Source organism: Streptomyces bungoensis (genome assembly GCF_001514215.1).
In the GTDB taxonomy this organism is placed as follows: Bacteria; Actinomycetota; Actinomycetes; order Streptomycetales; family Streptomycetaceae; genus Streptomyces; species Streptomyces bungoensis.
Map to the genome: position 1 here is coordinate 763,977 of NZ_KQ948851.1, position 55,764 is coordinate 819,740.

The 55,764-nt window shown below is 69.4% G+C and carries 56 protein-coding genes and 1 pseudogene (1 of these 57 cut by a window edge); 13 read left to right on the forward strand and 44 right to left on the reverse strand.

What is annotated here, in order from left to right:
• The 4 genes from AQJ66_RS03095 to AQJ66_RS03110 form a co-directional block, all read right to left on the reverse strand.
• Positions 1-1,444 carry the 5' portion of a collagen-like domain-containing protein gene (locus AQJ66_RS03095; protein WP_061915939.1) on the reverse strand. It extends 242 nt beyond the left edge of the window, so the window shows 1,444 of its 1,686 coding nt (coding positions 1-1,444); its start codon is at positions 1,442-1,444; its stop codon lies off the left edge, out of view.
• Entirely contained in the window at positions 1,441-2,085 is a 645-nt protein-coding gene (locus tag AQJ66_RS03100) for a WhiB family transcriptional regulator (RefSeq protein WP_061915942.1), read from the reverse strand. The genes AQJ66_RS03095 and AQJ66_RS03100 overlap by 4 nt, the downstream gene beginning before the upstream one ends.
• A gap of 155 nt (positions 2,086-2,240) precedes the next feature.
• Complete coding sequence (locus tag AQJ66_RS03105; protein ID WP_006143107.1) at positions 2,241-2,957, reverse strand: zinc finger domain-containing protein; 717 nt, start codon at positions 2,955-2,957, stop codon at positions 2,241-2,243.
• 2 nt (positions 2,958-2,959) lie between these two features.
• A complete protein-coding gene (locus AQJ66_RS03110; protein ID WP_006143106.1) occupies positions 2,960-3,847 on the reverse strand; it encodes a helix-turn-helix domain-containing protein in 888 nt (295 codons plus the stop codon).
• Between the two features lie 875 nt (positions 3,848-4,722).
• Here AQJ66_RS03110 and AQJ66_RS03115 point away from each other — a divergent pair.
• The 4 genes from AQJ66_RS03115 to AQJ66_RS03130 all read left to right on the forward strand — a co-directional run bounded on the left by AQJ66_RS03115 (position 4,723) and on the right by AQJ66_RS03130 (position 8,361).
• Complete coding sequence (locus AQJ66_RS03115; protein ID WP_063785003.1) at positions 4,723-5,163, forward strand: helix-turn-helix domain-containing protein; 441 nt, start codon at positions 4,723-4,725, stop codon at positions 5,161-5,163.
• 71 nt (positions 5,164-5,234) lie between these two features.
• Positions 5,235-5,711, forward strand: a complete 477-nt coding sequence (locus tag AQJ66_RS03120; protein ID WP_006143105.1) for a hypothetical protein — start codon at positions 5,235-5,237, stop codon at positions 5,709-5,711.
• Positions 5,708-6,916, forward strand: a complete 1,209-nt coding sequence (locus AQJ66_RS03125) for an MAB_1171c family putative transporter (protein ID WP_006143104.1) — start codon at positions 5,708-5,710, stop codon at positions 6,914-6,916. The genes AQJ66_RS03120 and AQJ66_RS03125 overlap by 4 nt, the downstream gene beginning before the upstream one ends.
• Entirely contained in the window at positions 6,913-8,361 is a 1,449-nt protein-coding gene (locus tag AQJ66_RS03130; protein ID WP_061915945.1) for an amidase family protein, read from the forward strand. Before AQJ66_RS03125 ends, AQJ66_RS03130 begins: the two co-directional genes overlap by 4 nt.
• Here AQJ66_RS03130 and AQJ66_RS03135 read toward each other — a convergent pair.
• From AQJ66_RS03135 to AQJ66_RS03205, 17 genes and pseudogenes are all read right to left on the reverse strand, one after another.
• A complete protein-coding gene (locus tag AQJ66_RS03135; RefSeq protein WP_061915948.1) occupies positions 8,339-8,857 on the reverse strand; it encodes a P-loop nucleotide/nucleoside kinase family protein in 519 nt (172 codons plus the stop codon). The genes AQJ66_RS03130 and AQJ66_RS03135 overlap by 23 nt on opposite strands.
• A 38-nt stretch (positions 8,858-8,895) precedes the next feature.
• Positions 8,896-9,531, reverse strand: coding sequence for a M15 family metallopeptidase (locus AQJ66_RS03140; RefSeq protein WP_061916714.1), 636 nt, complete (start codon positions 9,529-9,531; stop codon positions 8,896-8,898).
• A 75-nt stretch (positions 9,532-9,606) separates the two neighbouring features.
• Positions 9,607-9,795 (reverse strand): annotated as a pseudogene (locus tag AQJ66_RS39885) (NUDIX hydrolase); the annotation flags it as partial.
• A gap of 14 nt (positions 9,796-9,809) precedes the next feature.
• Positions 9,810-10,574: an NUDIX domain-containing protein gene (locus AQJ66_RS03145; RefSeq protein ID WP_244162724.1), complete on the reverse strand. Its 765-nt coding sequence runs from the start codon at positions 10,572-10,574 to the stop codon at positions 9,810-9,812.
• Positions 10,575-10,854: 280 nt separating this feature from the next.
• On the reverse strand, positions 10,855-11,913 hold the full coding sequence (locus AQJ66_RS41125; RefSeq protein ID WP_482255543.1) for an NUDIX domain-containing protein: 1,059 nt from the start codon (positions 11,911-11,913) through the stop codon (positions 10,855-10,857).
• 305 nt (positions 11,914-12,218) lie between these two features.
• On the reverse strand, positions 12,219-12,833 hold the full coding sequence (locus AQJ66_RS36900) for a GFA family protein (RefSeq protein WP_079060035.1): 615 nt from the start codon (positions 12,831-12,833) through the stop codon (positions 12,219-12,221).
• A 187-nt stretch (positions 12,834-13,020) separates the two neighbouring features.
• The gene (fxlM, locus tag AQJ66_RS03155) at positions 13,021-15,345 is read right to left on the reverse strand and encodes a methyltransferase, FxLD system (protein ID WP_079060036.1); all 2,325 of its coding nucleotides are present in this window, start codon (positions 15,343-15,345) and stop codon (positions 13,021-13,023) included.
• 50 nt (positions 15,346-15,395) lie between these two features.
• Positions 15,396-16,775, reverse strand: coding sequence for a phosphotransferase (locus tag AQJ66_RS03160; RefSeq protein WP_061915954.1), 1,380 nt, complete (start codon positions 16,773-16,775; stop codon positions 15,396-15,398).
• Positions 16,772-17,608, reverse strand: a complete 837-nt coding sequence (locus AQJ66_RS03165; RefSeq protein ID WP_061915957.1) for a class I SAM-dependent methyltransferase — start codon at positions 17,606-17,608, stop codon at positions 16,772-16,774. The genes AQJ66_RS03160 and AQJ66_RS03165 overlap by 4 nt, the downstream gene beginning before the upstream one ends.
• On the reverse strand, positions 17,605-18,033 hold the full coding sequence (locus AQJ66_RS03170) for an HIT family protein (RefSeq protein ID WP_006143063.1): 429 nt from the start codon (positions 18,031-18,033) through the stop codon (positions 17,605-17,607). Before AQJ66_RS03170 ends, AQJ66_RS03165 begins: the two co-directional genes overlap by 4 nt.
• Before the next feature lie 101 nt (positions 18,034-18,134).
• Entirely contained in the window at positions 18,135-19,367 is a 1,233-nt protein-coding gene (locus AQJ66_RS03175) for a methyltransferase domain-containing protein (protein WP_244162727.1), read from the reverse strand.
• A gap of 191 nt (positions 19,368-19,558) precedes the next feature.
• Positions 19,559-20,008, reverse strand: coding sequence for an NUDIX hydrolase (locus AQJ66_RS03180; protein ID WP_006143061.1), 450 nt, complete (start codon positions 20,006-20,008; stop codon positions 19,559-19,561).
• Entirely contained in the window at positions 20,005-21,396 is a 1,392-nt protein-coding gene (locus AQJ66_RS03185) for an MFS transporter (RefSeq protein WP_061915960.1), read from the reverse strand. The genes AQJ66_RS03180 and AQJ66_RS03185 overlap by 4 nt, the downstream gene beginning before the upstream one ends.
• A 275-nt stretch (positions 21,397-21,671) precedes the next feature.
• Positions 21,672-23,540, reverse strand: coding sequence for an ABC transporter ATP-binding protein (locus tag AQJ66_RS03190; RefSeq protein WP_061915963.1), 1,869 nt, complete (start codon positions 23,538-23,540; stop codon positions 21,672-21,674).
• A 577-nt stretch (positions 23,541-24,117) separates the two neighbouring features.
• Positions 24,118-25,215 carry a DNA-3-methyladenine glycosylase family protein gene (locus AQJ66_RS03195; RefSeq protein ID WP_061915966.1) on the reverse strand — a complete coding sequence of 366 codons (1,098 nt, stop codon included), beginning with the start codon at positions 25,213-25,215 and terminating at the stop codon, positions 24,118-24,120.
• Positions 25,212-25,679 (reverse strand): NUDIX domain-containing protein, encoded by a 468-nt coding sequence (locus AQJ66_RS03200; RefSeq protein WP_061915968.1) that lies wholly within the window; start codon positions 25,677-25,679, stop codon positions 25,212-25,214. The genes AQJ66_RS03195 and AQJ66_RS03200 overlap by 4 nt, the downstream gene beginning before the upstream one ends.
• 470 nt (positions 25,680-26,149) lie before the next feature.
• Positions 26,150-27,358, reverse strand: a complete 1,209-nt coding sequence (locus tag AQJ66_RS03205) for a hypothetical protein (protein WP_061915971.1) — start codon at positions 27,356-27,358, stop codon at positions 26,150-26,152.
• Between the two features lie 166 nt (positions 27,359-27,524).
• On the opposite strand from AQJ66_RS03205, the gene AQJ66_RS03210 reads away from it, so the two are divergent.
• Complete coding sequence (locus AQJ66_RS03210) at positions 27,525-28,031, forward strand: NUDIX domain-containing protein (RefSeq protein WP_061915974.1); 507 nt, start codon at positions 27,525-27,527, stop codon at positions 28,029-28,031.
• Between the two features lie 20 nt (positions 28,032-28,051).
• Here AQJ66_RS03210 and AQJ66_RS03215 read toward each other — a convergent pair whose 3' ends face one another.
• The 21 genes from AQJ66_RS03215 to AQJ66_RS03315 form a co-directional block, all read right to left on the reverse strand.
• On the reverse strand, positions 28,052-28,597 hold the full coding sequence (locus AQJ66_RS03215) for an NUDIX hydrolase (RefSeq protein ID WP_061915977.1): 546 nt from the start codon (positions 28,595-28,597) through the stop codon (positions 28,052-28,054).
• Positions 28,594-29,439, reverse strand: a complete 846-nt coding sequence (locus tag AQJ66_RS03220) for a class I SAM-dependent methyltransferase (protein ID WP_061915980.1) — start codon at positions 29,437-29,439, stop codon at positions 28,594-28,596. Before AQJ66_RS03220 ends, AQJ66_RS03215 begins: the two co-directional genes overlap by 4 nt.
• 60 nt (positions 29,440-29,499) lie before the next feature.
• A complete protein-coding gene (locus AQJ66_RS03225; RefSeq protein WP_061915982.1) occupies positions 29,500-30,429 on the reverse strand; it encodes a DUF2797 domain-containing protein in 930 nt (309 codons plus the stop codon).
• A 34-nt stretch (positions 30,430-30,463) separates the two neighbouring features.
• Positions 30,464-31,156 (reverse strand): dTMP kinase, encoded by a 693-nt coding sequence (locus AQJ66_RS03230; protein ID WP_061915985.1) that lies wholly within the window; start codon positions 31,154-31,156, stop codon positions 30,464-30,466.
• On the reverse strand, positions 31,153-32,232 hold the full coding sequence (locus tag AQJ66_RS03235; protein ID WP_061915988.1) for an exonuclease/endonuclease/phosphatase family protein: 1,080 nt from the start codon (positions 32,230-32,232) through the stop codon (positions 31,153-31,155). The genes AQJ66_RS03230 and AQJ66_RS03235 overlap by 4 nt, the downstream gene beginning before the upstream one ends.
• Positions 32,229-33,056 carry a hypothetical protein gene (locus AQJ66_RS03240; protein ID WP_061915991.1) on the reverse strand — a complete coding sequence of 276 codons (828 nt, stop codon included), beginning with the start codon at positions 33,054-33,056 and terminating at the stop codon, positions 32,229-32,231. The genes AQJ66_RS03235 and AQJ66_RS03240 overlap by 4 nt, the downstream gene beginning before the upstream one ends.
• Positions 33,053-33,682: a GTP cyclohydrolase I gene (gene folE / locus AQJ66_RS03245; RefSeq protein WP_061915994.1), complete on the reverse strand. Its 630-nt coding sequence runs from the start codon at positions 33,680-33,682 to the stop codon at positions 33,053-33,055. Before folE ends, AQJ66_RS03240 begins: the two co-directional genes overlap by 4 nt.
• Positions 33,683-33,738: 56 nt before the next feature.
• Positions 33,739-34,482 (reverse strand): 7-carboxy-7-deazaguanine synthase QueE, encoded by a 744-nt coding sequence (locus AQJ66_RS03250; protein WP_061915996.1) that lies wholly within the window; start codon positions 34,480-34,482, stop codon positions 33,739-33,741.
• On the reverse strand, positions 34,479-34,889 hold the full coding sequence (locus AQJ66_RS03255; RefSeq protein WP_061915999.1) for a 6-pyruvoyl trahydropterin synthase family protein: 411 nt from the start codon (positions 34,887-34,889) through the stop codon (positions 34,479-34,481). Before AQJ66_RS03255 ends, AQJ66_RS03250 begins: the two co-directional genes overlap by 4 nt.
• A gap of 59 nt (positions 34,890-34,948) precedes the next feature.
• Positions 34,949-35,416, reverse strand: a complete 468-nt coding sequence (locus tag AQJ66_RS03260) for a DUF6082 family protein (RefSeq protein ID WP_061916002.1) — start codon at positions 35,414-35,416, stop codon at positions 34,949-34,951.
• A gap of 73 nt (positions 35,417-35,489) precedes the next feature.
• On the reverse strand, positions 35,490-36,065 hold the full coding sequence (locus tag AQJ66_RS03265) for a DUF6624 domain-containing protein (protein WP_061916003.1): 576 nt from the start codon (positions 36,063-36,065) through the stop codon (positions 35,490-35,492).
• Positions 36,062-36,634 carry a hypothetical protein gene (locus AQJ66_RS03270; RefSeq protein WP_061916006.1) on the reverse strand — a complete coding sequence of 191 codons (573 nt, stop codon included), beginning with the start codon at positions 36,632-36,634 and terminating at the stop codon, positions 36,062-36,064. The genes AQJ66_RS03265 and AQJ66_RS03270 overlap by 4 nt, the downstream gene beginning before the upstream one ends.
• Positions 36,635-36,708: 74 nt before the next feature.
• Positions 36,709-37,200 carry a LuxR C-terminal-related transcriptional regulator gene (locus AQJ66_RS03275; RefSeq protein ID WP_229840008.1) on the reverse strand — a complete coding sequence of 164 codons (492 nt, stop codon included), beginning with the start codon at positions 37,198-37,200 and terminating at the stop codon, positions 36,709-36,711.
• A gap of 128 nt (positions 37,201-37,328) precedes the next feature.
• Positions 37,329-38,582 (reverse strand): acyl-CoA dehydrogenase family protein, encoded by a 1,254-nt coding sequence (locus AQJ66_RS03280; RefSeq protein ID WP_061916009.1) that lies wholly within the window; start codon positions 38,580-38,582, stop codon positions 37,329-37,331.
• An 87-nt stretch (positions 38,583-38,669) separates the two neighbouring features.
• A complete protein-coding gene (locus AQJ66_RS03285) occupies positions 38,670-39,311 on the reverse strand; it encodes a GAF domain-containing protein (RefSeq protein WP_061916012.1) in 642 nt (213 codons plus the stop codon).
• Positions 39,311-39,943: a GTP-binding protein gene (locus tag AQJ66_RS03290; protein WP_079060067.1), complete on the reverse strand. Its 633-nt coding sequence runs from the start codon at positions 39,941-39,943 to the stop codon at positions 39,311-39,313. Before AQJ66_RS03290 ends, AQJ66_RS03285 begins: the two co-directional genes overlap by 1 nt.
• Positions 39,944-39,950: 7 nt before the next feature.
• Complete coding sequence (locus AQJ66_RS03295; RefSeq protein WP_061916018.1) at positions 39,951-40,355, reverse strand: DUF742 domain-containing protein; 405 nt, start codon at positions 40,353-40,355, stop codon at positions 39,951-39,953.
• Positions 40,352-40,867 carry a roadblock/LC7 domain-containing protein gene (locus AQJ66_RS03300; protein WP_061916021.1) on the reverse strand — a complete coding sequence of 172 codons (516 nt, stop codon included), beginning with the start codon at positions 40,865-40,867 and terminating at the stop codon, positions 40,352-40,354. The genes AQJ66_RS03295 and AQJ66_RS03300 overlap by 4 nt, the downstream gene beginning before the upstream one ends.
• Before the next feature lie 69 nt (positions 40,868-40,936).
• Positions 40,937-42,451, reverse strand: coding sequence for a sensor histidine kinase (locus tag AQJ66_RS03305; RefSeq protein ID WP_107118838.1), 1,515 nt, complete (start codon positions 42,449-42,451; stop codon positions 40,937-40,939).
• A gap of 26 nt (positions 42,452-42,477) precedes the next feature.
• Positions 42,478-44,373, reverse strand: a complete 1,896-nt coding sequence (locus AQJ66_RS03310) for a glycoside hydrolase family 15 protein (RefSeq protein WP_061916024.1) — start codon at positions 44,371-44,373, stop codon at positions 42,478-42,480.
• Positions 44,374-44,605: 232 nt separating this feature from the next.
• Complete coding sequence (locus AQJ66_RS03315; RefSeq protein ID WP_234377044.1) at positions 44,606-45,097, reverse strand: DUF6415 family natural product biosynthesis protein; 492 nt, start codon at positions 45,095-45,097, stop codon at positions 44,606-44,608.
• 189 nt (positions 45,098-45,286) lie between these two features.
• On the opposite strand from AQJ66_RS03315, the gene AQJ66_RS03320 reads away from it, so the two are divergent.
• Positions 45,287-46,675, forward strand: a complete 1,389-nt coding sequence (locus tag AQJ66_RS03320; RefSeq protein WP_208611280.1) for an NsdA family TPR-like regulatory protein — start codon at positions 45,287-45,289, stop codon at positions 46,673-46,675.
• A gap of 72 nt (positions 46,676-46,747) precedes the next feature.
• The gene (locus AQJ66_RS03325) at positions 46,748-47,248 is read left to right on the forward strand and encodes an SAM-dependent methyltransferase (protein WP_055493703.1); all 501 of its coding nucleotides are present in this window, start codon (positions 46,748-46,750) and stop codon (positions 47,246-47,248) included.
• A 62-nt stretch (positions 47,249-47,310) separates the two neighbouring features.
• Here AQJ66_RS03325 and AQJ66_RS36905 read toward each other — a convergent pair whose 3' ends face one another.
• A complete protein-coding gene (locus AQJ66_RS36905; RefSeq protein ID WP_079060037.1) occupies positions 47,311-47,820 on the reverse strand; it encodes an ATP-binding protein in 510 nt (169 codons plus the stop codon).
• A 132-nt stretch (positions 47,821-47,952) separates the two neighbouring features.
• Between AQJ66_RS36905 and AQJ66_RS03335 the strand changes: the two genes are divergently transcribed.
• A complete protein-coding gene (locus AQJ66_RS03335) occupies positions 47,953-49,194 on the forward strand; it encodes a helix-turn-helix transcriptional regulator (protein WP_061916030.1) in 1,242 nt (413 codons plus the stop codon).
• A gap of 65 nt (positions 49,195-49,259) precedes the next feature.
• On the opposite strand, the gene cutA is transcribed toward AQJ66_RS03335, so the two are convergent.
• On the reverse strand, positions 49,260-49,586 hold the full coding sequence (cutA, locus tag AQJ66_RS03340) for a divalent-cation tolerance protein CutA (protein ID WP_061916033.1): 327 nt from the start codon (positions 49,584-49,586) through the stop codon (positions 49,260-49,262).
• A 1,038-nt stretch (positions 49,587-50,624) separates the two neighbouring features.
• On the opposite strand from cutA, the gene AQJ66_RS03345 reads away from it, so the two are divergent.
• The 5 genes from AQJ66_RS03345 (at position 50,625) to AQJ66_RS03365 (ending at position 55,563) form a co-directional block, all read left to right on the forward strand.
• Positions 50,625-51,842: a tyrosine-type recombinase/integrase gene (locus tag AQJ66_RS03345; RefSeq protein ID WP_244162728.1), complete on the forward strand. Its 1,218-nt coding sequence runs from the start codon at positions 50,625-50,627 to the stop codon at positions 51,840-51,842.
• Between the two features lie 491 nt (positions 51,843-52,333).
• Positions 52,334-53,623: a bifunctional 3-oxoadipate enol-lactonase/4-carboxymuconolactone decarboxylase PcaDC gene (gene pcaDC, locus AQJ66_RS03350; protein WP_061916037.1), complete on the forward strand. Its 1,290-nt coding sequence runs from the start codon at positions 52,334-52,336 to the stop codon at positions 53,621-53,623.
• Positions 53,624-53,671: 48 nt separating this feature from the next.
• The gene (locus AQJ66_RS03355; protein ID WP_061916041.1) at positions 53,672-54,307 is read left to right on the forward strand and encodes an MBL fold metallo-hydrolase; all 636 of its coding nucleotides are present in this window, start codon (positions 53,672-53,674) and stop codon (positions 54,305-54,307) included.
• Between the two features lie 41 nt (positions 54,308-54,348).
• Positions 54,349-55,128 (forward strand): exodeoxyribonuclease III, encoded by a 780-nt coding sequence (locus AQJ66_RS03360; protein ID WP_061916044.1) that lies wholly within the window; start codon positions 54,349-54,351, stop codon positions 55,126-55,128.
• Positions 55,129-55,143: 15 nt separating this feature from the next.
• The gene (locus AQJ66_RS03365; RefSeq protein ID WP_061916047.1) at positions 55,144-55,563 is read left to right on the forward strand and encodes a DUF6278 family protein; all 420 of its coding nucleotides are present in this window, start codon (positions 55,144-55,146) and stop codon (positions 55,561-55,563) included.
• The last annotated feature ends 201 nt before the right edge of the window (positions 55,564-55,764 follow it).

The following is a 55,764-nucleotide window of genomic DNA, read 5'->3' on the forward strand; positions in this document are numbered from 1 at the left end:
TGCGGGACCGGGCGCGCTTCCCCTTGGTCTTAGTCCGGGGCTTCGTGGCCGTCGTGCTCCGCAGAGGCACCGTGTGTCCCCGGTCCCCGGTGGGCTCGGTCCCCGTGTCGGTGTCGTTCGGTCCCCGGTCCCCGGTGGGCTCGGTCCCCGTGTCGGTGTCGTTCGGTCCCCGGTCCCCGGTGGGCTCGGTCCCCGTGTCGGTGTCGTTCGGTCCCCGGTCCCCGGTGGGCTCGGTCCCCGACTCGGCGGCGTTCGGTCCTGGATGCGAATCAGGGCCTTGAGCAGCTACTTCTCGCGCAGTGCGGTCGGTCCCCACGCCTCCGGCGTCCCCCTGTGAGGCTTCCGGGTCGGTGGGACCGGTCCCCGGGACCCCACCTGTGGCTGGAACCTCGGTCCCCACCCTGGTCCCCGCGTTCTCGCCCCCGGTCCCCGCGCCATCCGACGCCTTAGAGTCCGCAATCTTGGGGACCGGTCCCCTCGGGGCGCTCGGTCCCCGGTCCCTGTACGACTCGTGGGGGCCGGGGGGATCGGCTGCGGGGACCGGCGCCGTCGAGGCCGGATGCGAGGGGACGGCGGCTGCCCTCGCGGTGATGTGCGCCGGGGACCAGGGCGAGGGAAGCGGGACCGTGGCGAGCGCGAGTGCGTGCCGGCGTGCGGCGAGCTGGTCGAGCAGCTGTGCGCGCTGGCGGGCGTCGGTCCCGACCGAGGCCCTGCCGACCGCCTTCGACAGGCGCCGCGTCAGCCGCCGGCCGCGTCGGCTCTGCTGCTGCTCGGGTGTGCGTTCGGCGAGGCGGACGGCGAGGGCGACTGCGCGGGCGGTGGCCCGGTCCCGGGTGATCTGTGCGGCGTCGCGGTCGCGTGCGGCGATCCCGAGGCGGGACAGCAGCCGCTCGCGTGCTTCCCGCCCCAGGACGGCGATCAGTCCGTGGGAGGCGGCACCCGGGGTGCGCAGGCGCAGCTCGATCCCCATGGCGAGGTGCCACAGCATCGCCGCCATGACCGGCCCGACGAAGGCCCTTACCGTGCCGCCGATAGGACCGCTCTCGGCATAGGCGGGGATCACCTGCACTCCGGTGATCACCCAGACCAACGTGCCCGGAAGGCCGGGGGCGCCCTCGGTGGCCAGGTTCTGCCGTGCCATTAGCGCCGTCGCGAAGAGCGCCAGCTCGGCTGCGGCGAACATGCCGGCCCGCTCGGCGGTGCCGGCCATGTCGAGGTAGTCGGCGGCGAACCGCCAGCTCGTGTCCGCGGAGTAGCAAGTACAGCCGAGGGCGGCAAGGGCAGCGACCTTGACCGCCGGACCGCTGAGACGTTTCTGCGGGCGTGTGCCCTGGCGCCGGATCGTCCAGGCGGTCAGCACCAGCACGACGGCGGCGGGCACCACGGCGGCGAGGAGGAGAGAGAGGTCCGGAGCGGCGCCGAGGGACAGGAAGGGGTGGGTCATGCGGCCTTTCCGAGAGAGGCGTGCGCCGGAGTCGACGCTGCCGGGCGGGCTGCTGGCTGCTGTGTGCCGGGTGCTGAGGCGGGCGGGGGGCCGCCTGCTGCTGGGGCGGTCTTCTTCCGCTTCTTCTTGGGCCGCGGCACGCCGTAGGTGCGGTCGCGGTCGAACACCTTGTTGGTCGCCTGCCGCAGCAGGTCGCGTGCGTGCTTGTGGCTGATCTGAAGGGCGGTGGCGAGCCGGTCGGGCCGCCAGCCGCGTACGTAGGCGTGGTCGATGACGACCTGCCGCTCGGCCTCGGTCAGATGCACGTCGCGTCCCAGGAAAAAGGAGGTTACGCGTCGGTAGTCGAGGCGCTGGTGCAGTCCGTCGTGCCAGGGACGCCGCTCGGCCTCGGTGAGGCCGCCCCAGATGCCCTCCTTGAGGACGTTCTCCAGGGCGAAGTTGAGGCAGTCGCTGCGTACCGGGCACCAGCCGCACAGCTCCTTCGCCTCGGCGATGGCTTCGTGGTCCCGCGGGAGCGGGAAGAAGACGGCGTCAGCGTCCTCGACGTCCATGCCGTGGCACGCTCCCTGGGTGTGCCAGTTGGTGTCTCCGATACTGCGCAGGCCGGTGGCCGGCGCGTCGTGGGTGGTGATGTGACGCAAGGGTGGTCTCCGATGTGCTGCCGCGTCGGCCGGCTGGGGCGGTGCTGGGCGCGGCGTCGGGTGGCCGCAGCGCGCGGGCGTGCGCCGCAGCCGGGGCGGGACGGTGATAGGGGGTAGCGGTGCATCGGGCGGGATGCACGCGACCGATGCGCCGGTCAGGCCACGGCGGGCTGCTGGACCTGCTCGCTCGGCTGGGCCTGCCGGGCGGCGGCGAGGTCGACGCGGCCGGGGTGCGGGATGGCGCGCGGGGCGGTCGTGCGTACCCCGTCGTCGGGACCGATCCGGCGGCGACGACACGGCTCACCGGGCTGGGCCAGGCACCACTCGCACTTGACGCTCAGGGCGTCGGGCAGCCCCTGAGCGACGGCGGCCTCGCGGGCTGCGCGAGCGGGCCGATAGGGGGCGAGGGCTGCGCGGGCGGCGGGCGGTATGCAGGAGCCGATCTGCCGCAGCCTCGCCTCCAGCCTTGGGTCGATGCGGTCGCGACCGCTGGTGATGGCTCTGGCCTGGGCGGGCTGCGCGGTGCCGGCGGCGACGGCGCGGCGGGTGCCGACCAGCTCGGCGGTCCAGGCGGCCTGGTCGTCCGGGTCGGCGGACGGCGTGGGATCGGAGTGCCGGGCCAGGCGGTCGCGACGGTAGCTCTCCCAGGGGCGGGCGACGTCCGCGGGCAGGATCTGGTACGGCGAGACTCTGATGTGCTGGCGGGCGGCGACGCGGGCGTCCCAGCCGTGCGGAGTGGCCATCGGCACGTCGCCAAGCAGCTCGTGCCACTGTGCGAGCTGGTCGCGTGCCTCGCCCTGGTTGGTGCGGATGGTGCGGGGGTCGAGTCGGCCGATGTAGGCCAGCAGGGCTGCGATTTCACGGCGGTCCACGACTACTGCTCCGTTTCGGTCGGCTCGTTCAGGGCGGCGAGAAGTGCGGCGGTGTGGGCCTCTGCCCGCGTCATGCCGCCGGGCTGGCCGGGACCCGTGCCGGGCACGGCGTAGAGGTTCGGGCGGCCAGGGGGGTGCTCCCGGGCGACCCAGGAACGCCAGTCGGCAGCCCACGCAGCCGCCGGCCTCGGCTTGAAGCCGGAGCGGTGGGCACGCCACTTCGCGTCGGCCGCCTGCAGGCCCTGCTCGCCCAGACGGTCGAGGTGCCCCTGCTCGCGGGCCCAGGTGTGGGTGGCTGGGTCGACCTGCCACTCGGCAGCTGAGAGGACGGCACCACCACCACTGCTGTACCTCCGGTTCAAATCCGGTTCACTACGGTTCTGTGTGCCGGTTTCCGGTACATCGCTGTGCCGGTTCCCGGCACGTCGAGGTGCCGGTTTCCGTCCGGACCTGCTGGATTCCGGTACTGCCGGTTTCCGGGCCCTCGCAGGGGATTCCGGCACCTCACGCGGGCGGATGTTGTAGCGCCGCAGGGCCGAGATCCGGAGCGCCGGGGTGGCTTCGGTCCCCTCCGCCGGCGTCTGGTCGGGGTCTTTGTCGTCCACGGTCTCCGCCAGGACCTTGGCGGCGAGGGGGAGGCGGTAGACGGTGCTGCGCTGCGGGCCGGTGAGGTCTTCGAGCTGCTCCAGCTCACCGGCGTCGACCAGACGGTCGATGGCTTCACGGACCGTGGAGACGGAGGCGCGGGTGCGCTTGGCCAGGCTCGACAGGGAGGCCCAGGAAACGCACTGCTCGTCGCCCACCCGGTCGGCGATCGACAGCAGGACCAGACGCGCCGTCCCCCGGCTGCAACTGTGCTCCCACACCCAGTCGCGGGCTTCGCTGCTCATCGGCAGCTCCCGACGAGCGGGCGGGTCCCGCAGCTCGGCGGGGCCATGAACGTGCGGTCCGGCTCGGGGCGCTGAGGCGCCGAGGCGGAGATGGCTGCCGCGCAGGCCAGGCGAAAGGGCCTTTTGCGCAGGGCAGGAGACATGCGATACTCCCCTTTGCAGTGTTGCCACGCTGACGCGCCCCTTGGAAGGACTCAGCGTGGTGATGGTGGGCAATCTCCGCCCTTGCCGGGGCGGGTATGCCGCTTAGCGTTCGGCGTCCGTGAGTTACCGCTCCCGGGCGCCGTCGCTGTTTGTGGACCTTCGCGGTCCGGTCCGTCCTCGTGCTCTCCTCATGTCCGTCGCTGCGGGCGGGCTGCCCGGGGACGACGAACATACGCACGGACCCGTATCAAGATCCAGACTTGGTTCTTAAACTCTGTACTGGTTGCAGAGAGTCATCGGATGATCGTGTGCCGCAAGTGTCCGTACGGCGCGACCTGGGGCGCACCCCCGCGTCGAAGCGCACCGTTGCCGCGGTTGCCTCGAACGCCGAGAGCGTGTCACTGTGTCCGAATTGGAACGGGTGTCTGTTATTCCCTGCAGTGGAAATGCGAGGCGGATGGGGTGTTTCCACTGCCGCCTCCGCGCTTTCCGGTCGAAGATAAAATCCTGCGTGCCAGACGTGACCTATGTCGCTGGCTGTGGCTTGTGCCACTCACCCGGCATACTCCTGCCGGTAGAAACGGACAGGCCGACCTGAAACAGGCGGTACGCGTCACACGGAAACGTGCTGGTGAGGAAGAACTTTCCATACAGTGGATCAGCTCGTCAACTCACGTTTATCGCGGGGTAGGGTGCTTGAAGCGACGACGAAGTCCACCCAGGAAAGGATCATGAAAGACTCGACCGAAGGCCAGGTGAGCCCCAAGGGGCTCATGGACCGCCTAAACCGCCTGTTCGACACAGTGCACCCGCCCGACCGCGGCCCCTTCAGCAACGCCGAGGTGGCCGAACTCATGGAGAAGCGCGGGCTGGGCAAACTGTCGGCCCAGTACCTCTGGCTCCTGCGGACCGGGCAGCGCGATAACCCGACGAAGCGTCACCTCGAAGCGCTAGCAGGGTTTTTCGGCGTGGACCCCGCATACTGGTTCGACGACGTCGTCGCCGAAAAGACCGTGCAGGAACTTGAGTTGCTCGCACTGCTTCGCGACACGAAGATCAAAAACGTGCTCCTTCGCCTGTCCGACGTTTCCGCAGACGGAAAGGATGCCGTCCTGGGAATCGTCGAGAGCGTACGAAAATCCGAGGGGTTGCCACCCTCAACTGGCTCGTAAAACGGCCGCGTTCAGTAAGTGATCAAGGAAAAGCAATGTGGTCCGCACGTAGGCTGCGCCGGCCTGACCTTTTGGCCGAGCTGCAGCTCCCGCACGTCACCAATATCCGCGACCTCAGCGACGAGGTCTCACGCCGCACGGGACGGAAGGTGGTCCTGGAGGCCCGTGAGCAGGCGCCCTCCGTGTGCGGGGCATGCGCCGTCACGGAGAGTGCCTTCCACGTGTACTACGACCCGCGGACCAGCTCCCTGCACCAGGACCACATCATCGCCCACGAGTTCAGCCACCTGCTGCTCGGCCACCACGAGAACCGCCCGGCGTCCGCGCTCTCCTCAACGATCTTCACCAGCGTGGGCTCGGCCACCGTCGAGATGATGCTGGGCCGTACCAAGTACGACGAGGACGAGGAGCGGGACACCGAACTCCTCGCCTCGTTGATCCAGCGCTGGATCATCGACCGGTGGCTGCGCAGCGACGAGTCCTCCGGAGACGAAGTGCAGGACCGGGTCACGCACACGCTGCTGCGCCGACGGGAGGCCCGGCCGTGAAGGACCTGCTCCACCCGATCAGCCTCGTCGTCGCCACGCTCGGCTTCCTCTGCTTGCTGCGGGACGTGCCGACCCGCCGCCGAGACCCCGCCTTCACCGCGCTGGCCGCCGTCTTCCTGCTGTCAGGGCTGTCGTTCCTGTTCTCCATCACACTGATGTGGCAGTACCTCGATCATGTCCTGGGCGTGGTGAACCTCTCCGTACCCCTGGCGATGGGGTGCGTGGTCGCGCTGCTCGCCTGCCAGCAGATCGTCCTCACCTACTGGGGATCACCCCCCGAAGTTGCCCGCAGGAGGGCACGGGAGTGGGTAGCCGCAGGCTTCGCTGTGATCGCAGGGCTGCTGGTGCTGTTCGCCCTGCTGACGCCTAACGCGCCGCGACCGATCAACTTCACGCTGTACTACGCGCATGATGGCTGGTACGCCGCGTATCTCACCCTGTACGTCACGGCCTACACCATCGGCGAACTGTCCCTCGCCCGTGCCTGCTGGCGCCTGGCCCACCGCAGCACACGCGGGTCCGTCCGTATCGGCCTGCGCATCGTCGCCCTCGGCGCGACCGTCACTCTCGGATACAGCGCCGTGCGCATCGGGAACGTGATCGCCGGCGCCTTCAACGCGTCGCTCGCGGAGTGGGAGGGCTTCGCGTGGACCTGCGGCGATGTCGGAGCCATGCTCACGCTCATCGGCTGGCTAGTGCCCACCATCAACGATCAGGCTCAGAGTCTCCAGTACCGGATCAAGCAATACCGCAGCTACTACGGCCTACGCCCCCTGTGGCTGGCGTTCTACAGCGAGGCGCCCGAGATCGCACTGCCGATCGACCGAGTCGACCCGGCCCAGAGGCGCCGCTTCCGCAGCATCTCGATCCGGCTCTACCGCCGAGCAGTCGAGATCCGAGACGGACGGTTCGTGATCCGTCAGTACCTAGATGCCGCAGTCCGCGAAGCCAGCGAAGCCCGCCACCGGGCGCGAGGACTTCACGGAGAAGAGCTGTCCGCGGCCGTCACCGCCGACCAGATCCTCGCCGGAATCGCCGCCCGGGCCGCCGGTACCCGCCCGGAGACCGACCAGCTCACCGAGTTCGCCGACTCCGAACGCCAGACCAGCAGGCCCATGGACGACATCGACGCTCTCCTCGACGTAGCGCGCCACCTGCCCCGCCAGCCCGCACGAGCCCCCCACCTTGAGCAGGTCTCCGCATGACGACCGACCTCACCCACCAGCCCGCCCACGTCCAGCTCCAGGCCCTGGATCGCCGCGAGATCTCCAGCCGCGAACTGCTCGACCTCCACCTGGCGCAGATCGACGCCAGCCAGATCAACGCCGTCGTTACCCGCGACGACAGCACGGCCCGAGCCGTCGCACACGCAGCCGACGAACGCCGCGCCCGCAACGAGAGCACCGGCATCCTCGACGGCCTTCCCCTCACGATCAAGGACAGCTTCGAGACGGCCGGCCTGCGCACCACCAGCGGTGCCGAGGACCTCGCCGATCACGTTCCCGCACACGACGCCGACGCCGTCGCCCGGCTCCGCCACCAAGGCGCCGTCATCATGGGCAAGACCAATACCCCGGCGTACTGCCAAGACCTGCACACCGACAACGTCCTGTTCGGCCCCACGCTTAACCCGCATGACCCCAAGCGCACTACCGGCGGCTCCTCCGGCGGCCCCGCCGCAGCAGTCGCCGCCCGTCTGACCCCCGCCGACCTCGGCAGCGACCTCGCCGGCTCCCTGCGACTCCCCGCCCACTACTGCGGCGTCTACGGCCTGCGCCCGACGCAGGGACTCATCCCAGCCCGCGGCCACGTCCCTCGCCCGCCGGGGTGGATCACCAGCAGCGACATGGTCACCCCCGGCCCCCTGGCCCGCCACCCCCGAGACCTCGACCTGCTCCTCGCCGCACTGACGACACCGTCACCCGACGAGAACAACCCCTGGAGCGTCACGCTGCCCACGGCGCAACGCCCGATCAGCCAGCTCCGCGTGGCAGTGTGGGCCGACGACGCGAGCTGCCCAGTCGACCGCAACACCGCTGATGCTCTCGCCACCGTCGAACGGACGCTGACCTCCGTCGGCGCGAGTGTCCGCCATACCACGGGGCCGGTCGGCTTCGCTGACTCTCTGCGCCTCTTCGAGCAGCTCCTCTATGCCACCACGACCGCAGCCACCGACGACGACGCCGGCGCCGCCGAACTCGCCGCTGCCCGTGACCTGCACACGGACGATGCGAGCCCTCGAGCCGCCTTCCTCCGCCACCGAACGCAGACACACCGTGTCTGGCTCCGCGCCAACGAGGAGCGCCTCCGGCTCCGGCAGACGTGGCACCGGTTCTTCGCCGACGCCCAGCACGACGTCCTCATTACGCCCGCCGCTCCTACTGCGGCGATCCCAGCCGGGAGTCGCTCTCTCATGGTCGACGGCGTTGAACGGAGCTTCTTCGACCAGACCTGCTGGGCCAACCTGACCAGCCACGTCGGTCTGCCCAGCCTGGTCATGCCTGCTGCGCGTAGCGCCGATGGCCTCCCGATCGGTGTGCAGCTGGTAGGACCGTCCTATTCGGAGCGGTCTTTGCTCGTGATGGCCGAGCACCTGGCGCCTCTGCTCGGTGGGACGGCCGGGGGCGTCATCGGATCATGGAGCGGATGACCTCTGCGTCGCCGTTGTAGGTGATGACGGCACCTTCATCCTCGGTAGGCGGTTCGAACCGAGCGAAGAAGTCGTCCAAGGCTTCCGGAGTCACGATCAAGGCATTGGCGTCCTTGCGCTGGTTGCGCGCGGCGAGGCGCCGCAGGAGCTCCTCCCTGGAGGCCGGCAGGTAGACGAGCAGCGGGAGTCCGCCCGCGGCCCGGACTGTCTTCTTCCATTCCTCACGATCGGAACGACGCCACAGGCCGTGGTCGAGGACGACGGCACGGCCCGCGCGCAGGTGCTCCGTGAGCTGCGCACGTACGGTCTCGACCGCAGGAGCCTCGCGCTCAAAATACCCGTGCTCGGGATAGTCGACCCCATAACGGCCGTGGAGGCGGTGGACCTCCTCGTCAACGCTGAGGCGGACAAGGCCCATCGCGGCGAGAGCCTGTGCAAGGTGCGTCTTGCCGGAGCCGGTGATCCCGATGAGTAGGACGGCGGTCGGCTTGCTCACGATGTCGCGCTCCCTCGCGGTGCTGCTGGTAGCTGCTGCTACGTACGGTCGCTTGGTCCGTAGATGGCGGCTGCCTGGCCAGTGTGGAGGGCCCAGTATCGGTCTCCGTAGCTGAAATGCCACCACTCCGTTGGATAGTTCACAAAACCGGCGGCTGACATGACGCGGCAGAGCGTGTCGCGATGGGCCCGGGCAGCGCCGCTGATCGAGTTCGCGTGGGTGTAGCAGGCACCGTCGCTTTCCTCTGGGGAGGCGTTCATCCTCGTCCCCATGTCCACCTCCTGGCCGTCCGAGGCGGCGAGGGTCAGGTCGACGGCCGCGCCGGCGCTGTGCGGCGCGATCTCAGGTGGGGAGACGTAGCGGCTTGCGGCCTCGTGGACGCGACTGTCGCTCCAGTCAGGGTTTCCGCGACGCAGCTTGGTCGCGTACTCCTCGAAGTACGCCCGCTGGAGCGCCGGAGGCCGGTACCCCTCAACGACGAGCAGGCGGAACTCAGTGGGAAGCAGTCGCTGGGCGTGTTCCAGGCGCTCGATGAGCCCGTGCCGCAGGTGCGCGAAGTGGCCGTCGGAGTCCTGCTTGCGTTGATCGACGAGGAACAGGCCGGACGCCCGTATGTCGATGAGTTCCTCGCCGCAGTCCTGAACAGGGATGGCGGCGACCCGAGGGTCGGACATCAGCACGATCTTCAACTACGTCTCCTTCGACAGTAAAAGATGAGCGGTGCCGCAGGCGTACGAGGGTGCTGGCGGTCAGGCCAGGCCGTCGCCCGGCATGGCCGCTGGTCCGGATGCGAAACGCGTGGAGTGCGCTGGTGAGTGGTCGATGGCCAAGTCGGGCCGCCATGCGGTGAGGATCTGGGCGCTGCACACGAACAGGCTGTCGGGGAGCTGATCGAGCGGGTGCCAAGCCCAGTCGCCGACGCTTTCGTCCGGCTGGGTGGGGGCTCTGGGGATCAGGTGTGCGTGGTGAGGTAGGCGGGGCCTTCGCCACGACGGGCCCGTTCGATGGCGTCGAGGCGAGCGAAGGCGCGTGGCGCCATCAGGCCCTGCCAGGTGGCGAGGTCGTGCACGGCCCACATGTCGTGCTCGGCGGGATCGAGTCGGATCCGACCGAGCTGCTCTGCGGTGAGCCGGCCTCCGTCGAAGATGAGCCCTACCTTGTTGAGCGGCAGGCCGGGCCCGGCGTGCAGGAAGTGCGTCAGGAGTAGCTTCGGCGTATCCAGGCCCAGTTCGAGGCCAGTCTCTTCGACCGCTTCGCGGCGAGCGGTTTGCAGCGGGTCCTCTCCTTGGGCGTCCAGGTTGCCGCCCGGGAACTGCCAGAGGCGCGAGCCGTAGACCGAGCGCAGTTGAACCGGCCGGTCGTGTTCGTCGCGGATGTACAGGCAGCCGTACACCGTATGGTGGGGGACGGTCTGCGCGTACTGCGCGGGCGTCATCGGCATCGGTCGGCCTGGCCGTGCAGGGCGGTGGTCGAATGCCAAGGCGAGGACGCCGAGGCCCTCCTTGGCTGGCGGGTAGATGCTGCGCAGGTTGGCGAGCAGTTCTCCGGGCGGCCCGTTCGGGTCAATGCGCGCAGGGTCCTCTGAACTGAGCAGATCCTCGAAGGAGGGGTACGGGGTGATCCGCTGCACGATGACGTCGAGCTCCCGGCCTGTGTCGCGGTCGTGGAAGACGACCGTGTCGCCGACGGCAACGGCGCGCTTCTGCGGGGTGGCCACCCTCACTTCGATTGTCTTGCGCCCTGCCTCTACTTGACGGTAGTACCGCGGGAGCAGGTGCATGTGGTGCTCCCGCGGTCCACCTCCTGTCGCCGGGTTCGGGACGGATGAGATCGCCTGTTGGGTGTCGTCCGGCACACGTGCCTCCGATCGATGGTCTGGCTGGTCCAGAGTTGAGAAGGGCGGTCGTTCGTGTCAGCTCAGCCGCATCCCCTTCGCAGGGACTTCGTCGATTGCGGTGGGGCGAGCGGTGGGCAGGCCCCAACGCTCTCGGGCTGTCTCAGCGGCGAGTCGGGCTTGCCGCGCTCCTGGCGGGCCCCATCCCAGAAGGGCGGCTGCCTGGGCGGGGGTTGCGAGCAGGCGTGCGAAGGGGCGGCCGGTGGCGGGGTCGACGGTCGCCGGCCCGATATCGGTGACCCGTGCGGCTAGGCGGAGCCGGGCGTTGGGGCCCACTCCGCCGTAGACCTCGCCGGTCTCGTCCAGCACCCAGCCCAGTCGCACCGGGTCGGTCAGGGTGAGCTGGGCTTCCTCGGCGGCTTCGCGGTGGAGGGTGTCCTCGGGTGTCGTGTCGGTCCTTTCCACAGTGCCGCCTGGCAGCATGGGCAGGGCGCCCCGGGGGGCTTGGGTCGGCGACGAGGACGACCCGGCCGTCGGGCACGAAGCACCACGCCCAGGCTTGCTGCACGGAGAGCCGTTCAGGGACAGGGTCACGGTTGAGGGGGCTGTCCCACAGGGGCCGGTAGCGGACGTGGACGTCATGGCGGTCCAGGGGTGGGACATCGAGGATGTGCTGGCCGTCGGCGAGGTGGGCGGTGGCGGTGTTCCCGAGGCGGGCGCGGTAGGCGGCGAGCATGATCTGCCCGTCCACGGGGCGCAGCCGCTGCATCGCGTCCCGCGTTTCGAGGAAGGCGTACTCGGATAGTTCCTTGCGCGGCAGGCGGATCGCTTTCGCCTGGTCAGGGGTGAGGGTTCCGCCGTCGAAGACGTAGCGGATCTCTCCGGGGCATGGGATGCCGCGCCGGATGGCGGCGTGGTGTGACGAGAGGGAGTGGACGGCGAGCACGCTCGCCAGGGGCAGGTTCGGCAGACTCAGTTCTTCGGTGATCTCGCGTCGGCAGGCGTCGTGCGGGTGTTCGCCGGGTTCAACGACTCCTCCGGGCAACAGCCACCGGTCGTCCTCATGGTAGGTGGGGTGTACCAGCAGGACGCGGCCGACCTGGTCGGTGACGATCGCGGCGGCGCCGAGCCACACCGCGTGCCGGGAGGACACGGCGTACTGCGCTGCCGAGAGGGCAGCCCGAGGTGCAACGCGATCCGAAGGGGAAGCGGGGGAGGTCACGTGGCTCTGCCTTTCAGGACGGTGGGCGGGCGTGTCATGGCGCGGACGGGGGAGCGTGGATCAGGCGGCGCCGCCGCTCCGTCGCTGCAGCTCTCACTGGGACTGGAACAGCCTCGGTTCCTGGGTGAGTTGGTCGTAGGTGCTTTCCTGGATGATCTGTCCTTCGTCCAGGACGCCGATCCGGTTGCTGATGGCCACGTTGGTGAGTCGCGTTGGCGGCAGGGGTGTGGACTGTGCTGCCGATCGGCGTCCGCGAGCGGACGACCGGCATGCCTGGGCCGGCTTCGGCAGCCCGGCGACGGACATCAGCCGCTCGGCGTGCGGGCTGGTGATGAACCGCACGGTAGCGTGGCCGCGGACCGGGGCGGTTCTGGGGCGAGAGTGATCTTCATCCACGGAACGGCGTTCTCTCGGAAGGAATGCCCGACGGGCTCGATACCGCGTTGGTGGGGGAGGTCGAGACTGAAGCCGGTCACCATGATCATGTCTGTGGAGTCAGCGACGGAGATCAGGTGGGTGCCGCATCGGGGGCAGAACCCGCGGCGAAGGTCTGGCCATGTCGAGTACCAGGTTGGTTCACCGCCGGGGCCTGTCCAGGCCAGCCCGTTCTTGTGGAAGCCGACCCAGAGTACGGCTGGACCGCCGGAGATCCGGGTTTCGTGAGGACATGAGCACAGATGGGGATCATCCGGGAGGCCGCTTACCTCGTATGCGATGTCACCGCACTGGCATCGGCCGGTTCGGATCTCTGGGGCCAGGAGGGTGACAGCCTGTTTGGTGGCTTCGGATCCGTCGGCTTGCTGGCTCTCGGACACCAGGCGGGGCGGTGCGTGCACCAGCACCGGGTCACCGGAAGGACTGCGTGTGGTGTTGCAGATTTCGCGCTCGGTTTGTTCGGAGGGGCGGGTCGTCTCGGCCATGGATCTCCTCGGGGAAATGGGATGCGGACGGCAGGGTCGTGGAGGCTTCTAGCAGGTGCAGGGATCGATGGGTGGGACTCGACGCCCGTGAGCCGGGGTTCCGTCGGGCTCACGTATGCCGGACATAGCAGGCCGTCCTGGTCCGGCGCGCTTCAGCGTCAGCCCCACGTCTTTCGTCCGGCCGGGTCTACGGCGACGGCACACGGCCCGGCCACTGGAACACGAGGCGGCTGTGGGGCTTGTCCAGGACGTCGCCGGCGGGTAGCTGGCGGTCGGGGGTGCTAGCCGGGTGAACGGTCAGGACAGGGTCGTTTTGCTTGCCGTCGTTCGTGCGTACGTCGCGGTCCCAGGCTCTCACCGTGGCCGCCAGCTGCTCGGCGAGCTGCGGGCCGTGCTGGCCGAAGGCGTGGACGACCCACTCCCACTCCTTTTCGGCAGGGCTGTCACCGTGCCGGGTCTGGACGTGGATGAGGTAGGCCAGTGAGGCGTCGCCGAGGATCGCCGGCGCATCGCCGTCCTTCGCGATCTGGGTGACACCCGTGCCTTTTTCCCGGTGGGCGGACAGACGGACGAAGCCTGGCAATGTGGTGGCCGCGTAGAGCTGCAGCGAGCCGAAGTAGAAGGCCGCCCCCATGGTGACCCCGGTGGCGACCTGGTGGCGCGGCCCGCGCAGCGCCTCTTCCAATCCCTTCGTCGAGGCGGGGGTGCCGTCTTCGAATCGGAGCTTCAGCTCGCCGTCGAGGAGGTCCACGGCCGGGATAGGGCGGGCGTGTTCGCCCTGGGCGCGGAGGAATCCGCAGTGCGTGAACTTCCGCGCATGCAGTACCTCGCAGCGTCGCTCGAACGCGATCGCCCGGGTGTATCCGTGGATTTCGAGGGGCAGGACTAGGCGCCCGCCCTCAGCTACCTGCTCCCGCCAGGAGGGGGAGATGTCCCAGGAGTTGTAGGTGATCACGATTGCGTCGAAGCCGCCGCGCGGTACGAGGTGTGAGGGGGCGCCGAGTGCCGCATCGCCCTGGAACGCGGTGACACGGCCGCTGCCGGCCTCTGTGGTCAACCGCCGGGTGCGGTGTACGACGTAGGGGTCGATGTCGCCGGTGACCACCCTGCCCGTGGGGCCGGCCACATGGGCGATGAGCTCGGCGTTGTAGCCGCCGGATCCCGCCTCGAACACGATCGCTCCCGGCTTCAGGCACAGGCTTTGGAGCATGTCGGCCTGGAGCCAGGCAGCAGACACCGAACTGGTCGCCTTCCCCGTCTCGTCGCGGCGGGTGACGACGGCCCGGTCGCCGCCGTCGTACGCGGTCTTCAGGGCTTTCTCGGGGACGAAGCGGTGCCGGGGCACCGTGCGCAGCGCCTGCTGTACCGGTTCGGAGGGCGCCCAGCCGCCGTCGATGACCGTCTGGGTCATCTGCTGGCGCAGCCGGACAGCTTCGGCCGGTTCGCCGGGCACGGGCGGCTGGTCGATCGCGAGCGGATAGGAGTGGACCGGTGCAAGGCCAGGAATAACCCCGGGCCAGGTCGCGCCCAGGGCCTGCGCGGCTGGAGCGAACACGGGACCGAGGCAGGCCACGGCGTGCAGGTCATGCCACTCCCACCGGTCGAACAACTGCCGTTCGCGGTTGGCGAGGGTGCCGGACCATGCGGTGATACGGACGACCGCGGTGAGCCGCGGCACGCCGTGGCTGTCGTCGGCCAGCATCGTGACCACGTGTGCGTCCGAGGCCGAGGCGGTCAGGCCCGTCTCCTCGGCCAGTTCCCGAACCGCCGCCGCTTCGAAGGACTCCGCACCACTGGTCTTCCCGCCGGGAAGTTCCCACATGCCCCGGCGCGAGCGGCCGAGCAGGACCCGGCCGGCCTCGTCGGTGACGACCGCAAGGGCGCCTGTCACAGCCAGACCGGAGGGCGGTCGCTGCCGCTCCACCGCCCGGGTGCCGGTGTGGCACGGGCCGCGCAGGACCAGGACAGTGAGCTGGTCCGCCTCCAGCCGCTCGACGGTCTCCCAGCCTTCGGCGAGCAGGCGGACCTCGTCCTCGTCGAGGGCGATGTCCCGTCGTTCGGCCGGGGTGTGCTCGACCACGGGGGTGATGGCCACAAGCGTGCCGCCGGGCCGCAGTCGTTCACCGAGCCCGTGCAGGACGCGGCTGCGATCGCGCAGGAAGGGGTACATCAGCCGCATGGTGACCAGGTCGTAGCCGTCCTCGTGCAGATCTGCCGGGTCGTCGCGCTCGATGTCCAGGCAGATCCAGCGCACCCGCTCGACGTCGGCGTGTTCGTCCCGGGCCCGGGCGAGAGCACTGTCGGCGAAGTCGACGGCGTCCATCGTGTAGCCGAGGGAGGAAAGGTAGGCGGCCAGGCTGCCGGTGCCGCAGCCCACATCGAGCGCCCGTCCGCCGCCATCGGGAACGGGAGCGTGCTCGGCGAGCAGGGCCCGCTCGCGCTCACCGAGTTCCCGGAACCCCTTGCCGTCGGCATAGTGCTGCTGCCACTGGTCACGGACGACGTACGCCACGGGCGTGCTCCTCAACTGCTCTTCAGCTGGCGGGTGGTGTGGTGTGCTGGTCAAAGACGGTTCGTTGCGCGGAGCCGGGCCAGGGTGCGGCGGCCTCGCTCGACGAGTTCCGGATCGCCGTGGGCGGCGCCGTATTGGATGCCGGAGACGGCATCCAATACGGACAGGACGACCAGGTGCTCTTCTTCGGCGAGGGACAGGGGGCGGCCGTAGCCGGTCATCAGGGCCTCGTGCAGGTCCGGCCGTCCGTGCCAGGCGTCGGACAAGCGGACGAAGTCCCTGACGGCCGAACCGCCTTCGCTTCTTTCGAAGTCGATCACGTACAAGATGCCCGTCGACTGCTCCCAGCGAAGGTTCCGCCGCTGGAAGTCACCGTGCGTGGGAACCCTCTCCAGGGCCGGCAGACCAGAGGCCCCCTTTGCGGTGGCACGGATGAACGCCTCGTCCCCGGGCTCCAAGTAGGCGCGTGCGCGGTCGAGGTGCCGTTCCAGCTTCTCGAGCGGCAGAGAGTCGGGGAGGGGCGGCAGTGCCGGGGCGCTGCGGTGAATGGTTGCCGCGAGCTGCCCGATGCAGTGGAAGATCCGCCGCTCCTGGTCGGGCAGGTGGACGGCGCCGTGCAGGGAGCGGCCTGGCACCGTGGTGATGACGATGGCCCGCAGTGATTCGTCGGCGGCCACCAGACGGGGTGCCAGCGGGCCCAGACGGGGAACCCAGCTGCGGTATGCGGCCAACTCGCGCTGGTGGAAGCGGTCGTTCTGGTGGATCTTGACAAACCACACCCAATCCTCGGCATCGCGTGCCCGCCACACCTGACTGCCCTTGCGTGCCCAGGAGACATCCGTCCAGCCGGTGATCCTGCCGACCGCCCGCTCGACGAAGTCCCGCACCGCGTCCTCAGGGACCGTGCTGCTTGGACCGGCGTCGGGCACGAGGCGCAGCCGGTCGACGGCCGGGGCGTAGGCGATGGGATCGCCGGGTTCCTGGAAATGCAGGGCCATCCGGGCTCCGGCCCGGTAGGCGTCCAGCCCGGCCCGGCAGTAGGCCACCATGGGCTGCGGCAGCGCGTCGAGCGGGAACCAGCCCATAGCGTCGCACCGGTCCGGCTCCATGACGCGGGGGTTGCCGCGCCAGTGCCGGACCTCGAAGAAGAACCCGACGCGTGCGCCCCCGCCGGGGGAGCGGTGGTGCACGGTGACGGCCGCGCGGATATCAGCGGGGTCGACGATGACGCTGGTCTCCTCGCTGGTCTCCCGCACGAGCGCGGTGACGACATCCTCTCCGGGGTCGAGGTGACCAGATGGGAGATGCCACAGTCCTGTCGCGTAGACGTCGCCGGCCCGCCGGGACAGGAGCACTTCGGGGCCGGCCGCGGTATCGCGGACCGCGACCAGGTGCACGTCCAGCGGCTCGGTGTGCCGCCCCCCGCTCACCGGTCACCGCCGGGGCGGCGCGCGAGCAGCATGGTGAACACGGCGTCCTCGACGAGCCGTTCGCCTCGGGCGTGTTCCTCCAGCAGCAAGTGGGCCTCCTGCTCGAACCGTGCGTGCTGATCGCCGAAGAGCGCCGGGCGGGCGAAGCTCGTGCTGCGTAGATAACCGACCACGGCTGCGGGTGTCCACGTGCGGCGGACCGGGATCCGGTGCTCGCTGACGTCGCTGAACGCGGACTCGGCGAGGTCGTCCTCGTAGCGGCGCCCCGGCTCGGTGTACGCCCCAGCGGTGCCGGCCCGCCGCTCGGGGCCGAGGTAGGACTGGATGAGCCGCTGCAGATCTGCCGTCCACTGCGCTTGGTAGGTCCAGAGGCTGCCATCCCCCATGATCGCCACGCCGGCCCCGGGAGCGGTGACGCGGTCGGCCATCGTGAGGACCGCGGGGCGGGGCATCCAGTGAAACGCCCGCGCGCAGGTGACCAGGTCCGCTCGGTAGCCGTCGAACGGCGGCGTGAAGTCCTCGGCCCGCACGCAGTGGAAGCCAGCGGGACTGTCACCCAGGAGCGGGGCGAGGGTTTCAGTGGCCTCGCGGAGCATCCCTGGGTCCGGATCCACTAGGTCCAGGCGGGCCTCATGCGCAAGAGCGGGGAGCAGCGCAGCTGCAACCTGCCCGGTCCCGGAGCCGAGATCGAGCACGACAGGCCGAGCGACACCTCTCACTGTGCCGACGAGTAGGCGGACCGCTTCGGACGGGATGCCCGGCCGGTATCGGGCGTAATCGGCCGCCGCAGAGGCGAACAGGTCCCCGGACTCTTCATCCGGGCGGCCCCTCATGCCTGCTCCAGCAGCGCGCGCAGCGCGGCGGCGTCCGCCTGGAGCTGTACTTCGTCCGGGCGGTTTGTATCTAGGGCCGTCCACGGGAGCGGCCCGCCTGGCGCCGGGTCGGCGTGGTCGGCGTAGCGGGGAACGATGTGGGTGTGGAGGTGGGGCACCACGTTGCCGAGCGTGGAGTAGTTCATCTTCATCGGCTGGTAGAACGCCGTCAGGGCCTTGCCGAGCGTGAGGGTGTCGGCCCAGTACGCGGCGGCGTGGGCGTCTGAGAGGTCGGTGGGCTCGGCGACGTGCGGTGCGCCGCGGTGAATGAGTACGCAGTAGCCCCGGACCTGGCCCGAGCGCCACAGGTAGGCGTTGGCCACTTCGCCCTGGTGGAGCAGGATGCCCCAGCCGATGTCTTCGGCGGCGAAGTCGTTGTCACACATGGGGCAGCCCTGGCCGTCGCGGTGGCGGAGGAATTCCTCGGACCACCCAGCCGGTCGACTGGGGCCGTCGGCGGGCGGGGGAACGGGGTGCCGTTGCTGGGTCATGGACAACTCCCGAGCGATGGAGACGTCTGGTGGGGGACGGCGGCGAGCGGGGGCAGCGTCCAGGTGAGGGCCATCCGGCCGGGACCGGAGGCGACGCGCTGCGGGCCCCCGCCGTCCGGAATATCGACCCGGTACGTGTCCGGACGGCCCGCCCGCTCCCAAGCGTCGTGGACGTTTTCGAGTTCGGCCCACACATCACGCGGCCCGTGCACGCGGACCGTGCCGTCGCCGGGGCCGACCACCGCCCAGGAATCCTCCTCCGGGGCGACGATGGTCATCGTGTCGGCCTGGAAATCCCTGACCAAGCCCGGTGCCAGGTACGCGGCGGCGATCCAGAAGCCGTGGGCGTCATCGTCGGGCGGCGCGAGCCGGGTTGGGCGCGGTCGGCCGGGGTCAGCCTTGACCTTGGGCCGGTGGGTCACGGCGGTGAGCCACTCGTAGCCGAGCAGGGGCCGGTGGCCGCGCGGCCTGCCCGTCAGCACCGCCTGAAGCCTGCCCTTCATCGTGCGAGTGGCGCGCATCTGACCTGGCCAGCTGGGCGTTCTGGTCACGAGCGTGGTCAGCAGCGTTCCGCCGGGGGCGAGCTGCTCCACCCAGGCCAGCGGGATGCAGGGCACGCCGATGCCGGAATGGATCCGGTCATACGGTGCCCCGGTGGCGTGTCCGTTGAGCGCGTCACCTTCGACGACCGTCGCTCCCAGTCCTAGCCGGTCCAGGTTCCGCTGGGCGAACACGCTCATGTGCGGATCGCGTTCGACCCCGGTGGCACGGCCAGGGCCCGTGATGGCAGCGGCGAGCGCCAGGGAGATCCCCGGACCCGAACCAAGGTCCAGGAACCGCTGCCCGCAATCCAGTTGGAGGCATTGCAACACCTCGACGGTGGCAGGGGCGTAGGTGCTCATGGAGGTCATGTGGCCGCCGGTCACCGGTCCTCGGCGAAGGGCGTCCAGCGGCTCGCCGTCGCGCTGGAGCAGGACGGAGTCGCCGCTGTGGACGAGGTCGAGCCACTCCGCTTGGTCGTCGGGGTGCGAGCCGTCGAGGAGCCGCCAGTCGATCGGATCCGCGCCTGGGCCGCTGACCCGGACGTATGCGTGGGGGAGAAGGACTTCCCGCCGCACACGTAGGAGGGCATCGCGCAGCCGCGGGTCGGTCAGCACGCCGTCGGCGACGAGGCGGTCGACCATCGCGGTGCGGGCGGCGGCTGTTGCGGCGAGCAGGTCAGCGGACATCCTTGGACGGTGTGACGTGCTCGATGCAGAACCCTCTCCTCCTTCCTGACCGGTTGGGCCTACGGCCGTTCTTGCAGTGCTTGCACCGCAAGGCGCGGGTGTATCCGGGATCTGTGCGCGGTGTTTGCAAGAGGAGTCCGGCTGTTGGGCGGCTTCAGGACCAGGCCGGTGCGTGTCCATCTCCGGGGCGCTCACTTCCGCCGCTCCCAACCGATCTCGGTATACAGCCGGCCGGCACGAATCCCCTCGATGGCCGCTCGGGTGTAGGGAACGGTCGGCTCCGGCAGGCCGTCGACAGGCCACCAGGCCCAACGCAGGCACTTGTCCGGCTCCAGCACGCGGGGCTCGCCCTCCCACCGGCTGGCCCGGAAGAAGAAGCCCACGCGCGGGACGGCGTCCTCGTGGTCGAGGAGGTGCACCGTATGCACGAGGACGAGGTCCTCCTCGGCGACGACCAGCTTCGCCTCCTCCCGCGCCTCCCGTGCCACGCAGGTCCGGGCCGGTTCTCGTTCCACATGGCCTGCCAGCAGATGCCACTGGCCGCCCGCGTATGCCGAATCCGGGTGCCGCTGCCCGAGCAGCACCATCCCGTCCCGCTCCAGGTACAGGTGACCGCCGATCACGTTCAGTTCCGCGCTCACGCCGTACCACCTCCGCCCACCGCGGGATTGCGCTGTCCGTCGTCGGCGGGGGCGGCGCCGGGTGAAGGTGAGGGGGAGGGGACGGGTGGTTGCACGAGTGGATCTCCTGGATGGGAGGGGGCAGGCTGGGCTCCGGGCATCTGGCGGAGGCCGCGTAGTGGGGAGCGGTAGAGGACCACGAGGGGGACGAGGAGCAGGCAGGTGCCGACGATCAGGGTGGGCCGTACCCCGATCCGCGTCCCGAGGCCGCCCGCGACCAGGGCGGCCACCGGCCGGGCGCCTGAGGTGAGCCAGGTACTCACGGCCTGCATGCGGGCCTGCATGTCATCGGCGGTGACGACCTGACGAATGGAGCGCTGGGTGGTTCCCGCCGCCGCGGCGCAGGCCAGCTGGAGAAACAGGGCGGCGCCGATGCCGATCTGCCAGGTCAGGGCTGGGGAAGCGAGCAGCAACGGGATCTGGGTGAGCGGGGTGAGCGCGAGCGCGACGAGCATCATCGGCCCGGCCCCGTACCGTCGCGTGAGGGCCGGGGCGGCAAGTGCTCCTGCCGCCGCGCCGAGGGCTCCCAGCCCCAGGACCACGCCGAAGGCGGTCGGGCTCATCGAAAGGGACTTGAGCAGGTACAGGGCCCACAGGGTGTTGAGGAGTGCCAGGGCGAACGAGGTAGTCGCGTTGACCAGGGTCAGTGTGCGCAGCCGGTGGTCGCGGTGTACGTACCGCAGGCCCTCCCCGATCTCGGTGTGCACACGGTGGCTTCCGGCTTGCGCCCGGGTGGTCTCGCGTGTCTGGATGCGGGCGGTGCACCAGGCACTGACGAGGTAGGAGCCGACGTCACCGAGCAGTGCCCGGGCTGGTCCGAGGAGCGCGGTCAGGCCGGCGCCGAGGTTGCTGCCGGCGGTGGCGGCGACGGCGAACACGGCGCCGATACGGCTGTTGCTCCGTTGGATCAGGGACCGGTCGACCAAGCTGGGCAGGAGACTGATCGCGGCGGCATCATGCAGCACGCCTGCCGCACCCTGCACCGCGGCGACCACCATGAGCTGGGTCAGGGACAGCCTGTCCAGCGCCGCCGCTGTGGGCACGCTGGCCAGCGCGGCGGCGCTGACCAGATCTCCGGTGATCATCTGCTTCCGCTTGGAGCGCCGGTCGGCCAGCGCTCCGGCGTACAACGCCAGAAGAGCGGGCGGGAGTTGGCCCATGAACGTGATCCAGGCAACCTGGGCAGGGCTGGCATCCAGTTCGAGAACAGCCAGCACGGGCAGGGCCATCGCGCTGATCGAGCTGCCGGCCACGCTGGCGGCCTGGCCGGTCAGGTATCGACGGAAGTCCTGGTGCCGCCACAGCGACGTCCCTCCGGCCGACGAGATGGGGTCACACGGGGAGGACATGACGTACCCCCTCGGCTCCCGTCGGGCGCACGCCCGGCACGACCGTGGCTGCGTGATCGTGTTGCTCGTGCATCCCAGGCACCGCGGTGTCCACGCCCGGGTCGCTGCCCCGGATACAGCTGCGGAGCAGAAACCCCTTCGGCCGCAGTAGGGGGCGTCAGATGGATGTGGGCCGGTCAGCACATCGGCATCCGGACGGGCAAGCATGGCGGTGTGCTGTGTGCTCACGGCGGCGGACAGGTCTGTAAGCACGATGCTCTTCCGCGGGCGTGTGCTCATGCGGATGCCTGCCGCTGTTCGTCATCGTCCCGGGCATCCGAGGAGACCTGGCACGACAACAGCTCTCGGAACAGACCCGGTTGCTCGGCCAGCTCTTCGTAGGTGCCCTCCTGCACGACCCTGCCCTCGTCGAGCACGACGATCCGGTCGGCTACGGCGACGCTGGTGATGCGGTGGGTTACCAGCAGTACCACCCGGTCCCGGGCAAGACCCCGTAGCCGCTGGAAAATCCGGTACTCGGCAAGCGGATCGAGGTTCGCGGTCGGCTCGTCAAGGACCAATAGTCCCGCTTGGCGGAAGAACGCCCTTCCGAGAGCGATGCGCTGCCACTGGCCCCCGCTCAGTTCTTCCCCGTTGAGCCACTCGCGGGCGAGAAGGGTGTCCAACCCGGCGCCGAGCTTGTCGACGACCTCGTCGGCGCCAGCGGCCTCACACGCCTCGCGTACCGCCGCGTCCCCACGCGCCGTGGGCTGCCCGAGGGTGATGTTCTCCCGCACCGTCAAAGGCCAACGCGCGTAGGTCTGGGGTACCAGGGCCACCTGCTGCCACAGCGCCTGCGGCTCGGCGTCGCCGGTGGGAACGCCGTCCCACAGCACCTGCCCGTCGGTGGGCAGGTAGAGGCCGCTGATCAATTTCGACAGCGTCGACTTACCCGAGCCGTTGAAGCCGACCAGGGCAGTGACCTCACCCTGGCGCAGGGTGAGCGTCACGTCGGACAGAGCGTCTTGGTTCTTGCCCGCGTACCGGTGCGTGACCGACTTGATCTCGATCTTCTTCGGAGGCCCCGGGCGATGCGTGCCCCGGCGCATGCGGAACCCTCCGGCCTTGTCCAGGAAGCCGCTCCAGTCGTCCATGTACAGGCCCGTGCGCACGGCGCGCGCCCCTACCGAGACCAGACCGCGGACCGACTGGCCCACCGTCTGCAAGGCGAACACAGCCGTCCCGGCGTGCCCGACGCTGATGCGGCCGGTGGCCAGCAGCCACACGACCGCCGCCCATACGACTGCCGAACCCACACCGCCGCACAGCGCGCCGATCAAGGACATGCGGGCCGCCTTGTCAGCGGCGGCGCGGTCCTCGCGGTTGATCCGGGCGACCGTCTGCCGGTACCGGCCGGAGAGGAAACCGGCCATGGTGCCGGCACGGATCTGGTCGGCAGCCTCCTTCGTGTAGATGTGCCAGCGCAGAATCGACAGCATCCGCAGATCGCCGTTGCTGCGCAGATTTGCCAGGTATCGCACCCGTGCGGCGCTGACCTGTGCCAGGGCCTGCGGCAGGCTGGCGGCGACCAGAAGGGGGAGAAGGACCCAGTGCACGCCGGCCAGCACGATCGCTCCAGCGACGAAGGAGGCCGACGAGGCGATCAGGTCCTGCCCCTCGTTGATCAGGTCCCCAGTGACTTGCGCCCCGCGGTCGGCGGCTTCGCGGTCGTGGTTGAAGTCGGGCTCGTCATAGGCGCACAGCTCCACCTCGGCGCAGCCGGTGAGCAGCATCTGCTCGGCCTCGCGCGACATCAGTGGGCCCAACCGGGAAGACAACCAGGAGACGGTGATCCCCAGAAGGGCGCGTACGCCGGCGGTGCCGGCCAGCAGGGCCACAGAAGGCCACGCCTGAAGGAGCCGCTGGTAGACGTCTCCGCTGGTCAGCAGGGCGGTCAGGGTGCCGCTGATGGCGACCAGGCCGAGGGCTTGCATCACGCCGGTGACGGCCTGGCACAGCAGGAGACCGATGGTCGCTCGGCGGTCGACCCGCCATGCGAGAGCCAGTGACCGGCGTACCAACTGCGGCAGCCGCCGGGCCATATCGCGCATCCTGATCGAACGGCCGGCCGCTTCATGGCTGCCCGTCAGATCGATGTACCGCATCTGCGGCTCCCTGGCAGCCGTTTCCGATGGCTCATCCGGCTCGGCTGTAGAGGACGCGTCGGGCCCGGTCGTCGGTCCGGGAGGCAACGAGGAGGGTGTGGACTCCAGCGGGGCGGTGCGCGGCCCCGGGATGTTGTCGGGTGATGCATCGGTGGGCTCACTCATGCTGCCCACCTCGTATCCGGTCGTGCTGCGCGCTGGGCAGCGGCGTCAACTTGCCGCCCGGATCGTGCGGAGCACGGGACAGCCGGCATGGGACGTTCGAATGCGGCGATGGGATTCGCAGGGACGGGCACAGGGTTCACGGAGTCCTCCAGATGGACGCACGAGGGGTACTGGTGCTCTAACAACGGCCCCCGGACGGGTCTGTCACGGGCAGATCCGGGGCAGATAGTGGACGGATGTTCTATTGGGTGGCCAGGGTCAAGCGGGCCTTGTCGTGGGTCGCGCCTGTGTCGCTCGAACAGCTGGGATAACCCTTTCGAGGTATTGCGGGGGGATCCCGTCGGGCGCGGTGGGGCATGGCAACGAGGAGCAGCGGCGGCGGTGGCGTCCGCTGCTCTCGACCTGGGGCGGGTCAGGTTCCGGTCTGCTCCAGGGCCGCGTTCCATGCGGTGAGGGCGTCGGGGCCGGAACGCAGGAGCGAGGCGACGGGATTGGTCAGGTACTCGTGCTCGACGAGGTAGAGGCCGGCGGTGCCGGCGTAGCCGGGGAACAGTTCGTTGAGGCGGGTCATCACGGTCTCCGGCGCGGCGTCGTTAGCGTCGAGGAGGCGGCGCGCAAGGATCTTGCGGTTCCACACGTCGATGCCGAAGGCGGCAGGGGCGCGGGAAGCGTGGGAGGCAATTACCGCGGCGGTGTAGGGGCCCACTCCTTTGATTTCTTGGACGGCCTCCATCAGGTTTCCGGCAGCCTTGAGGTCCTCGGTGCTGTGGTCGCGGAAGTAGGCCGCGTAGTGCGGAAGGCTTTTGGCGCGAAAGCCCAGCCGGTCCCGTTCCTTCAGCGTCTCGGGCGGAACGTGGGCGATCTCGTCTGGGGTGAACCAGGCCCGCAGCGTGATCCCGTCGAAGTGGACGAGATGGCCGTAGTGGGCCAGCAAATTGCGGGTCATCTGGGCGGTGCGGCGGATGGTGACGTTCTGCAGCAGCAGGGCGATCACGGCGATCTCGAAGTGGTCCTCCGGGCACGACTGCCGCATCCCGCCCAGGACTGCGAGTGCCTCGCGCATTGCGGGCACATGGGACGCGAGTTCCGCGAACGCCGCATGGTCTTCGTCCAACCCGTATGAAGAGATGAGCCGGCGCGTCAGCTCCTCGCGGTCGGCGGGCTTGAAGTCACCGGCGGTGTAGATGTCGGCGATCACGGTGCGGTCCTCGGCATGCAGCCGGACTCCGACCACGAGGTCGCCGACTCGGAAGGTACGCCAGCTGCAGGACTCGGTGTGGGCTTCCAGGCCGGTGGCGTAGTGGGACGGCTTCCAGAAGGTGTGCAGGGCGTTGAATGGACCGTCGCCGGTGACGGGCAGTTCGAGGGTGTCGGTGTGGTCGAGGGTGCGGGGGTTCACGTCATGCTCCTGGGTGGCGGCCGTGGGTCGCAGGGGGCCGCCGAACAGCTCGTGTTCGGCGTCGGAGACCTGCGGATCGGCCATCGTGACCGGGCCGAAGAATCTCTTCACCGGGCGCCTCCCGCAGGCCAGTTGATGGCCCGGTAGGACGGGCCGTGGGTGAGCATGTGGAAGATGGTGGCGGTGTAGGGGTGACAGTCCGGCGACGGTCGTTCCATCGGCACCCAGAAGAGCCCTTCGTGTTTGTGCGGCTCGGCGTTGTACGGCTCACCCGTCCACGACTGCGCCACGAACACGGCGGTGATCCGGTCCAGGCCACCGTCGGAGTCGTGGTGGTGGATTAGCCCGCAGAACTCCTGCTGCTCAGCAGTGATAAGGACCCCCACCTCCTCCATGGCCTCGCGTCGCGCAGCATGGTCGAGTGGTTCACCGACTTCCAGGTGACCGCCCACGACAGTGAGCTGTCCCGGTGCGAGGGCGGCGTCCAGTGCGCGGCGTACGCACAGGGCGGCGCCGTTCGTACGGAGCAGGACCTGTGCCACGTCGGCGATCAGCTGGTGAGGCGAGTCGCTCACGGGCGGCCCTCCTGTACCAGGCGTTCTACGGTGTGCCGACCGTTGGTCACGAGGGCACCGCCGTGCCGAAAGCTATGGGTGAGAACGGAGGACGGGAGAGGTGCGGGCTGCGTCATGCCAGGTACCTCGTATCCGGTCGTGACCCGTCGTCGAGCAGAGCTGCGCGACCGGAGGTGAGGCGAAGGCTGGCGCCCGAGGAGGTAGCGGCATTTTCGAACGCAGGATGAACGAGTCCAGGGCGGCGTACGGGATGCATGGGGACTCCTCGGGGCAAGATGCGGACAGGTGATCGGGTAACGGCGGTCCTGCTGTAGCCGTAACGGGTGGAGGAGGGCGAAATCTAGAGCGTGATTTCGAATACCGGGCTCTCTCCTTGTGTGGTCGGGTGGGGCGGGCTGTGATGCAGTGTTCGATCACTCATGTGGGTTGCGGTACCTCCTGCGGGGGATTGCCGGGGGGCGCTTGGTCGGTCATGGCGTGGCGAGGTCCGGGCGGAGGGCGATGGCGTCGCGAAGGAAGCTGCGCTTGGAGTAGAAGGTGTGCTCGGCGGTCCAACCGTGACTGGCGAGGTACTCGCAGAGCCAGCTGTCGATCCGCTTCATCTCGATGAGGATCTCGTCCTGGTGGTGGTCGAGGATGCTGCGTGAGCGGAGGTACTCCAGCTCGCACTGGGAGAGCACCACGTCGGGGGCCGCCAGGAGGGCGCAGCGGTCGAGGAAGATGCCGTAGACGTGTCCGGTGCGCAGCGACTCGCACTGGATGTCGTAGCGGACGCGCTGGAAGGGCGGCATGGCCCGGACCTGGAGGTTCAGGTCTTCGCGCAGGAACGTCTCGAAGCGGTCGGGGGTGATGTCGAGGCCAGGGGTGAGTTCCTCGCGGCGGGCGAAGGCGTCCTCGGTGAACCACTTTCGTTTGAGCACGTGCCCGGCGGTGACGGTGGGGATGAAGGAGGCGTAGCCGATCTCGGGCTCGGGGCCGGTGACGTCGAACAGATGGTTCTCGGTGTGGTGGATCTGGAACTCTTCCCGGTACTCCGGACGGCAGCCTTCCAGCTTGCCGTCGCGAAGTGCCTTGAGCAGTTCCATGGACGCGGACCAGATGTCCGGTGCCGGGTCGAGGGTGTATTTGATCTCCAGCTCAGTGCCGGAGAAGTGCTTGCGGAAGTACCGCAGATGGTTGTTGAGCGCCGTACTCGACTCTGCGTGCGCCGTCAGCACGGGGTCGAACCAGCGCAGTTCCTCGACCGGGCCGTGGCCGACTGGTTCCCGGGTGGTGCGGACGAAGCAGGCGTCCTCGGGGTGAAAGCGGATCTGAGCGTACGCGTGGTAGCCGCCGCCGGGGTGTTCGGCCAGGTAGCACAGCGGCACCAGGCCGGGGGCGGCCTCGGTACCGACCAGGCCGCGCAGGGCGGGGCCGGCGATGGCGTCGGGGAACAGTTCGCCGCCGTGGATCCTGGCCGCCCCGAGCCGGGTGCCGCCGGGCTGCAGCGCTTCGGCCGGGCAGGGCCCCAGCGCGTTCCAGCGGACGATCACGGTGGTGGCCGGCCGGCATACCTCCTGCGGTGGCACCCGTACGAGCACGATCGGCTCGTCTGGTCGCCGTGGCGCGGTGCGGTTGAGGAGGTGGACGCCGCCGAGGACGACCCAGGCTCCCCGGTACGAGGGCTGCTCATCGTGCACGCTGGTCTCCTTCGTGTGAAGCGGGTGCCACGGGTGATCGCCCTGCAGCCCGAAGGGGCCACCGGGTCGGCCGGACCTCCCCGTATGGCTGCCTGCTCGTCGCTGCGACGTCCGGCCGGTTCGTCGGCCTAGGGTGGGGCGGGTGAGTCATGGTGAAGTTGGTCAGATGATCTTGGGCGAGGCTGTTGCGGATGCCCGCCTCGCCGCGTGGGAGTTCGACGGTGCACGGGCCTGGCTGGAGGAAGCCCGCCGGCATCCCATGGAGCCGCTGGCGGCCGAGGTGTGGGTCACCGACCCTGCTTTCGAGCACGTCCTGCTGGTCAAGCACCGCGTGCGCGGATGGGTGCCGCCGGGCGGCAAGGTGGAGCCGGGCGAGGCGCCGCGTGCGGCGGCGGCACGAGAGCTGCTGGAGGAGACCGGCCTGCGCACCGAGTTGCTGCCCGAGCCCGCGGCCGTGGCGGTGCGTTCCTACCGGGCCGACTGGTCTCCGACCCTGGGCCTGTCCTACGCCGCGATCGTGGGACGCGACGTGCCGCTCGCCGGGGAGCAGAACCAGCCGGCGGCATGGTTCCGTCTGGACACAGGCTGGGACAGTGTCTTCCCCGAGGACCGCGAGCGGATCCGTGCGCACGCTCGCCGTCTGGCAGCCGGCCGGGCGGTCGGCTCCCGCTGAGGTAGGTCCCTGGCCGCCGTTCACAGGAGGGCCTCGATCCGGTCGAGGTCGGCCGAGGGCAGGGTGACGAGCTCAAGGTCGTGCAGGAAGCGGCACCACACCGGCTCCAGGCCGGGTTCGCGTTCGAACTCCTCACGGTCCAGGCATCCGTTGGCGTGCGCGGCGGTCCGCAGCGCGTGCTGCTGCAGCTGGGCTGGGTGGATCCACCGAGGGGCGCGGACCTCCCGGGGCGAGGGGCACAGCGACCCGGAAACCTCGGCCTGGAAGATCCACCAGTGGTGGCCGACCGGACCGTTGGGCGTGCGGTGGCAGTGGTTGGGGCGCCACTGGTCCAGCAGCAGGTGCAGGTGGGTGACGGTGAGACCGACCTCTTCGGTGACTTCGTCGCGGGCGGCCTGCTCGGGGCCGCCATGCTCGTCGACGTGGCCGGCGACCGGGGCGATTCCGGCCGGAGGAGTCGCCCGCTCGAACACCAGCAGGCCGCTCGGGGAGGAGATCAGTACCCCGACGCTTGCGTGGTCACAGAGGCGGGCCCCGCCGCCGGGAGCCGGGGCGGCCGGAGTCATGCGGCGGCCTTTGGCCGTTGGGCGACGACGACGAGCCAGCTCGTCACGGCCGGGGCATCGGGGGTGGTCATGGCGTAGGCGGTGTCGAGGATCTGCATGCGCTGGGCGTGGGTGAAGTCGCCTTCGGGCCGCGCGAAGACGGGGATGGACAGCCACGCCTTCTTCTCGGCCATGGTGCTGTGCTGGGCGGTGAGCTCTGTGCCGACGACCGTCAGTCCGGCTGCGGTCAGCTGCTCGGTGACTGTTTTCAGCGGCAGCTTCGGTGGCCTGTCCGCGTCGCGCGGCGGTGGGGTGTATCCGTGAGCCTCAGCGGCGACTTGGCGGATGAGGGCGTTCAGGGAAGGCCCGGTGCGGGTTGACAGTTCGTCGGGGTGCCGGACGCCGGCGAAGCCGCCGCCGATGTTGAAGACGAAGCGCCCGCCCGGGCGCAGGATGTGGGCGACGGCTGCGAACACTGCGGCGGTGTCGGTCTTCCAGATCGCGGAGTTGCACACTACGGCGTCGGCGCTGCTGGCGTGCAGGTGGTCGGCGAGCCGTTCGGCCGGGGAGGTGATCCAGGTCAGGCGGGCGTCGGTCAGGGTGCGGCGACCGACACGCTGCATCGCGGCGGCGTTGTCGACGGAGACGACCCGAGCGCGGGCCGGGATCAGGTCGAGGATCGCGCGGGCGGTCGCGCCGGCGCCGCCGCACAGGTCGACCACCAGGCTGGCGTTGGCCAGATGGCCTCGGCGGGCAAGGTCGCGGCTGGTCGCGTCATACATGGGGTGGGCGCGGGTGAAGGCGTCGTACGCCTCGGCGTTGCTGTCCTCGTCCCAGCCGAGGATGGCGTCCTGGGGTGCCATGTTGCTGTGGCCTCGCTTCTCAGAGCGGCCCGGCAGTGCAGGCCGGGCATTCGGACAGGGTCAAAAGAGCGCGGACTGTACGGCGGCGGGCGGTGAGGAGAACTGTGCGCCGAGGACGATGCGCCGGCCCTTGAGGGTGCCGAGGTCGAGCAGGTAGGGCAGTTGTTCACCGTCACCGTCGAGGGTGGCGAGGACCTGGGAGCCGAGGCAGGAGAGCACCGTCAGCCCGTGCTCACCGGAGCGTGGGTCGTGCGGGTACAAGGCGCGCCCGGTCTTCGGCGTCCGCAGCAGTTCGCCTTCGCCGGGCGGCGTCCACGGCTCCGGTGTGGCCGGGACGTTCAGACCGCTCAGGGCCGCGGTGGCGCGGTCGAGGTGCTGATGGTGGGCGGCACCGGCCGGGGCGAGGTCGCGCAGCTCGGCCAGGGCCGTCAGCTTGGCCGCGGCCCGCACGGTCTGCGTCAGGCCGAGGTGGCGGGTGAGGGCATCCTCCAGGAACCGCACGGCGCGGCCGTCAGCACTCCGGGCGAGGTAGGTAGCGATCAGGGCACCCTGTTCGTCGAGGCGGGAGCGCTTACGGGGTTCGGCCGCGGTGCCGATCTTGGTGGTGCCGTCGGCGAACGTCGCCAGGTACAGCCAGTGCGGCTGGGCCATGTACGCCGCCAGGGCGTCGGGAACATGCCCGCCGGAGTGGAACCGGTGGGCGAAGCGGAAGTCGTCCCGCCCGGCGCAGGCCGGGCACTGTCCGCCGGCCTCGGCCGGGGCCCGGTCAGGGCAGGCGACCGCCTCGACGCGGACGCGGTCGGCGAACCGGTACCGGCCGGTGCACCACCGGCCGGTACCGCTCACCTGGTAACCCAGGCGCCTGCCCGTGACCGGTGCGTAAACGAGTGGTCCTCCGGTCACGGGGGCGAGCAGAATGCGGGGGTCTCCGCTCGCCCAGGTGATGCCGTGGCAGACGTATGTCCCGCTGTCGGGCAGGGCCTGGTCCATGGTGCGTTCCTTGTCGATCGGGATCGGGGCTGGGTCAGACGGTCAGGTGCAGACGGTCGGCCAGGGCAGTGGAGGCGGCCTTGTAGACCTGGTCGCGGTCCAACTGGGCGACGTGCAGCGTCAGCCAGGCGCCGCGTTCCGCCTGTTCGCGCATCTGGTCCAGGACGGTGTCCTGGTAGCGGATGAAGTCCTCGTCACCGCCGCCGGCGTGGCCGGCCTCCAGGGAAGTGAAAGAGCCCTTGCGGACGAGAGCCTCGCGGGCCCCGATGTTCAGGAAGAACACCAGGTCCGGCTTTGTCAGATACGCGAAGACCTGCTCGCACAGGCGGGGAGAGACCTCGGGGTTGACCGCATAGCGGGCGAGGATCTTGTGGTGCGCGTTGTCGAGGATCACGTGGGTGCCCGCGGCGAGGGCCGGCTGGATGACGAGCCGGTCCTGCAGGGTGTACCAGGAGGCCAGGGCAAGTAGCCAGTAGTGGTCGCCGCATGCCTGGGCGACGCCGGCGTCGCGCCGGTAGACCAGCTCGTTGAGGCGGTCGAGGTAGCCGGACAGCTCCGGGTCCTGGGGGACGTCGGTGCTGTGCTTGCCGATGAGGACTGCCGTGTGGCCGGCGTCGTTGAGGGCCTGGTGCAGGCGGGCGGCGAGGGTGGACTTGCCGGCCCCGTCACCACCGACGAAGGTGATCAGCTTCCCGGCTGCGGTGGTGGCCGGCGTGTTCGCCGTCATCGGGATTCTCCCAGGGGGTGGGTCGGGCTGGCGGTCAGGCGGCCGGTGATGATGGTGCGGATGCGGTCCACCAGGACGGCGCGCTGGCGCAGGACGTCGCTGTGACGCTCATTGGACAGGTCGGCGGCATAGTGCGTGGCGAGGTTGTTGGAAATGACGTGGAGGTAACCGAATCTGATCCCCGCCTGGCGCGCCGCCGCCCCCATGGGGCCGATCTCCGGGTCGACGAAGGCGTACGAGGCGGTGTGCTGGGCCAGCCAGTCGCGGTTCTCCAGCAGGATCGACGGGGAGGACACGTGCAGGCCGCTGCGCACCCCGTCGTGGGCGGCGGCGTAGTCGCCGAAGAAGTCGTCCCAGCTCACCATCGCCCCGCGTACCAGGCTGGTGTTGCCGGTCGCCAGCCAGGCGTTCGGTTCGACGCCGGGGGTCAGCGAGCCGACCTTGCCGACGTAGACGACATCGCAGGCGCCGAGTTCAGCAAGGCGCGCGACGACCCGTCCGGCCACGTCTCCCCATATGCTGTGGAGGAACCCGAGGTAGACCACGCGACGGCCGGCGACTTCGGTGCGCTGCCACGCGTAGCCGGGTCCGCGGGTCCACACTCCGTTCTCGGGAGCAAGGTACTGAAGGCCCCAGCCGACGATCACCAGGGCGCCGTCCAGTTCCAGGTCGAGCGCGTCGAGCGCCGTTCGGCACTCCTCCTGCTCGGGCGGCTGATAGGTGACGGTGCCGACGGGGCGGCCGGTCATGGCCAGATACGTGGCGATGATCAGGGCGTAGTGCTGGACGTAGTCGGCTCCGGGGAACGCCTTGACGATGAGGTCACGGCCGTGGATCTCTGCGGTGGGCCGTTCGATGTTGAACAGCTTCCCGGTCTTCTCGTACCGGGAGATCACCGCCGTGCGGTCGTAGCCGCCGATGATGCGGATGCTGTCCCAGTCCTGGTCCTGGATGAGGTGGTGGACCTTGATCTCCAGGTAGCGCAGCAGCCTCGCGTGGGTCATGGTGTGCCCGGCCGGCTCGATCGGGGCGGCGCGCAGGAGTCCGGGGGTCGGGTCGGCGAGTAAGGGCGTCATCGGTGCTCCTCGGCGATCTTCACGGTGCTGCCGGCCGCCGCGCGAACGACGGAGATGTTCTTCCGGATGAGGTCGAACCGGTCTTCGGGGATCGGGCCGAGCTTCTCGACGCGGGGCGTGGAGGGCTTCTCGTACGGCCCTTCGGGCAGCAGGGCGACGCCCATCGCGCCGAGGATGACTGGGGCTGCGCCGTCCACGGAGGAGATCCACTCGTGCTCGCGCTGCTCGATCAGCTCCAGGTGCCCGGTCCGGCCCAGACCGAGCAGCCGGTAGATGAGCAGATCGTCGACCAGGCCGCGATCCTGCAGGTAGGCGGTCGCCAGCCAGCGGGTGCGGCACAGTTGCTCGTCGGGATCCGGTCGACGCGAGGCCGGCAGGGCGATGGCCCCGGCCCAGCCGTTGGTCACGAAGGCGTCGTAGGTGCGCAGCCACTCGTCGTCGTCTGCGGCGTGCAGGACCGCGCACAGCCGGAATGCGTCGCCGGACAGCTTCCGGATCTCTCGCGCCGCCTTCTCGCTCGCCTTCAAGGTCGCGGTCCCGTCCCGCATGACGTCCGGCAGGATGATCTCCCTCGCGGACACCGCCAGCGCGGCTTCGACCAGGCTTTCCGCCGGCAGGGCGTAGCCGAGGTCGAAGAGCCCGTTGTCGACGATGATCTCGGCGCCGCGCTCGGCCTCGTGAGCGAAGAAGGCCCGGTAGCTGTCGTCGGACAGCACGTGCTGGGCGGCCACGTGGTGGACGCGGGCCGGCTCTTGGGCGACGAAGTTCTTCAGGTAGGCAGGCGGAGCGATGACGGAGAAGTCGATGCCCGCGGTGGTGATCACGACGCACCCCACAGGCCGGTGGTGAGGGTGAGGAACTGCTGGGAAAGGACGGGGTCGGTGCCGAAGCGCCCGCCCGAGTGCACCGTGGTGGTGCGAGCCTCCTCCATTCGTACGCCCCGCATGCTCATGCACAGGTGCACGCCGCGCACGGCGACGGCGATGTCCTCGTGTCCGATCACGCTGTTGAGGTATTCGGCGACTTGGCGGGTGAAGCGTTCCTGGACCTGCAGTCGGCCGGCGAAGTGCTGGGCGATCCGCCCGAACTTCGACAGGCCCACCACCTCGCCACCGGGCACGTATCCAGCCGTGACCTGCAAGTTCATGGGCAGCATGTGGTGCTCGCAGAGCGACCACACGCTCATGCCGCCCACGATGACCAGCTGACCACCCAGCTGGGACTCGGTGAAGCAGGTGGCCGATTCGGCCCTGTCCGGGGACAGGAAAGCTCTCCACCAGGCCGCGACGCGGTCCGGGGTGCCGGTCAGCCCCTCGCGGGCGGGGTCCTCGCCCAGCTCGACCAAGAGCTGGTGGATCAGGTCGGCGACCCGGCCGGTGTCGATGACCGCAGCGGGCCCGGCGACGGCAGCCGTCGGCGCCGCCGCAGGGCTGGCGATAGAGGTCGTCATGGGCGTCTCTCGTTTCCGGGGACTGGGGAACGGATGGGGCGTGGAGTCGCGTGCGGTCAGCGGCCTCGGGCGTCCGCGAAGGCCAACACGTGAAGGCGGATGGTGAAGTGCCAGTGCCGGGCCGCGACCCCGTCCGCGAGGACCCGGGTAGTCGCGGTGATCACCTCGGGGGTGGTGCCCTCCGGCATCACCCACACCGGCGCGAGCCGGTGGGCGTCGGCCAGCTCGGCGATCCGGTCGAGGTCGTCCACCGTGGAAGCGACGAACTTGAACGCCGCCCGCCCGGAGGCCACAAACGCCTCCAGCGCGGCTGGCACGATGCTCTTGGTCTCCTTTACGCCGAAGCTGGCAAGCTTGGGCGAGACGTTGAACCGGACCCCGTCGGCCACCAGCTCGGGAGTGGGTGCGATGGTGCCGTTCGTCTCGAACTCGATCCGCTTGCCGGCTGTTATCAGTCCCCGGACGAGAGGCACCAATCGCGCCTGCTGGATCAACGGCTCGCCGCCGGTGATCACGACCAGCTCGACCGGTGAAGACGAGGCCCAGGCCACCAGGCCCGCGACGGATTGCCTCGTCGACTCCTCGTGCGGGTCGAACCGAGACCAGTCCCAGGTGTACTTCGTGTCGCATCTCGTGCAAGTGAGGTTGCACCGGGACAGGCGGATGAACAGGGCCGGGTGTCCGCAGCTTGGGCCCTCGCCCTGAAACGTCGGCACCTCGGTACCGAAGCACTCCGCGACGATCAGGGATTCACCTTCGGCAGCTTCCGGTTCGAGGTTGAGCGGCTTGGTTGTGGTCATTGGCCCACCACATCGAAGCGGGCCCAGCTGCTTGCGGTCTCGCGGACCAGGACGGCGACAAGGCGGCCGGGGATCTCCGACTGGAGGTTCTGAACGAACCAGCCGGCCAGGAACTGGGCCAGGCGCTCCGAGGTGGGCTCGAAGGGCAGGATCTCGTGCAGGTTGTGGTGGTCGAGCTCGGTGTCCAGGAACGACTTGAACGGGGCGAGCGCACCGAAGTCCGTGACAAAGCCGGGATCCTCCAGCGCGGATGCAGTGAGGATGACCTCAACCTCGTAGCTGTGCCCGTGCTGGCGGGAGCACTTGTGCTCATGCGGCAGCCGGGGAAGCCGATGGCCAGCCTCGAAGCCGAACTTCTTACCGATGGTGAAATTGCCGGGCGGTAGTGGAACAGCAGTGAAGCCCATTCGTTTTCTCCGAAAGGTGAGGGTGTGGCTGATTCGGGCGGGGTGGGGCAGTCGCCTCTTCAGGCGGCTACGGGCTGTGCCCCCAGGTGGTCCTTCGCGGCCTTGCCCAGCACCTTGGTGAAGTGCTCGGCCCGCTCGTCGCCCTCAGCCTCCTGAGCGCGGAGGCCCCCGAAACGGGCCCAGTACCGCCGGCAGACGTCGCTCTCCATCAGCTTCGAGGCGTAGAACGGCAGACGCCCGTCCCGGACGAAGCCGAGGCGGTCGCTCAGGCTGAGCATGCAGATGAGCTGGTTGGCCTTCAGCAGCTGCATGTACTCCTCGACGTCCAGGTCCTCGGGCGTCCAGAGCTTGGCGAGGTCAGGGTTGGCGGACATCTGTGTCAGCCAGTCGAGTTGGTTGCGCGCGACGGTCGCCTCATTTCGTTCGGCCTGGTGCCGCGCGTCCTGCCTCAGCCGGGCGGCTCCGACCACGACGGTGGCGAGGGAAACCGCGGCGCCGGCAGCGAGGACGGCGGTGGTGAGCTTCATGCTTAACGGTCCTTTCACGCAAAGTGATCTGGGGCGAGGGGCGGGTCTGTGGAAGCCTGTGGGGCTCGCTGCGTCATGCGACCCCCGCTAGCACGAAGGCCGGTGAGCCGCCGCCAATGCGATCCAGGGCGTACCGGCGGCGCACAGTGTCCAAAGCGACTGCGATCGGCGGCAGTCCGACGGCGGCCCTTCGCTGGTCCAGCAACTGCGGCGCACGCAGCGGGCACAGCTCCACCCCTGCTGCGCTGAGGACGAGTTGCGTCCCGAACTCTTGGGGTCGCCTGCTGTTGACCAGGGCGCGGTCGTGAAGGTGGGCCCAGTGCTGGATGCGCGCATCGCCGTCCTGGACCGCACGTTTCAAAAGGGTGGTGGCCGCCCGCTGGAAGTCGGGTTCGTCGTCGGCGTGAAGAGCGATGCTCCAGGCAGCACGTGCTGCGTCGGGGCCCACGAGACGGTGGCCGGGCCAGTCATGTTCGGCCAGGATGCGGCGCAGCACTTTGGTGTCGGCGTGCTCAGCGTGACGGTCCTGGCCGAGGTGGACGGCGTCGAGCTGGTTGCGTACGCGTCTGGCCCGGCGTGCTGCCGACTGTGCGGCGCGGGCGATGAGTTCGCGGGCGAGGTCCGGCCGCAGCGGTTCCGCGGTCCTCACGCGATACTCCGCTGGTCGGCGGCGGACTGCGGCTCGTGGACCTGGCAGCCGATGAGCGCGCTCAGCCCAGGCCGAAGCTCGGCGGTGAGTTCGAGGCGCGCGACTCGCTCCTGGTGCTGTCCGGTGCCCGATCCACGGACGTCCCAGCCCATGTTGGTGAGCCGACGAAGGAATGTGGCGATCGGATCGACGTCGAGAGGATGGCGGACCATGGCCTCGGCCCGCACAAGCGGTACCTCGAGCCGGGCGGCGAAGTCGGAGGCCCACAGAGTGATCAGCCGGACGGTGTCATCGGAGTGACCGGGCAGGGTGTGGACGCAGTCCAGGAAGAGGCACGGGCCTTCGCCCCATCCGAGGTCGGGCCCGCGTTGCGGGATCATGCAGGCCAGCAGCAGCCCGTCCTCGAACAGTCCAGCCGGCTTCACCTGCGGGGCGCGGAACAGGGCCGGGATATCGGACCGGGCGGGTGTAGGCACCCCGCGCATGGCGAGCCAGCGCTGACGGTCCTGGACGAGGGCCGCGGCCTCGTCCCGTTCGGCGTCGGTGCGCAACGACCGCATCTCGTACACGGCCGGTAACCCTTTCGCGCACTGGCTTCGAGGCGCGGGGGAGGACTCGATGGCCGCAGAAGCGGGTGAGGCATTCACTGGCTCGCTCCGCTCTCCATCGTGGTGGCCCGCCTGGCGCCCAGTAGGCCCCACGCGTGGGCCCAGGCGACAAGTTGGGTGGTGTTGGCCGCCCCCGTCTTGTCGAGCAGTTCGTCATGTGCGGCTCGCACGTCGGCGGGCGCGATCTTGGCTATGGCAGCAATGTCGCTGGGATTGCTGTGCTCAGCGACCGCCCGCAGCAACAGCTGCTGCTCTGGACTGAGTTCCGGCATTGGCCTGTCCGTTGTGGGCGGAGCGACCTGCCGGGCGTTGCACAGGAAGTGCACGATCACCGGGGGCTTGCAGCGGGGCGGGCAGTGGAGGCTCTCCCGGATGTCGCGTACGTACTGGCGGACGGTCACGGCCGACAGCCCGGTCCTCGCGGCGATCTCTTGAGGGCCGAGGCCGTCCACGAGGTGCTGGGCGACGCGCTGCTGGGTCGGGGTCAGGGGGGTGATCGGTGCGCTGGTCGTCATGCGCGGGGTCACGGGTGTCTCTTTCGCGGCTGGGTTGAGGGATATCGGGTGGGGTGTCGCCGGACCCCGCGGGGGACGGGGGCCGGCGACACGGGCCCGTGCGCGGCGGTCTGGAGTCACGGGGCGCCGCACACGGGGGCTCATGCGGCTGTTGGGTCGGGGCGGGCCCACGCCGCTTCGGCGGCGAGACGTTCTGACCACTGGATGTGGGCCTCGTCGAAGGCGGCGTCGGCGAGGCGTATGCGCTGGACTTCGCCGGTTCCGGCCGGTGGGTAGGTGAACTGGATGTCGCGCCACAGGCGCTGGAGGATGTAGTCGCCGTTGAGGGCGTGGGCGCCGTGCAGCTCCATGGCGTCCTGGGTTGACTGCATCGCCCACTGGTGGCCGAGGTACTTGGCGTTGATCAGGTCGGTGTCGCAGGGCAGGCCCTGGTCGAGGAGGTGCACGGACTGATAGGCCAGGATTCGACCGGCGCGCAGGCGGGCCTCCATGTCACCGATGCGGTCCCGCAGAACCGGCAGATCGGAGAGGGCGCCCCGGTAGCGGGAGCGCGCCTTGAGGTAAGCGGTCGAGGCGGCCACGACTGCCTCGTGTATTCCCAGGCTGACTGCAGCCAGGTTGGGACGGCCATACAGGATGCTGCTGCTCTGCGCTACGCCCAGCCCCTGGCCGATCTCTCCGACCACGTTTTCCTCGGGGACGCGGACGTGATCGAGGTCGAGGCGGCCGGCGGAGAAGCCGTGCAGGCCGAGGCCGGGACGGTGGTCGGCGACTGAGAGCCCTCGGCGCTTGGATTCGACCATGAACGCGGTCAGCGCCTGGGAGGTGCTCACGCCTGCCTTGGCGGTCCGGGCGATTACGAGGTGGGCTCCCGCGAGGTGGCTATTCCCGATGTGGATCTTGCTGCCGGTGATCACCCATTGGTTGCCGACGTGCTCGGCGATGGTCTCGATGCCGCCAATGTGCCCGCCGGTTCGCGGTTCGGTCACGGCGATCGACAAGAGCAGTGAACCGTCCGCTACGCGGGGCAGCCAGCGGCCCTTCTGCTCGTAGGTGGCGAAGTGCAGCAGGGCGCCGACGGGGATCAGCGTGGCCTGGAGGATGGCCGCCGCAGCCGCCGAGACGCGGGCAATGCGGTGGACGAGGATGGTCTTGGCCACGTGTCCGGCGCCCAGCCCGCCGAAGGAGGACGGGACGGTGACGGCGAACCAGCGTCGTGCGGCCATCAGGTCGGCGACCTTGCGCTCCACCCTGCCGGGGGCGGCCTCCATGCGTGCGGCGCGCGGCGCGATGTGCTCGGCCGCGAAGGCGTCCGCCTCGTCCCACAGCAGCTCGTGGCGGGCGGTGAGATAGGGGCGCAGCGCCGGCGGCGGCGTGGTGGGTGTGGCGGGCATGGTCGTCTCCCTCTCCCTGGATGAAGGTCGCACGGTGGAGCGGCCGGGGATCGCCTGCGGCTCCCGGGTGGGGGGTCGTGGAACGGACTAGCGGACGGGCGCGCGGGCGATGTGGTCCATCACCCGGACGCCGGCGTCGATGACGATGTCTCTCAGCCGTCGGGCCTCGCTCAGGGGCCGCTTCTCGGGGTCGATGACGCACACCGTGCCCAGCACGGTGCCGCTGTCGTGGATGAGCGGGGCACCGAAGTAGGAGCGGATCCCGACCGCGTCGACCACGTGGTTGCCGCTGAAGCGCGGGCTGGCGTGCACGTCGTGCAGCGGAAGGGCCTTCTTGCGGGCCATGACCTCCGGGCACCAGCCGTGGTCGCGGCTCATGGTGCGGCCGACTATGACGTACCCGCTGTCCGCGGGCGGCTGGTGCAGCCCGACGAAGGTCTGCTCCTCCAGGAAGAGGTTGACGAAGCCGTACAGGAACCCGGCTCGTGTGGCCATGTCGCGGGCCAGTTCGTCGAAGTCCTCGCTGGCAGCGGTGGGCATGCCTAGGCGATCCAGCAGCTCATATCGCTGCGCCAGCTCGCTCGCCTGCTGGGCCTGCGGGACGGGGACGGCGGCGCCGGCGGGGAGGGATGGCCCATGGGTGACCTCCCGCATGGTGCGTCGCGGCAGCGACTGCGTGAGGGGGGCGATCTGCCGTGCGCGGTAGGGATCGTTGGGCTGATACGACATCAGGCGTCCTGAAAGGTGGTAGTGGATGCGGGGCGAGCGGGGCTTGCCGATGCGCTCTTCAAGGCGTGGCCAACTAGGGTCAGCAGGACGCCAGCGACGTGGTTCGGATCGCGAGCGTCGCAGGTGACCACCGGCACAGAGGCGGGCAGTTCGAGGGCGGTGCGGACCTCTTCGGGGGGGTAACGATGTGCTCCGTCGAACTGGTTCACCGCGACGACGAAGGGCAGGCCGATGTCCTCGAAGAAGCCGACGGGGGTGAAGCTGCTTTCCAGGCGGCGGGTGTCGACCAGGACGACCGCGCCGACGGCTCCGCGACAAAGGTCGTACCAGAGGTCGACGAAGCGGTCCTGGCCGGGCGTGCCGAACAGGAACAATGCCAAGGGCACGGGCGCGTCGGGCAGGTTGAGGCGACCGAAGTCGAAGGCGACCGTGGTGGTCTGCTTGGCCTCGACGCCCGCCAGGCTGTCCACGTCCGCGCTCGCCTCGGTCAGGTACTCCTCCGTGCTCAGCGGCGTGATCTCACTGACGGCACCCACGGCGGTGGTCTTGCCCGCGCCGAAACCGCCAGCGATTACGACCTTCAGCACGGTCGGTGAACCGGTACGCGGGCGCGACGACGGCCGCAGCACCACGGCCGGGTCACCCGGCCTGGGGGTAGGCGATGGCATCGGGCCACTTCCTCTTCAGGCCGGCAGATAGGGCCGCCAGCAGTTGTGCAGAGGGACGCGAATGCGCGTCGGACGCGGCATAGGCGGTGACAGGGACGACCAGGGCGTCGGCGTCCAGGAGGTCGGAGACGAGGATCTTGACGGCGGTTACGGGACGGCCGAGTCGGCCCGCCAGCTCGGTCACCGAACGCCGGTGCTCCCGGCACAGGGCGAGGATCTGTGCGCATTCCTCGGCCTGGCCCGGGCCGGGCCGCCCGGGTCCGGCATCCAGCACCGTGTCCAGGCCGAGCAGATGCCGTGGCCGGGTGCGACCGCGCGTCAGGGTGTAAGTCCGCACGAACGTCGAATCCTCGGCCGCGCTGCCGTGTGCGGTCACCGGACCTCATCACCCGTGCCGACGCGGACGGGGATCTGCATGTAGGGGGCGAACTTCTGCACCAGGCGCCCCATCTCGAACCCGACGGTGCCGGCATCGGCGTCCATGGTCGCGATCACCGCGAGGACCGTGTCCACCACGCCCCGTTCGTTGCCGGGATGGCCTTCGAAGGCCGCGCTGCGACCGGAGCTCTGGACGAAGATCAGACAGTCGTCTCGCTCGATGACGACCTGCCTCGCCGGCCTCTTCTTGTGGGTGGGACCGGTGATGTTCGCCGCGAGTGAGGCCACTCCGCTGATGGCGGCCGACAGTTCGTCCGCCCAGTCCTTGTCGACGTCGCTGTCCAGCAGCCGCAGTCCGTCCCGCGAGAGCAGGACGGCGTGCGTGACGCCCGTCGTGTCGGAGGCGAACTGCCGCAGCAGCCACGCCATGTTGTCCCGCTGTCCGCTTGCCGTTGTCTCGGTTGCGGGTGCGTCGCCGGTCACGTTGTTCATCGCGGGGTGGGTGCTCATAGGGATCGCTCCAGAAGGGGGGAAGGGCCAGCGGATGTAACGGCCACCGGGAACGTGGAGGGACGAGGTTCAGGGACTGGGGTGCTCTGTCGAAGCGGTGGGAGAACCGGCTTGCCCGCCGGCCTGGATGCCGGTGCGGAAGGCGGCTGCGAGCCCTGGCGTCGCCGCGGTCACGGGGGCTTGCTTCCGCTCGTGTGGCGGATGGAACGTGCCGACCTGGCGTCTACGCGTGGGAAGGGCGGGCGCATCAGCAGAGTGACCTGCTTGTGCGGCTTCCGGTGCCCCTGCGGTACCGGGGCGTGGGACCTGCCCCGGCCTCGGGGTGGCTGGAGTCGCTGCAACCTGCTGCGGTTGCGGCGCCAAGGGGCGGGCGTCCTGGGGCGGCGCGCTCGCATCGTCGACGGAGGGAATCGCTACTAGGAGCCGTGCCGGGATGACCACCAGGGCGGTGGTGCCTCCCGTCACGTTCTCCTGCAGGAGAACGGACAGCCCGTGCGACTGGGCGATCTTCGCGGCGACCAGCAAGCCGAGCTGCCCCGCTCGCACCTGGCCGCTGACGTCGACCTCGTCGGGGGCCTGGAGCAGGTGGTTCATCTGCGCCCGCGTCTGCGGATGCATGGGGATGGCCCGGTCCTCGACCTCGACCGCCAGCCCGTTCGCCACCCGCTGCGCACGCACCATCACCTTCGTAGCCGGATCGGAACACTCACAGGCGTTCTCGATCAGCTCAGCCAGCAGGTGCGTCAGGTCCGGCCCCACATGGCCGGGAAGACCCACCTCCGCGCCCACGGACCCGGCCGCTACCGCCACCCGCGGATACTGCACGACCTCGGAGACCGCGCCGCGTAGCACGCTCTTGACGGGAACGGGCCGACGCACGCTGCGCAGGGACTGCCCGCCCAGCACCGCCGTGCTCTCGACCTGGCGACGCATCCGCGTCACGAGGTGATCGATCTCGAAGATCTTGGCCAGCAGCTCCGGGTCGTCGGTCAGCATCTCCAGCTGGCTCAGTGCTTCAAGTGCCTTGCCGACCAAGGCGTGCTCGCGCATGGCCAGGCGGCGCAGCACTTCCAGGAGGACGACGGACTGGGACTCGTCGTGCACCCGTATCAACGACGCGACGGCCCGCACTTGGAGAGCACTCAACGCCTTGTCAATCTCGGCGTCAGGGCTGGCAGGTGGCGCCTGCAGGTCCGGCAGCGGCGGGCGTCCCCCGCGGCACAGCTCGTCCGCCGACCACTGCACCGACTTCTCGATGGCCGCGGCTGCCCCTGCGATTGCTGCCAGTGCCGTTGCCCGGGCCTCCTCCGCCGCTGCCTGTATGGCTCCTGCGGCCGTTCGCGCTCCGCGAGCCGCCATCGTGGCGACGCCCGCGAGTCCGCAGATCAGGCCGGCCAGGAGCCAGCCGAGGCCCACCGCGGACACCGACCAGAGGGTGAAGGCGGCACCCAGCAGGGCGGCAAGGAGCACTAGGGGCAGTGCGACGGCGCGGTGGACACGGTGCAGGGTGAACGCGTTGATCGGAGGCCGCCGTCGGCGGTGGCCGGTGGCGGCCGGCCGTGCCGAAAAGGCGCTGTCAGGCATGGGAATCCTCGTCAGGGTGGGGGTGGCTAGGCGTGCTGCAGCGTCAGGTCTGCGCAGGTCTTGTGTGTGCTGCGTGCGGTCGAGCGGGGTGACGGAAACGCGACCGCGCCGCGGTGGGAGGACTGCGTCGCCAGGAGTTGAAGCAGCCGGGCGCTCTGGATCAGGCCCATGTGGCTGAATGCCTGCGGGAAGTTGCCGAGCTGGCGCTGCTGGACGGGGTCGTACTCCTCGGCCAGGAGGCCGAGGTCGTTGCGCAGTGCGAGGAGGCGTTCGAACAGGGCGTGGGCCTCGTCGAGGCGGCCGGTCAGGGCCAGGGCGTCTACGAGCCAGAAGGAGCAAAGGACGAATGTGCCCTCGTCTCCGCTCAGGCCGTCCACCCCGGTGTGGTCGCCGATGGTCGGGTAACGGCGCACAAGCCCGTCAGACGTGGAGAGTTCACGGCGCACTGCGTCCACGGTGCCGATGACGCGCGGGTCGTTCGGCGGTAGGAAGCCAACGCGGGGGATCAGCAGCGTGGCGGCGTCGAGTTCCTTGGAACCGTAGGACTGGGTAAAGGTGTTGCGCACCGGATCGAAGCCCCTGGTGCAGACCTCGTGGTGGATGGTTGCCCGCAGCTCGGTCAGGCGGGCCAGGTCGATGTCGAGCGCGCCGGCTTCGGCCAGGCGGATGGTGCGGTCGATCGCCACCCAGGCCATCACCTTGGAGTGGACGAAGTGCTGGCGTGCCCCGCGGATCTCCCAGATCCCCTCGTCGGGCTCCGGCCAGCGCTGTGTCAGGTGCTCGACGAGCCGCTGGTGCAGGACCGCGGTGTCGGCACAGTGGGCCACACCGCTCTCGTGCGCGAGGTACAGGGTCTCGATCACCTCGCCGTACACGTCGAGCTGGAGCTGGTCCGCCGCCCCGTTCCCGACCCGCACCGGCGTCGAGCCCTCATACCCCGGCAGCCAGGGCAACTCCCGTTCCCGAAGATCACGCTCTCCGGTGATCGCGTACATGATCTGCAGGTTCTCTGGGTCGCCGGCCACGGAACGCAGAAGCCAGCGCCGCCATGCCTGCGCCTCCTGCCGGTAGCCGGTCTCCAGTAACGCGGCCAGGGTCGTAGCGGCGTCGCGCAGCCAGGTGAAGCGGTAGTCCCAATTGCGTCGGCCGCCGATCTCCTCGGGCAGCGAGGTGGTCGGCGCGGCGACGATCCCGCCGCTCGGGTGGTAGGTCAGTGCCTTCAGTGCGATCAAGGAACGGACCACGGCCTCACGGTAGGGGCCGTCGTAGGTGCACTGCTGCGTCCAGTCCTGCCAGAAGGCGAGCGTCTCGGTGAGCGCCGCGTGCGGGTCGGGGATCTCCGGAGCCGGTGCGTGGGACGGGCACCAGCTGAGCACGAACGCCACGCTCTGCCCGGCGCGGATGGCAAAGGCACTGACGACGACCCCGTCCTTCTCCGCCTGCGGGACGCAGGTGTCGAGCCACAGTGCGTCCGCGCCGGCCTCCGCGACCATGCGCCCATCGGCCTCGTGGATCCACGGGCTGACGCTGCCGTATCCCGGCCGGGGACGCATGGCCGAAACCATTGCCACCTCACCGGCCAGACCCTCGACGATCCGGATCACCTGCGGTGCCCCGTCGCGAGGCGGCATGAAGTCCAGGACGCGGACCGACCCGGCCGGTGTGCGCCAGATCGATTCGAGGACGAGCGTGTCACCGCGGTACCGGCGCTCGGCGACCGCTTCGGGCCCGGAGGGGCCAGGCGCGGCCGGGGCGATCTGCCAGGTGCCGTGCTTGTGCGTGCCGAGCAGGCCGGCGAAGACGGCCGACGAGTCGAACCGGGGCAGGCACAGCCAGTCGATCGAACCGTCGTCGCAGACGTGGGCACTGGTCTGCATGTCGCCGATCAGGCCGTACTGCTCGATGCGCGGGAGGCGTTTCATCGTGTGGGTCTCCGTAGTCCCCGTGGACCCGGGGGTGGCTTCGGGGCCGCCGGGGCGGCCGGGAAGTGTCGGTGAGAGAGGCACGGTGGTTACCGGTCCGGGGGAGGTCTGTTCTGCCTCGGCCGGGGATCCACGTCCCGTGGAGCAATGCGTCCGGTTACTCGCTCACCACGAAGAGCCAGCCACGCCATGGGACCGAGAATCAGCGCGATCAGAACTGCCCCGGCGGCGGTCATGTCCGGGGCACCGACGCGGCCAGAACCACGCACGCGAGGGCGAGAGCGAAGACCGCGCCGCGCAGCACGTTGATCGGCGGCTTCCACCAGCGCCGTCTCTGGACCGACTTCGCAGGGGCCACGTCGTGGGCCTGCACGGCAGCGATAAGGTCTTGGGTCGCCTCGGCCAGCCTGACCAGATGAACCCTGCTGGGCATGTAGCCATCGGGGAGGCCGCCCGAACAGAGCTGCTGCGCACGGAGCAGGGCTGGCTCTTGCGAAGGCGTCAGAGCTCCGAGCTGGCTGACGTGTCCTCGCAGCCGCAGTGCGAGGTCCTCCACATCGGCGGCAGTATCGGGTAACGGCGAGTCCTCGCCCAGCACGAGCGCCACCGTTTCCGTCGCCGAGGCCGCCGGGTCCCGTCGCAGGATGGGCTCACCAAGGGCGTGGCTTCTCCTTCCCTGATCACTGAGTTGGCACGCCCGGCGAAGGGCCAGCGAGGGACGCATGACGCAACTCCTAGGTGAATCAAGCCAACTTGAGCGAGGAACGCTGTGCACCGCAGGCAACTGACGTGCAAGGTGAGTGATCCTGCGGCTACGTTGAGCGAACCGCGAATCCCTGTCAGGGGGTATGCCTACGCGGCCCTCAAGGCCGTCAAAGGCGTCAAAGATCATTTCGGAACCGAGGGGCAGTACATGGCCCGTGAGAGAAACGTCGCCCTTGCCGCGCTCCTGCGCGAAGCGGGCTGGTCCCAGCCCCAAGCAGCCGCCGCGGTCGCTCGCGTTGCCGCGGAGAGCGGTGTACGCGAACTGGAGGCCATTTCCCGCTCCCACATCGCCATGTGGGTCCAGGGCACGAAGCCCAGTGGACGAGCGCCTCATATCCTGCGTGAGACGCTGTCCCGCAGGCTCGGCCGACGCCTCACCCTCGCTGACCTCGGACTGGAAGATGGGCCGACAGGATCCACTGACAGTAGTTCTGACTGGAGCGTCGACCCTCTGACCGTGCTGGCCGAGCTGGGAAGCGACGATCTGGACATGCACCGACGCAAGCTGTTGGCTACCACCGCGTACTCGGCCGCCGGCCTCGTCCTGCCTGCCGCTCCATGGTGGGCAGCCGCCCCGGCCGCGGCGGCCTCGCGCCCTGCGGTCTCCTCCCGGCTGGTGACTCAGGCTGACATCGACGATGTCCGCAAACTGACCACCTTCTACTCCGCGAGGGACCAGCAGCGCGGTGGAGCCTCGGGGCGCTCGGCCCTGGCCGGCCATCTTCGCGACGAAGCGGTGCCGCTCCTGGGTAGCAGGTTCCGAGCGGAACAGCACCGCCGGGATACGTACTCGGCCGTGGCAGAGATGACCTACCTCGCCGGCTGGATGGCCTTCGACGCCTCCGAGCATCGGACCGCCCAGCGCTACCTCACCCTCGCCGCACGCATTGCGGCCGAAGCCGCAGACGGACCGCTGGGCGGCCACATCCTGCGTGCCCTCGCCCATCAAGCAGTCGACCTCGGGCACCCACGCAGAGCGCTCGACCTGGCCGACGCCTCCATGTCCCGCACCCACTACGGCCAGGCCAGCTCGCGGGAGAAGGCCCTGCTCGCGGTAGTCCATGCCCGCGCCCTGGCCGCCGGCGGCGACCGCCGCGGCACTCTCGCGGCCATCAGTCGCGCGGAGAGGGACCTCGCACGTGCCGATAACGAGGATGCCCCCGACCGCGTCAGCTTCTTCCAGGAAGCCTCCCTCGCCCACGAGACTGCGTGTGCCTTGCGGGACCTGGGAAATCCTCTCGACGCGGAGTTGCATTTCCAGCGCAGCGTCGCCACCCGCCGGCGGCAGCAGTATGCCCGTACCCACAGTGTGACCCTCGGCTACCTCGGTGCTGTCCAGGTCCAGCAGGGACGCCTCGATGAGGCATGTGGTACCTGGGGACAAGCACTGGACGCCATGGCTGGCGTCCAGTCCGGCCGCGCCCGCGACGTCATCGTCCGCATGCAGAGCGACCTCTCGCCTGTGCGGCAACGTGGTGGCCGCCACGTCGCCGAACTGGACCGCCGGGCGCGGGAAATGCTGCGCGCCATAGGCTGACCACAGGGCAAGTCCGCAGCTATTGACGGCAGCTGCTGAACACACGACCCCGTTAGAGAGGAACGAGCGCCGATGGCAACGTACGAGGTCGAATCGATCGCAACGGTGGTCGGGGGCCACACCCGCGTTCAGGACGATTACCAGGGCGGAGTCGAGTCGGTCATCCGACTCAACGAGGCGTACCCCCTTGAGACGCTGCAGGGAATCGAAGAGTTTTCCCACCTGACGGTGACCTGGCTCTTCCACCTGGCGCGACCGGAAGACGTCCAGCTCCACGCACGCAGCCCCCGCGGGAATCCGGACTGGCCGTCGACCGGTACCTTCGTCCACCGCAACCATCGGCGTCCCAATCAACTGGCGATCAGCTACCCGCGGCTGCTCGAGGTCGAGGGACGGGACCTGTTGGTCACCGATCTCGATGCTGTAGACGGAACGCCCGTGATCGACTTGGCACCGTACTTCGAACAGATGGGGCCTCGTGGCCCGATCCGTCAGCCCGCCTGGCCCGGCGAGATGCTCGAACCGAATTACTGGGCGAAGGCAAGCGAACGGCCCTCGGAGCGCCCTGTGTGACAGAAGCGACTGAGCTGCCCGGCTTGCCATTTGCATCGTCGGCAACCAACTGGAGGTCTGGCTCAAGCTGCAGCCCTCGCGTCTCGGAACTCACACCACGTCTCCTCGCCGCTGCTCTCCCATGCGTCTGAGATCGCATCGACCAGCCGGATCCCGCGCCCCGATTCACCGTCGGGTCCGGCTTCCTTGAGCACAGCGGGCGCCGGGTTGTGGTCGGTTACCGAGACACGCACCACGTCGACGCCCACCGTGATGCGGAGCACGACTTCGCCCTCACCGTGGACCACGGCGTTGGTGACCAGCTCCGAGACGGCCAGTACGACGAGCCCCGCCACCGGCTCCGAAACACGGCACCGCCGCAGGAACGCCCTGGCTATGCGCCGCATCTCCCCGACCTTCGCGAGGTCGGGGAGAAGGGCCGCCTGACAGGCATGGGATGCCGCCGGTACCTCTGCCCTCGCCCATGCGCCGGGCTCGTCTTCCTGAACCGGCCTGACGCATGACGCGCCTGCTGTAGCCGCACAGCTACGGATGCCCCCGCCGGGCGGGGCCGCCTCTTGGAGCCTGGTCATGTGGGCTATGGCACCGCGCGGCGACGCCGTCGACCAGGGGAATCCAGAGGGGGAAAAATATGTCAAGGGGGAAACTGCAGGGGGGGAATTGAGGCCATGATTGGATTCCGCCCACCAACAGAGGTCACACTCATGCCAGACCCGTTCGCCGACCTGCTCCTCCGGCTTCGGCAGGAGGCGGGCCGGACTCAGGAGGAGCAGGCGGAGGCGATCAACGCTGTCTCCGGCCGGGACACCATGACCCGCCGAGAGATCAGCCGTTATGAGAACTTCGAGAACATTCCTACCAACCACACGATCGGCCACATCGCGGCGGCCTGCGGTGTCCCCTTCGAGGAACTACAGCGAGAGGCCAAGGCCGCCCGCGCTCGGAAGAGAAAGGGGCATGCCGATGCAGGGGAGGAGCAAGACGCCGTGAAGCGTCGCACGCTCCTGGGTAGCGCCACCATCGGCGTGAGCGTGGCCGCCGAGCCCTGGGGGCGCCTCGCCTTCGCCCTCAGCAAGGGGGCCAAGATCGATTCGCCCGCTGCCGCCGCGCTCATCGACCGAGCCGCTGAACTGCACGTCCAGGAACTCAACCTCAGCGCGCGGCGGCTACAAAAAACGGTCGAGTCGCATCTTGACGCGATTACTGCGGCCCTGCCTCGTGCAGGCGCTCACGAAGGCGCTCTCACCATCGCCGCCGGAGAAACCGCCGCTCTGGCCGGTTGGGTGGCCTGGGACCTGGGGGAGCACGACAAAGCCAACGCCTACTACAAAGTCACGTCGCAGTGCGCGGCGGCTGCCGGGCATCCTCCACTCCGAGCCCTGGCCCTGACCTACAGCAGCTACGGCGCTTTGACGCCAAAGGCGAAGATGGAGTTCCTCTCCCAAGCCGCCAACGACGTGCGCGGCCACGGTAACGCTACTGCTGCCGCCTGGGTTCTCGGTAGGCATGCGGAAGAAGCTGCGGCGGCCGGCGACGAGGTGGGGGCGCTCCGGGCGTTAGACCGAGCGCGCTTCGCTTACGATTTCGCGGACCACGCCAGCGAGCAGGCATGGGTCAGGTTCGTGACCCCATACCGCATGGACTCGTTGGCCCTGTCCGTGTACGGCCAGCTGAGGCGTCCCGAGCTCACGTCCACAGCTGATACCGCGGTCGACCGCCTCGGAGACGGACTACCGGACGGGGGCGTCGTGGTCCTCGGTGATCTCGCTTCGGCCCTACTGCGTGGGGGTGACGTCGACCAAGGCGTCTACGTGGCACGCCAGTTTGCTGCGGCGGCACAGGCCAAGCCCAACACCATGGGCAAGGAGCGGGCGGCGGCTATTGCAGCGTTGCTTCCTGACAGCGAACACGAACTTGCTGCTCATTTCCGGCGGTTCGCATCCTGATCCACCTCGGGTGGCACGCGGCACGCCCAGGGCGCCAACGCCGCCGACGCCCGGCCCGTGGCTCCTCAGTCCGATTCCGTCTCCTCGAAGACCCAGGACAGGTACGCCTCCGACCCGCCGGTTACGGGCAGAGTGATCCATTGGGGGACCTCGTACGAGTGCTTCTCGTGCACCCACGCTTCTAGCGCGGGTAGACGGTCCGTCGTAGTCATATACGAGATGCGCCACTCCCGCGCCGCCTCGACCTTCCCCTTCCACCAGTAGAAGGCGGTGATTGGCGCATCAATGTGAACTCCCGCTGCAAGCTTGCTCTCGACCGCACCTCGGGCCAGCATCGTCGCCTGCCCCTCGTCGTCGCTGGTCGTCTGCGCAATCACAATATCGTGGGCCATGCAACTGCCTCTCCAGCTCGGGTACCGCGACCCTACCCAGCCGTCCAGGGCACACCGAAAGCTGGTAGCCACTCCTCAAGGCGAGTGAGGCTCGACCACGTGCCTGTACCAGTCAGGTGCCGGTGGGCCATGCGGGGTGGCGCGTCGCTTCGGCACCGCGGTGGCAGGTTCTCATCAACGAGGTCGTGCGGCTGCATGAGGCAGGCGCCGGGGCTCGTGCGCTTCACAAGCCCACGACAGGAGGATTTGCTGGCTGTCGGCGGCCATTCGCTCACGGCAGACGAGAAATAGGACCACAGGACTGGATACCTCCGTCCGGACCATGTCAACGTACAACGTCCCGGAAAACACCAGGCCAGGATGTGCAGATGGTCCACTGCGGCTCGGGTTTCGAAATGCCTTGGAATCCTGCACCCGTTTGACTGCCTTGCTGGCAGCGCTCCTACTTGGGGAGGTCCGCCTGTCTGACCCCGCTATTCGATCCGCTCGCTTCACTGCACCCGCTCTTTATACCCGCGGCGCGTCTGAACGTCTGGTACAGCCAGGCAGTCGGCGACTACGGGACCCTTTCCGCCGAGCTGTACGTCTGCCTTTGCGTGGCTGGCCTGTTCGGCGAGGACCTGTTGCAACCCGGCTATCGCAGCGTCAGTGCCGCCCTCGCATACCGTGCGGCACGTCTTGGCGCCGCAACACGGCAAGTGGCACTCGCCATCAGGACGAGCGACTCGCTGCCCGGAATCTCGACCGCCTCACCGATGACGGTCTGCTCGTGCTCGCCACGGACGGCGCGCACCTGGTTGCGCGTCGACTGGCCCTGGCTGCGGCGAGCCTAAGCCGATGCTGCCTTCGTGATGCGGTGCGCAACATAGACGACGATCGCCGGTTAGCAAAACCGGCGATCGTGAGGTTCCTTGAGGACGTTCGCATGCGCGGCTGTGCTTGGCGGCGGAGCTGCAGCGAACTCAGCAGCCCGTGAAACGGAATGGCACTGGTCTGGTGCCAGCCAGATGATCCGGCGCCCTGCTCGTGCAGGTCCCCTTGAAGGAGAGTGAGTACCCCCTGTCCGTTCCGATCAAGAAGCTTCCACCCAACTCCAGGGGACAGGTGCGCTACCGGTTCGTAGTCGACGTAGGCATCGACCCTGCCACCGGGAGGCGCAAACAGCTGACTCGTACGTTCGCCACTCTCAAGGAGGCGAAGGCTGAGTACGCGCGCATCACCAACCGCCGCGAGGAAGGGACGTTCGTACCGCCCAACCAGATAAATGTAAATGAGTGGCTTGATCAGTGGCTGGCCATGAAGGCAGAGGATCTGGAAGAGACCACTATTTACAACTATCGGGTTACCCTCGATCGAGTTCGGGGGAGGTTGGGGCGCATCCGGCTTCAAGAACTCACCGAGGAAGATGTAGAAAATTGGATGCACTGGGCGTTGAAGCATGGGCGGGTGCGCGGTGACAAAGCAGGTACTCCGCTTGGAGTGACCAGCGTGGAGATGAGTCTCGCCCGATTGAAGGACGCCCTGAATCGAGCCGTTACGCGTCGGCTAGTAACCATGAATGTAGCCCAACATGTGACCATCCCACGTAGGGCACGTAAAGAAGAGCGAAAGAAGAAGCAGGAGGTGAAGCCGTGGAACGTGCAGGAGATTCAGACGTTCATTCACGGTGTCCGGACAGAACGGCTTTACGCTGCTCTCTTGCTGTCTCTCATGGGTCTACGTCCGGCTGAAGTCTGCGGACTCCGATGGGAAGACGTGGACTTGGAAGCCGCCACGATCACCATAGCCAACACGCGGACAATGATGGGGAATCGGTACGTTGTGGAGAAGGACACCAAGTCCCTGGCCGGGGAACGGGATCTTCCTTTGCCGGCACCGGTGCTGGCTGCCCTCAAGTCGTTCAGGGCTCTCCAAGCCAAGGAGAAGCTCGTCCTCGGTGAGGCTTACTCGGATTCCGGATACGTCGTGGTGCACGAGACCGGGGAAGCCTTCACGATCAAGCAGCTCCGCAGACGCACTTACCGGCTCATGGAGATCCTTGAACTCCGCAGAGTGCGCCTCTACGACGCTCGCTCCTCCTGCCTCACATACCTCGCCAACAAAGGCGTGCCGGATCACATCCTTGCCCGGTGGGCCGGACACACGAACGTCAAGACCACCAAGAAGTGGTACGTGAAGCCGGACGTGGAGGACCTCCGCGGAGCCGCCACAACGTGGGACGGCCTGCACGGTGCTGCGACGGAGGGGCAAGCGTGACTCAGGCGGTCTGCCGATTGAGCGACCTGCCCAGCCGTATGGCAGTCAAATCGAGTGGACCCGGAGGCCGCTGCTGGCTGTGGACCAGCGACGGCAAGGGGGGAGGGGCGGCCAGGCTACGGCCAACGTCTCCCCTCCTACGAGGCAAGGCAGAGCTTGACCGCCGTGTGGCGTTCGGGCTGTTCGTCGGTGAATCCCGGAAGGTTTTCAGGTGCGTCATGCCGATCCTTGGGGACGGCACTACACGCTTTGCTGCAAACCAGACCGTCTGGAAGCCGTGCCGAGTGTGGGAAGCTGTGCGGCGCAGGGATTGGGAGGGTGCGCGGGCCGGGAGGACGCGCTGTCCCCACGGTCAGGCGTGCACATCGAAGAACCCGTACGTGGACCCATGAGGGTCTCGGCGGTGCCGGGCGTGCCGCGCCGCGAGGGTCACGAGCCGCCGGGTTCACCTGGCCGTGTGAGATTTCGTGAGACGTGAGAGGGTCTGGGGCGTGAGTGAGACACCCCCGAACACCCTGCAATACCGCTTTGACGGGCCAGAAGACGCTCCGGTCCTGATCTTGGGTCCCTCACTGGGTACCACATGGCACATGTGGGACCGCCAGATACCGGAGCTCGCCCGGCAGTGGCGGGTCTTCCGGTTCGACCTGCCCGGGCACGGCGGCGCACCCGCGCACCCGGCCGGCACCGCCGGGGAGCTCGCGGCCCGGCTGCTGGCGACGCTGGACGCGCTCGGGGTGCAGCGCTTCGGATACGCCGGCTGTGCGCTGGGCGGAGCGGTAGGCATCGAGCTGGCGCTGCGCCACCCCGAGCGGCTGGCCTCGCTCGCGCTGGTGGCCGCCTCGCCCCGGTTCGGCACCGCCGACGAGTTCCGGCAGCGGGGGGTGATCGTCAGGACCAACGGACTCGACCCGATCGCCCGGACCACGCCGGACCGCTGGTTCACCGGCGGGTTCGCCGCCGCCCAGCCCGCGATCACCGAGTGGGCCGTGCAGATGGTCCGCACCACCGACCCCGGCTGCTACATCGCCGCCTGCGAGGCCCTCGCCGGGTTCGACGTACGGTCCGAGCTGGGCCGGATCGGCGTGCCGACGCTGGTGCTGGTCGGCTCCGACGACCAGGTCACCGGACCGGCCGAGGCCCGCACCCTGGTCGCCGGGATACCGGACGCGCGGCTCGCGGTCGTGCCCGGCGCCTCCCACCTGGTCCCGGTCGAGCAGCCGGCCGCCGTCACCGACCTGCTGGTCCGGCACTTCTCCACCGCCTGGCAGCAGCCCTTCGACACCGGCCAGACGGCCCTCCCGGCGGCCCAGGCCGGACCCGCCCGCGGCGCGCCGCCGCAGCCGGTGCCCGTCGCCGAGATCGCCCCCGCCGCCGTACCGGCCGAGCCGCCCGTGCCGCCGGACCGCGGCGAGACCGGGCTGAAGATCCGCCGGGAGGTGCTGGGCGACGCGCACGTGGACCGGGCGCTCGCGCAGGCCGACGAGTTCTCCGGCGACTTCGAGGACTTCCTCACCCGGGTCGCCTGGGGCGAGGTCTGGGACCGGCCGGGACTGGACCGCCGTACCCGCAGCTGCGTCACGCTCACGGCGCTGGTCGCCGGCGGCCATCTGGAGGAGCTGGCCGTCCACACCCGGGCGGCCCTGCGCAACGGCCTGACCCCGGTGGAGATCCGGGAGGTGCTGATGCAGGCGGCCGTGTACTGCGGGCTCCCGGCGGCCGGCAGCGCGTTCCGGGTGGCCCAGCAGGTGATCCGCGAGGAGACCACGCCGGCCGGCTGAGGCCCCCCGGGGATCGCGTCCGGCCGGATTTCGGCAGGATGGGGAGACATGAAGCTCACCAAGAAGTCCCACGCCTGCGTCCGCCTGGAGAAGGACGGGGGGACGCTCGTCATCGACCCCGGCGGGTTCAGCGAGCCGGACGCGGCGGTCGGCGCGGACGCGATCCTGGTCACGCACGAGCACCCCGACCACTTCGACGAGGGCCGGCTGCGGGCCGCCATGGAGCACAGCCCGGGCGCCCGGATCTGGACGCTCGCGTCCGTCGCCGGGCGGATCGCGGCGGCCTTCCCCGGCCGCGTGCACACGGTCGGGCACGGCGACACCTTCACCGCCGCGGGCTTCGACGTCGAGGTCCACGGCGAGCTGCACGCGGTGATCCACCCGGACATCCCGCGCGTCACCAACGTCGGCTACCTCGTGGACGGCGGCAAGGTCTTCCACCCCGGCGACGCCCTCACCGTCCCCGGCCGGCCGGTCGAGACCCTGATGCTCCCCGTGATGGCCCCCTGGAACAAGATCGCGGAGGTCATCGACTACGTCCGCGAGGTCCGGCCGCGGCGCGCCTACGACGTCCACGACGCCCTGCTCACCGACCTCGCCCGCCCGATCTACGACCGTCAGATCGGCGCCCTCGCCGGAGCCGAGCACCTGCGGCTGGCCCCGGGGGCGTCCGCCGACCTGTGAGCCGGAACCGGTTGTCACACCCGGCAGGTAGGTTGTGGGACATGCGCATCGCGACCTGGAACGTGAACTCGATCACCGCCCGCCTGCCGCGGCTGCTCGCCTGGCTGGAGAGCAGCGGCACCGACGTGCTCTGCCTCCAGGAGGCCAAGGTCGCCGAGGAGCAGTTCCCGTTCGAGCAGCTGCGGGAACTCGGGTACGAGGCGGCGGTGCACGCGACCGGCCGGTGGAACGGCGTGGCCGTGCTCTCCCGCGTCGGCATCGAGGACGTGGTCAAGGGCCTGCCGGGCGACCCGGGCTACGACGGCGTGACCGAGCCGCGCGCCCTCTCGGCCACCTGCGGCCCGGTCCGCGTCTGGTCGGTGTACGTGCCCAACGGCCGCGAGGTGGAGCACCCGCACTACGCGTACAAGCTCCAGTGGTTCGAGGCACTCAGGGCGGCCGTCGCCGGCGACGCCGCCGGCAGCCGCCCGTTCGCGGTGCTGGGGGACTACAACGTGGCGCCGACCGACGACGACGTCTTCGACCCGGCCGCCTTCGCGGGCTCCACCCACGTCACCCCCGCCGAGCGCGCCGCCCTGGGCGCCCTGCGCGAGGCGGGCCTGACGGACGTCGTCCCGCGCCCGCTGAAGTACGACCACCCGTTCACGTACTGGGACTACCGCCAGCTCTGCTTCCCGAAGAACCGGGGCATGCGCATCGACCTCGTGTACGGCAACGAGCCGTTCGCCAAGGCCGTCGAGGACGCCTACGTCGACCGGGAGGAGCGCAAGGGCAAGGGCGCTTCCGACCATGCGCCGGTGGTGGTCGACCTCGACGTCTGATGCCAGGCTGGGGCCATGAACATTCGGTTCCCTGGCCACCGGCACGGCAAGAGCGGTGCCGCGGAGATTCCCGCCGACGCCGAGGGGATCGCCGCGCTGCTGTCCGAATGCGAACTGCTCCGTTCCCAGGCGGCCCAGGAGGGCGTCCGCCTCGACGACTCCCCGGCCTCCCTGGAGGCGCTGGACCAGCTGGTCCCGCGCTGGCGCGACGACGCGGAGACCCTGCCGTGGCTGGGCAACGACGCGGGGCTGTACCTGGGCACGGTCGTCGTGCGCACGGTACCCGGTGCCGCCTGGCACATCCGGGCCGGCGGCGAGCCCGTCGTCCGGCTCGCCTCCGGCCGCGAGGTCGAGGTCGTGGAGTCCGGCCGGGAGTGGGCCGCGAGCGGCGTCCCGGAGCTGTCGCAGCTGTACGCCGAGGTCGCCGAGGCCTGAGCGCGAACGGTTCGGAACGCAAACACGGCTGCCGCCCCGGACAGTTGCCGCCGGCCGCCGCCCGGCATGCGGGGGACCCGCGCGCCGAACCTCGACTACGATGTGCCGTTCATCCCCGTGGTGAGGTGAGCCCACCGATCCACAACGGGATGGGCTGGCCGCTTCCGCGAGGGGGACGGCAGCTCACACGGGCCAGGCTCG

What these genes read in the sequence shown, in the direction of transcription:
- AQJ66_RS03110 (WP_006143106.1), bottom strand. Translation starts at nt 3,847, where the DNA reads ATGAGCAGCGAAGCCCGCGACTGGGTGTGGGAGCACAGTTGCAGCCGG.
- AQJ66_RS03115 (WP_063785003.1), top strand. Translation starts at nt 4,723, where the DNA reads ATGAAAGACTCGACCGAAGGCCAGGTGAGCCCCAAGGGGCTCATGGAC.
- AQJ66_RS03130 (WP_061915945.1), top strand. Translation starts at nt 6,913, where the DNA reads ATGACGACCGACCTCACCCACCAGCCCGCCCACGTCCAGCTCCAGGCC.
- AQJ66_RS03140 (WP_061916714.1), bottom strand. Translation starts at nt 9,531, where the DNA reads ATGTCCGACCCTCGGGTCGCCGCCATCCCTGTTCAGGACTGCGGCGAG.
- AQJ66_RS36900 (WP_079060035.1), bottom strand. Translation starts at nt 12,833, where the DNA reads ATGGCCGAGACGACCCGCCCCTCCGAACAAACCGAGCGCGAAATCTGC.
- AQJ66_RS03165 (WP_061915957.1), bottom strand. Translation starts at nt 17,608, where the DNA reads ATGAGGGGCCGCCCGGATGAAGAGTCCGGGGACCTGTTCGCCTCTGCG.
- AQJ66_RS03170 (WP_006143063.1), bottom strand. Translation starts at nt 18,033, where the DNA reads ATGTGTGACAACGACTTCGCCGCCGAAGACATCGGCTGGGGCATCCTG.
- AQJ66_RS03175 (WP_244162727.1), bottom strand. Translation starts at nt 19,367, where the DNA reads ATGTCCGCTGACCTGCTCGCCGCAACAGCCGCCGCCCGCACCGCGATG.
- AQJ66_RS03185 (WP_061915960.1), bottom strand. Translation starts at nt 21,396, where the DNA reads ATGTCCTCCCCGTGTGACCCCATCTCGTCGGCCGGAGGGACGTCGCTG.
- AQJ66_RS03190 (WP_061915963.1), bottom strand. Translation starts at nt 23,540, where the DNA reads ATGCGGTACATCGATCTGACGGGCAGCCATGAAGCGGCCGGCCGTTCG.
- AQJ66_RS03210 (WP_061915974.1), top strand. Translation starts at nt 27,525, where the DNA reads ATGATCTTGGGCGAGGCTGTTGCGGATGCCCGCCTCGCCGCGTGGGAG.
- AQJ66_RS03215 (WP_061915977.1), bottom strand. Translation starts at nt 28,597, where the DNA reads ATGACTCCGGCCGCCCCGGCTCCCGGCGGCGGGGCCCGCCTCTGTGAC.
- AQJ66_RS03220 (WP_061915980.1), bottom strand. Translation starts at nt 29,439, where the DNA reads ATGGCACCCCAGGACGCCATCCTCGGCTGGGACGAGGACAGCAACGCC.
- AQJ66_RS03225 (WP_061915982.1), bottom strand. Translation starts at nt 30,429, where the DNA reads ATGGACCAGGCCCTGCCCGACAGCGGGACATACGTCTGCCACGGCATC.
- AQJ66_RS03230 (WP_061915985.1), bottom strand. Translation starts at nt 31,156, where the DNA reads ATGACGGCGAACACGCCGGCCACCACCGCAGCCGGGAAGCTGATCACC.
- AQJ66_RS03235 (WP_061915988.1), bottom strand. Translation starts at nt 32,232, where the DNA reads ATGACGCCCTTACTCGCCGACCCGACCCCCGGACTCCTGCGCGCCGCC.
- folE (WP_061915994.1), bottom strand. Translation starts at nt 33,682, where the DNA reads ATGACGACCTCTATCGCCAGCCCTGCGGCGGCGCCGACGGCTGCCGTC.
- AQJ66_RS03250 (WP_061915996.1), bottom strand. Translation starts at nt 34,482, where the DNA reads ATGACCACAACCAAGCCGCTCAACCTCGAACCGGAAGCTGCCGAAGGT.
- AQJ66_RS03255 (WP_061915999.1), bottom strand. Translation starts at nt 34,889, where the DNA reads ATGGGCTTCACTGCTGTTCCACTACCGCCCGGCAATTTCACCATCGGT.
- AQJ66_RS03260 (WP_061916002.1), bottom strand. Translation starts at nt 35,416, where the DNA reads ATGAAGCTCACCACCGCCGTCCTCGCTGCCGGCGCCGCGGTTTCCCTC.
- AQJ66_RS03280 (WP_061916009.1), bottom strand. Translation starts at nt 38,582, where the DNA reads ATGCCCGCCACACCCACCACGCCGCCGCCGGCGCTGCGCCCCTATCTC.
- AQJ66_RS03285 (WP_061916012.1), bottom strand. Translation starts at nt 39,311, where the DNA reads ATGTCGTATCAGCCCAACGATCCCTACCGCGCACGGCAGATCGCCCCC.
- AQJ66_RS03300 (WP_061916021.1), bottom strand. Translation starts at nt 40,867, where the DNA reads ATGAGCACCCACCCCGCGATGAACAACGTGACCGGCGACGCACCCGCA.
- AQJ66_RS03305 (WP_107118838.1), bottom strand. Translation starts at nt 42,451, where the DNA reads ATGCCTGACAGCGCCTTTTCGGCACGGCCGGCCGCCACCGGCCACCGC.
- AQJ66_RS03310 (WP_061916024.1), bottom strand. Translation starts at nt 44,373, where the DNA reads ATGAAACGCCTCCCGCGCATCGAGCAGTACGGCCTGATCGGCGACATG.
- AQJ66_RS03315 (WP_234377044.1), bottom strand. Translation starts at nt 45,097, where the DNA reads ATGCGTCCCTCGCTGGCCCTTCGCCGGGCGTGCCAACTCAGTGATCAG.
- AQJ66_RS03320 (WP_208611280.1), top strand. Translation starts at nt 45,287, where the DNA reads ATGGCCCGTGAGAGAAACGTCGCCCTTGCCGCGCTCCTGCGCGAAGCG.
- AQJ66_RS03325 (WP_055493703.1), top strand. Translation starts at nt 46,748, where the DNA reads ATGGCAACGTACGAGGTCGAATCGATCGCAACGGTGGTCGGGGGCCAC.
- AQJ66_RS36905 (WP_079060037.1), bottom strand. Translation starts at nt 47,820, where the DNA reads ATGACCAGGCTCCAAGAGGCGGCCCCGCCCGGCGGGGGCATCCGTAGC.
- AQJ66_RS03335 (WP_061916030.1), top strand. Translation starts at nt 47,953, where the DNA reads ATGCCAGACCCGTTCGCCGACCTGCTCCTCCGGCTTCGGCAGGAGGCG.
- cutA (WP_061916033.1), bottom strand. Translation starts at nt 49,586, where the DNA reads ATGGCCCACGATATTGTGATTGCGCAGACGACCAGCGACGACGAGGGG.
- AQJ66_RS03355 (WP_061916041.1), top strand. Translation starts at nt 53,672, where the DNA reads ATGAAGCTCACCAAGAAGTCCCACGCCTGCGTCCGCCTGGAGAAGGAC.
- AQJ66_RS03360 (WP_061916044.1), top strand. Translation starts at nt 54,349, where the DNA reads ATGCGCATCGCGACCTGGAACGTGAACTCGATCACCGCCCGCCTGCCG.
- AQJ66_RS03365 (WP_061916047.1), top strand. Translation starts at nt 55,144, where the DNA reads ATGAACATTCGGTTCCCTGGCCACCGGCACGGCAAGAGCGGTGCCGCG.